This is a genomic window from Marivita sp. NO-S04 (assembly GCF_059070475.1).
Map to the genome: position 1 here is coordinate 3,064,949 of NZ_CM180980.1, position 56,037 is coordinate 3,120,985.

A 56,037-nucleotide genomic window follows, 5' to 3' on the forward strand; every position below is an offset into this window, starting at 1 on the left:
GGTACTTGTCGCCGGCAAGGTATTGCAGCCCCACCATGGAGATCTTGAGATCGGCCAGATCGCTGCGGATCTGCGGGTCAAGTCCGGGGATCGCCCGCATGGGAACCTCGACATTTTCGCGCACGGTGAGCGACGAAAACAACGCGCCGTCTTGGAACATCACGCCCCAGCGGCTTTCCAGTTTCTGCCGGGTGTCCTCATCCGCGTTCAGAACATCGGTGCCCAGCACGTCAACCGACCCGGCGGCAGGTTTCTGCAACCCAGCGATGGTGCGCAGCAGAACCGATTTGCCCGTCCCCGACCCACCCACAACGCCAAGAATTTCACCGCGATAGACGTCGAGGTCCAGATCCTCGTGCACCACCTGCCGCCCGAACTGGTTGCGGATACCACGCAACTTTATGACGACCTCGCGTTCGGTCATATGCCAATCCGCGCGAAGAAGATAGAGAACACGGCGTCGGCCACGATCACCGCAAAGATCGCTGTGACCACCGCGTTCGATGTCATCCGGCCCAGGGATTCCGCGTTGCTCTGCACCTGCATCCCGGCATGGCAGCCGACAACGCCGATGATCAGGGCAAAGACAGGCGCTTTGACCAAACCGACAAAGACATGGCTGACCGCCGTGCCTTCGACCAGCCGTGTGGTGAACATCGCAGGCGAGATGCCAAGGTCGATCCACGCCATCAATGCACCACCGAACAGCCCCGCAAGATTGGCGATCAGTCCAAGGATTGGCAGCATGATGAACAGCGCGAGGATGCGCGGCACAAAGAGGTTCATGCCGGGATCGAGGCCCAGCGTGCGCATGGCGTCGATTTCCTCGCGCATCTTCATCGACCCGATGGCGGCAGTGAAGGCAGAGGCGGTGCGACCTGCGACGATGATGGCGGTTAACAGGATGCCCAGTTCACGAAGGATGGAAATCGCGATCAGGTCGACGACGAACACTTCGGCACCGAATTGGCGAAGCTGAGTTGAGCCTTGAAACGCCAAGACAACACCAATCAGGAACGCCATCAGCGCCACGATGGGCACCGCCTTGAGGCCGACCTCTTCGCAATGGTGCACCAAGGAGGTCAGTTTGAATTCGCTGGGATGGCGCAGGGCGCGCGCGAGACGGTGGAGGAATATACCCAGATACGCCGTCAATGCGCGCAAGAACATCAGGCCCGAATAGACCCGCTGTCCAAACCGGTTGAGCCACGCTGCAAACGATCCATCATGCGGAGCGGGTGCTTCGGGGGTGGGCAGGGCGCGTTCAACGGTCTGCAACAGGCTTGCCGCCTCTGTGCCAGCGCCTGCGATTTCAATGCCCTCCAGCAGTCCGGCGCTTCGCGTCAAAGTGACCAGCGCCCATGCGCCGGCAGTGTCGAGCCGGGTCACAGCGGACAGGTCGATCCGTTGGACCGCATTTGCATCCAACGCCTGCATTTGGTGGCGCGCAGTCGTCACTGTCTGGATTGTCAACGCTCCTGACAGGTGGACCGTGCCTGTATCATCGGCTGGTTTCAGGACAAACTCTGCCGCGTCAGCGCCCGTCATAGCAGCGCTATCGCGACAAGTTCTGGCGGTTGTGTTGGCGCGACGCGTCCTGAGTCCATGCGCCCAAGCTATCTGGTCCAGCCAGCACGCGAAAGCGCTCATCCATTGCGGCGAAGAGCCTCTGTTTTGCGAACCATTTCAGGAAAACAGCAGAATTTTGCGCGGCGCTGCACATGCAGAAAAACCGGGAATTTCCTTTTCCTTCAAATGCCGCACCTGCGAAACAGCCTGTACGGTATACTGTGGTATTCCCATAAGTACTTAAAATCATTTGATTTTTTTACTTTTCGGCGATATCTACCGACTTGTGCGCTGTGGGGAGGAAACACATGGACATGCTGAATCTGGATGCCTGGACTGGGCGCGTGACCCATGACGCTGGTTGTGTCACACCCGAATTGGCCCGGCAGCTTCATGCTACGGTAGGCTTCGGAAAAATGCCCAATCATGGTGATCCGCTGCCGCCGCTTTGGCATTGGTGTGCGTTTCCTTTGGCCACGCCGAATGAAAAACTGGGACGCGACGGTCACCCTCGCGAAACCAACCTTCTGCCGCCTGTGCGTCTGGACCGGCGTATGTGGGCGGGCGGTGCTCTCAAATTTTACGGACCAACGCTGCGGATTGGCGATCCACTCGAACGGCGCTCATCGATCCGGTCGGTGACCGAAAAAGACGGATCAAGTGGCCCGATGGTGTTTGTGACGGTCGATCACGCGATCTACGGCCCGTCCGGCCTCGCCATCGAAGAGCGTCAGGATATCGTCTACCTCGAAATCCCCGACACCTACACGCCGCCCAAGAAAAAGCCACTGCCCACAGCGCCGGTTGAGGAAATCGACACCACCGAGGCGCTGTTGTTTCGCTACTCCGCTGTCACCTTCAATGCGCACCGGATCCATTACGACCTTGCCTACACCAAGGAGGTCGAGAAATACCCCGGCCTTGTGGTGCATGGCCCGTTGCAGGCCACGCTGCTGATGCGCGCCGCAATCCGTGAACGCGGCAGGACCCCCAAGTATTTCGATTTCCGCGGTGTGCATCCGATGTTTGCCGGTGCGCCCTGCGAGATCGCAATGGAAGCCGAAGACGCGGTTCTGAGCCTCTGGAGCGGGCAGGACGGGCACCAGTGCATGCAGGCCACAGCCATTTGGGCAGACGCACAATGAGCGTGCTCACGGGTATGCGGGTCGTCGAAGGGTCGGCCTTTGTCGCGGTGCCGCTGGCAGGCATGACGCTGGCGCAGATGGGGGCTGAGGTGATCCGCTTTGACCGTCTGGGCGGTGGGCTGGATGCCGGACGCTGGCCGTTGGCACCGAACGGCGAAAGCCTGTTTTGGGCGGGCATGAACAAGGGAAAGAAATCCATTGCCCTCGACATGAAATCACCCGAAGGACGCGAGTTGATCACCCGGATCATCACCGCGCCGGGTGACGATGCAGGGCTGTTCCTGACCAACCTGCGGGTGCGCGGCTGGATGGATTACGAAACGCTGAGCCAGTATCGACGCGACCTGATCATGGTCACCTTGACCGGGGACCGGCACGGGCGACCTCAGGTCGATTACACCGTCAATCCGGCGTTGGGCATCCCGCACATGACTGGACCTGCGGATAGCGACGACCCTGTCGCGCACGCGCTGCCTGCGTGGGATTTGATTGCGGGCAACATGTGTGTCTCTGCGCTTTTGGCTGCTGAACGCCACCGGCTGCGCGGAAAGGGTGGGCAAGAGGTCGAGATCGCGCTCAAAGACGTGGCGTCGGCCACGCTGGGGCATCTGGGCATGATCGGGGATGTCACCCTCAACACCGAGGATCGAGGCAAATCCGGCAATGCACTTTATGGTGCTTACGGGCAGGATTTCGTCTGCGCCGATGGTCGCCGCGTGATGGTGATCGGCCTGACTGACCGCCAGTGGCGCGGCATCTGCAAGGCGACAGGCACGATCGAGGCAATGACGGCATTGGAGGGACGGCTTGGCGTGTCCTTGGCCGACGAAGGCAACCGCTGGCGCTTCCGAGAGGATATAACGGCGATCCTAAAACCATGGTTTGCTCAGCGCCGCGTGGCCGAGTTCGAAGCGGCGTTCAACGAGGCAGGTCTGACTTGGTCCGAGTTCCGCAGCGTGCGCGAGGCGGTGGAGAAGGATGTGGACCTGAGCACCGACAATTCGATGTTTTCCGAGATCGAGCAGCCGGGGATCGGCACGTTTCGCGTGCCTGCCCATCCGGCAGTATTTAACGCAACGCAACGCAGCGCAGCGACGCCTGCCCCTACTTTGGGTCAGCACACCGAAGAGATCCTGTCGGATGTCGCGGGCTGCACCGGCACTGAGATCGCGCGATTGTTTGATGCAGGGATCGTGCAATCCCCGACCTTCGCCAAACCGCGCAACGCGGCCTGACCCGGCGGTCAGGTCACGGGAGCAGAGGATTCCAGCACGGCGCGGCATTGGTTCTGCAAACCAACATCTTCAAAGAAATCCCGAAGGATGCGGTTGAAGATGCCGGGTTTTTCCAGATGCGCCGCATGGGCGCAGTTGGGGATCACTGCAAGACTGGTATCGTCAATGGCTGTCCAGAGCTGCTCAGTCTGGTGCCATGGATAGGTGCGGTCATGATCGCCCCAGATCACGAGAGTCGGGGCTTTTATGGCAACCAGATTTGGCTCCCCATTCCACCCCTCCATCGCGTTCAGGCCTGCTTCGATAGCTTGCAGGCTGCTGCGCTCGGCGATGGCGGCACAACCTTCAAAACCAGCGGCCGCCTCGCGGTCAAGGAACCATGTCGCAGCGATGCGACGGGCGGTCTTGCGCGGGCCATCGGTCTGGGCCCGGCTTTTCGAGATATGGATCGGCTCAAAACGTCCGGGCAAGACACCCGTCGCTCCGGTTCCATAAAGCACAAGCCGGTCCACCCGATCCGGCGACAGCGCGACCATCTCCTGCGCAATCATGCCGCCCATGGAATGGCCCAACAGGTGGAACCGATCGATGCCTTGCGTGCGCAGGTGGTCCAGCACCCATGTCGCAAAGGCAGTGATCGTGTCCGGCGCGCGCAGATGAGCGTTCAGCCCAAAACCGGGAAGATCGATCGTCACAACGTCAAGGCAGGAGGCAAGCGCCTTGGTCTGCTCGGCCCATTGGCGGCTGCCGCCCATGAACCCATGCACCATGACCAAAGGCATCATTTGCGTGCCCCTTGGACGATGCGATCAAGGATCATCGCACAGAAAAGGATCGAGAAGCCGGCAAGAATGCCCTGCCCCACATTGGCGTATTGCAGCGCTTCGAGCACGTCCTCACCCAGCCCCTTGGCCCCGATCAGGGATGCGACCACCACCATCGCCAGCGACAGCATGATGGTCTGGTTGATGCCTGCGCGGATGGACGGACTGGCCAATGGCAGATCGACCTTGGTCAGCAGATACCACTTATTCGCGCCAAAACTGATCGCCGCTTCACGCACACTTTCGGGTACGCCACGCAGCCCAAGCACGGTCAGGCGCACGACGGGTGTACCGCCAAAGATCATGGTCACGATCACAGCCGCAGGTTTTCCGACCCCAAAGAACGCGATGACCGGGACCATGAAGACGAAGGCAGGCATCGTCTGCATGAAGTCCATGATCGGCTGGATGAACGCATAGAACCTTGGGCGGCGGGCGGCGAACATTCCCAGCGGGATGCCGATGATGATGGACAAAAGCGCGGCGGTCCCAAGAAGGGCAAGCGTCGTCATCGCCGCCTCCCAAAAACCCAAGAGGCCCATATAGGCGAGGAATGCGCCTGAGTAGATCGCGGTGCGCAACCCGGCGGTGAGCCAAGTCAGAAGCACGATAAGACTGACGATCACGATCCATGGTGTCTGGACAAGGATCACCTCGAGCGCGTCCAAAAGCGACCGGATGGCAAAGGTCAGGCCGTCAAAGAATGCCTCTGAATTGCTCACACACCACGCGATGAAGTTCTCGACCAAGGTGATCCCGGTCAGGCGGATATCGGGGTCAGTCGGAAAGGTGCTTAGCAACGAATAGCGCCCCGGAAAACTGTAGTGAATCATGGCGGTGGCCACGATGATCACCATGAACAGCGCACTCAGAACGATGTGCTGCGGCGGCAGACCGGATCGGACCGTCCGGTCGGAAAGCCACTCGGAAAACCGGGCTTCAAGCGCCCAGTTGGCGACAATGGCCTGAATGGCTTTGACCACGATCAACAAAACCACCCCGGTCAGCACGATGGTCGGACCTTCGGCGGCCAAGGCTTCGGCCTCTGCCCGGATGCCACCAATATTCGCCTGCAAGGAATCCACTGTGCGCTGAAACGCATCCACGCGGTCGGACCCGCTTTCGATCGCGGCTGCCAATTGCTGACGACGCAAATCAAGCGTGCCTTCGATGGATGCGATCCGCGCCATGGCATCGGCTGCCAAGTCTCCGAACAGGCCGCGTGCGATCTGCACAAAAGCAAGTGCTTCAAGGATCAGGAACGGCAAGGCCCAAGACCACAGCCCACGTGCGCCAAACCAGATCGGGCCAAAAAGACCCGCCATCAGGTTGAAAGTCGCCGTAAACCGGGACGACGCACCGATCTTGTCGAAGTTTTGGATGTAATAATCAGGGCTTGTGCGCACGAAGGTGCGGATATTCTCGCGGCGCTCTTCGGCATAGGCCAGAGCGGCTTCGCTTTCGGTGTCTTCAAGAGGATTGATGTCTTGCTTGTTCATGACACTTCTGTTCCCTCGATCACGGTGCGCAAAAGATCCTTGCGGGTGATGACGCCGACATCCTGTCCAGCGTCTTGAACGACCACGGCGCTGTCGGTGTCGATGGCGAGATTGATCAGCGTGCTGAGCGTTTCCTGCGCCCCCACCCGTGGCGCATCCGCGTCAATCGGTCCGTGGGCGGCGATATGGGCCTCGATGGGCTGCATGACTGCATGGGCATGCACCACCTTGAGACGCGAAATTCCGGCGACGAAATCTGCCACGTAATCGTCTGCGGGATGCATGACGATGTCTTCTGCCGTGCCCATCTGAACCATCTTGCCGTCCCGCATGATCGCGATGCGGTCGCCGATGCGGACTGCTTCGTCCAGATCGTGGGTGATGAAGACAGTCGTTTTCTTCAGGATTTTGCTGAGCCGAATGAATTCATCCTGCAATTGCCGCCGGATCAGTGGGTCAAGCGCAGAGAACGGTTCGTCCATCAAGAGTACATCCGGGTTCGCAGCCAAAGCGCGGGCCAGCCCGACCCGCTGCTGCATCCCTCCGGAAAGTTCATGGGCGAATTTCGCCCCCCAAGCGCCAAGTTCCACGATATCCAGAATGGCCGCCGCTTGACGCATACGTTCGTTCTTGGCGACCTGCCGGATCTCCAGCGGCATCGCCACGTTGTCCAGCACGGACCGGTGCGGCATCAGCGCGAAGTTCTGGAACACCATGCCGATCTTTCGGTTGCGGAAGGTCTGCAACTCTTTCGGGCCCAGCGCCATCACGTCGGTGCCTTCGATCATGATCTTGCCAGCCGTTGGTTCCAACAAACGGTTGAAATGGCGGACAAGCGTGGACTTCCCGCTGCCGGACAGGCCCATGATGCAGAAGATTTCGCCACGATTGACCGACAGGCTGACATCCGCAACGCCCACAACAGCGTTGTGCCGTGCCAGCACTTCGGCCTTGGTCAGACCTTCCTCGCGGATCGCCCGAAGCGCAGCTTGGGGGTTCGCGCCGAAGATCTTCCAGACATCGGAAATTTCTATGACGGTTTCGTCATCCATCAGGCCACGCCTCGTCATCGGGATTTGGAGATACTGGCCACCGGACTTAAACCCGGTGGCCAATCGTCAGAGGATGGGACTCAGAGACCCAGCCACGCGTCAACGCGGTCGGAATTCGCATCAACCCATTCCGCCGCCACTTCTGCCGGATCGCGGCCGTTGGCGCTGATTTCAAAGGCCAACGAGCTGACGTCCGAGGCTTCAAGACCAAAGTTCTGGAAGAATTCGGCAATCGCTGGGGACCGATCAACCAGTGAATTGGACCATGCAATCTGCACATCCTTGAGCGCATCTTTCGAAGCGACCATGGATTTTGTGTACCAATCGGGGTCGTCCGACGGCTGTACCATGACGTATTTCTCGGGGTCGTATGTTGGCTCGGTGAGCATCATAACGTCGAACATGAACCACACCGCGTGCGGCTCGTAGCAGTAGAAGGCATAGCCCTCACCCTTGGCGATGCTATCCTTGATGCGCGCGGTCTTGACCGCTTCTTCGGCGCGGATCGGTTCGATGAAATCGAGCAGGCCGTAGTCGCGGACCTTGACCTCGTTGACGTTCGCCGATGCCCAGCCCGGTGCACCGATCCAAAGCTCACCCTTGCCGTTGCCATCGCTGTCCATCAGCGCGGCCACGTCGGGTCGACCCAGATCCGCGATGTCAGTGATGTTGTTGGCTTCGCCGAACTGCTTGGACACGCAGAAGCCCTGGTTGCCCTGATAGGGGTTGGAGGACAGCGTTACAGTTCCTGCATCATCGACATACTGCTTGGTAAAGGCTTCCTGGTTCGGCAGCCACACATCCGGGTGTACATCGATGTCACCCTTGCCCTGGTCCATCGCCTGGAAAATCGTCGCGTTGTTGCCCGGCACGTATTCTACAGTGCCACCGATGCGTGTTTCCACGACATGGCCCAATACATGCGCAATAGCCTGCGCCCCGGTCCAAGACGGTACGCCGATCTTGACCTCTTCCGACGCAAAGGCCGGCAAGGCAAGTGCGCTGACCACAGCGGCCAGTCCTAGGCTTTTGATATTCTTGATCATGGTCGTCTCCTCTGTTGATGGCTGGAAATTCGTTTCCAGCTCGACATATTTTTCTTGCACGAACCCAAGCGTTCACGCGCTGGCCTTTCCTCTTGCATCTCCAAGACCGACAGGATCCCCAACGTCTTGGCACAAGAGACTCACGCCCATATCAAAGCGTAGGAACAGTTTTTCCGACCACTCCAATTCAAACATTTCATCAAACTATTCCGGTTTTGCATAGAATTCGATATAGTCCCGGAAAATTCATACTTTTCAGAGGCTTGATATGGATCTCAATTGGTTGCGCGATTTTGAGTGTCTTGCGCGCACTCAGAACTTCACGCGGGCTGCTGATGAAAGAAACATCACTCAGTCGGCTTTCAGCCGTCGGATCAAGGCACTGGAAAGCTGGGTTGGGCTGCCTTTGGTGAATCGGGCCACCTATCCGGTTCAACTGACTGAAGCGGGCGCACAGTTCCTACCGGTGGCGACAAGCGCCATGTCGCACCTCTCTGAAGCACGCCAAACACTGCGCGATGCAGACAGAGGGGGACACCGGTTCATCCGTTTTTCGGTCTTGCACACGATCTCGGTCAATTTCCTCGCCAATCGGATCGAGACCCTTCAGCACAGCATGACCGACATTCGCACGCGGGTGATTTCGGACTCGCTCAGCACCTGTTGTGAATTGCTGGTCGAAGGCGCGGTGGACATCATGCTCTGCTACACGCACAGCGCAGTGTCACTGACCATCGACGAGGCTGCGTTTGACCGCAAAGACCTGCTGACCGACCGCCTGATCCCTGTCGCCGCCGCGCAGTCTGCACGGGACTACGGATGGAACCTCGACAACCGCACCGGCAAGGACATTCCCTACCTCGCCTATGAACGCACCAGCTTTCTGGGGATGGTCGTGGATCACGCCATAGGGCGAAAACCGTTCCGCGCCGAAACCATCTATGTCGATGGATTGGTCGAGGCCATCAAACGCCGCCTCATGGCGGGGAGCGGTTTTGCCTGGATGCCGGAAACAGCGATTCAGAGTGAATTGGCGGACGGCACATTGGTGCGTGTCGGAGGCGACGATTGGGTCGAACACCTGACCATCGCGGCATATGCGAACCCGTCCCAATTCGACAAAACAACGCGCGATCTTTGGGATGTTCTCTAGCGTTAAAGTCGTCGCGTGGCGGCAGATTTCAACGCGTCTGTCTGATGCTGGGAAAGACTTACAAGGGGGAAAGTGGCGGACCGAGGAGGATTCGAACCCCCGACCCCTTGATTCGTAGTCAAGTACTCTATCCAGCTGAGCTATCGGTCCACGAGGCGTGGGAATAGACCCAGTGCCGAAGTGATGCAAGCGCAAATTCCAAGAAATTTTTGCGCCTTGCCAAGAGGCCTCTACGTCAACCCACCCATCGGCAACCGGATGCGGAACGCGGTTCCGGATTCGTCCGTTTTCACAAGCGTCAAAGTCCCGCCATGCCCGCGCGCAAGCTCTTCCGCGATGGCCAGTCCAAGGCCGGACCCGCCTTTCCGTGCACCACCCTGAAAGGGTTGGAACAGGTGTTCAACCGCCTTGGGCGGCAAACCCGGCCCGGTATCGGTGACATCAATACACCAAGCATCGTCACATATCTTGGCCGCCACATTAATCTCGCCCGGCTGACCAGTGCCAATGATCGCCTGCCGCGCATTGCGCACCAAGTTGGACAACACACGGTACATTTGTTCTGGATCGGCCCGCACCATCAGATTGCCGGGCACGTCTTCGCTCAGACTCAGATCAAATTCACCAATGGCCAGACGTTCGCTGTCCAGCACATCCGAGACAAGTTGCGCCAGATTGATCAGCGTCAGTGTCGGTGCGGGCTCTTCCGCACGCCCGAACGCCAGCGTGCTTTCACACAAGGAAACCGCACGCGTGATAGAATTCACCAGCTTGGGCGCCATGCGTTTGACTGCTGGGTCTTCGCTCATCTCGATCCGATCGGTGAAAAGCTGAGCCGAGGTCAGGATATTGCGCAGATCGTGGCTTACACGGGCCACGGCACCGCCCAATTGCGCCAGACGTTCCTTTTGCTTCAACGCCTGTGTCAGCTGGGTTTGCAAAGATTGCAGTGCTTTTTCGGCCTCTAGCAACTCTGTCACGCGGGCCGAGGGCTGAATGATCCGGCGCGCGTCTTCGGGCGCTTTGGCATAGCTTTGCATATGACCGACCACGCCCTTGATGGGTTTGACCAGCAACACCCGCACAGCAAGGAACAAAAGCCCCGCCGTAAACACCGAGATCACAGCAGAGAGCACCAAAATGCGCAAACCGTAATCGATCATCGCCATGCGCAGCTCGGTGGTGTCCAGCGTGATCTCGATCAGCAGACCCCCATCCCGGAACGGGTTGCCAATCACGCGGATGGTTTCGTTCTCTGGGTCGAGCAAACGCACCATCGCATCGCGGATCAGAGTCAAGGCCGAGGCCTCGCGCAAATCGAATGTCTGGGATACCTCGCTTGGCATGGGCGAGGACAACACCAACTGCCGCAGTTCATCACGGCGCAACACCACGTTGAACACACCGGCATTCAACAACAGTTCGGCTTCGAGTTCCGTGTCGATCATGTCGTCCGCCAACAGGGCGAGCGACGCGATCTGCGCCCGTTCAAGGCGGTTGAGCAGAAAATCCTCACGATACCGCGCGATGGAGGGCACAAAGATCAAAACCTCTGCCAACATCACGAAGACAGTCGTCAAAATGAGGAAACGGCCGGAAAGTGAGTTCAACATAGTCGCAATCCCGGCCTTTTCATGTCAGGGAAGCCACTTCTGAACAAATCCGACAACTTTCTTCACGGTATCACTTTCAAACAATCGGGGTGAGAAATAAGCACCCGCCGCCCGTTTGTTAAGCTCCCCAATCGTGGGGTACGGGGCGACCATATTGGCGATCTGGCCCATTTTCATCTTATTGGCGATTACCAGCGCCCAGAGATTGATCAATTCTCCGGCTTGTTCACCGGCAATCGACGCTCCCACCGGACGCCCCTTGACCACCATGACCTTGATCAGCCCACGGGTCTTGCGTTCGGCAATGGCGCGGTCGTTGTGGCTGTAGTGAAAGCGTACGACTTCAAGATTGGTCCCATGCTCTTTGCGGGCCTGCGCCTCGGTCAGACCGACCTGAGATAGTTCGGGCTGTGTGTAGGTGGCCCACGGGATGTGCCGCGTGGTGGCCTTGGCAGGCAGACCGAACAGCATCGAGCGGATAATCACACCGGCATGGTATCCTGCGACGTGGGTGAACTGCAGCCCTCCGGCGACATCGCCAATCGCATAGACCTTTTTATTGGATGTCCGCAGGCTGTCATCCACGGCAATTCCTGCCCGCGTTGTCTTGATCCCTGCCTTATCCAGATCCAGACCGTCTGTATTGGCACGCCGACCGACCGCGACAAGGATATGCGTGCCTTTGAACACACGGCCATCCTCGGTCTCCACTTCTATCGCGCCCTCTTTGCCCCGCACTTCCTTGGCGTTCGACCCTTCGGCAATCTCAAGCCCTTCTTCGCGCAGACTGTCGAGAACGATCTCGGCCATTTCGGGGTCATCCTTGCCCAGCGCCTTGGCCCCTTCGATCACCGTCACTTTGGAGCCCAAGCGCAGATGCGCCTGCGCCATTTCCATGCCGATGGGACCGCCGCCGATGACCAGCAGATGCTCGGGCTGTTCACGCAGCTCCCACAACGATTCATTGGTGATGTAGGGCACTTTGTCCAAACCAGGGATCGGCGGCACGAAGGGAGATGAGCCTGTTGCGATCACCACCCGGCGTGCCGTGATGCGATACTCACCGGCCTCAACCTCGGTCGGGGACACAAAACGCCCGTATTCCCGGATCACCCGGACGCCCAGACCTTCGAAGCGCTCTTGGCTGTCCACTGGTTCGATCTGACTGATGACATCAGCGACGTGGTCTTTCGCGGCAGCGTAGTTCACCTGAGGCGTGACGCTGGCGATGCCGTAGCGGTCAGCATGGGACATTGCATAGGCGGTTTTGGCCGAAGCGATCAGGGCTTTTGACGGAACACACCCATAGTTCAGGCAATCACCGCCCATCTTGTGCGCTTCGAGCAGGACAACGCTGGCCCCCATCTGCACCGCGCCTGCCGCCACCGACAATCCGCCGGACCCTGCACCGATAATAAGAACGTCTGTTTTGATCTTTTCCATGGCTCAGAGACCTTTCTTGCCGCGCACGGCCTTCAGAGCGATCGGCAGTGCCGCAAGAACACACAAACCAAGGATCGGCAGCAGGATATGAGGTTCAAAGATGATGCCGAGGTTCGGCGTCTCACCGCGGGCAAAAACCTCACCCAGACCGGCACCGACTGACGTGTAGACCACGCCTCCGGGGATGATGCCAAGAAAGGTTGAAACAAAGAAGCGATACAGCGGGACACCGACCAAAGCAGGAACAAGATTTGCGACAAAGAACGGCACTGCAGGCACCAGCCGTATCAGAAACAACATCGACCACTGGTTTTCGTCGATCCCATCCTTGATCTTGCGCACAGCGCCGTCGCTGGCGTCCATCTTTGCGGACAGGCGTTCACCCAGACCATAGCGCGCCGCTAGAAAGATCACGGTAGCGCCCACAGTCGCAGCAAAGACGTTGAACAAGGCACCGGGGAACACGCCGAAAAGAAACCCGCCGGTCAGCGTGGCGATGGTCGCCCCCGGCAGGGAAAACCCAACGATCAGGACATAGGCCAGAATAAACACACCAGCGGTCAGCAGGTAATTGGCATCACGGAACGCCTCAAGCGCCTCACGGTTGGCCGCAAGTGTCTCGAAACTCAGATAATCGCGCAATGTGACCGTACCGACAAGCGCAACAGCGCCAATCGCGATCAGGGGCGCATAACGTTTCCATGCAGGGGTGTCTTGGGTGTTGGTCATATCGGTCATGTCATACAGGCCGGGAAAGGCCGCCTCTTCAAGTGTTGTGTTGTGCTTGATCAAAACATGACCCTTGCAGCAGCGCAGCAACACCCGGCTCACGCCTGCTTGATCAACGGCTCCGCTTTGCGTGAGAATTCGTTCAGGATCGCGCCAGATTGAAACAAACCCAGCCACCGTTACCGAGTTTTGTTGCAGTCTGTGTCAGGTTCACACGCGGCCGTGTGGCAATGTTTCAAAACGCGGCATCATCCAAGCCCCCAAACCTCTTCTCTGTTTTGCAAATAGCCCGGGAAGACGCCCACACGGCGACGTGGGCAGCACCCCCAAAAACGCGGTTCGCAGCAGAACGTATACGATGCGGCCTTGCATCGTGTCACCGATCAAGAAAAACGGCGTGAATCCCCGACACAGCGTTTGACAACCCAAAAGCACCTGCCTATAGCACGGGCTTCGAATAACCCCGGCGGACGAATCCGCGCCCCCGGACCGACCAGACGGAGTAGGACGCGATGAAACGCACCTTTCAACCATCGAACCTCGTACGCAAGCGGCGCCACGGCTTCCGTTCGCGCATGGCAACCAAAGCTGGCCGCAAGATCCTGAACGCGCGCCGCGCCCGTGGCCGCAAGTCGCTGGGCGCGTAAGCGCCCCGCGACACCACAGGTGATTTGACATGACACCGCCGGAGGCCTCCTTGGTTGCAAGGGGAAATACGCCTCCGGCGGTGTTGTCATGTCCACCCGTCACCATTCTGCGTCATCGCGCCGATTTCTTGCGTGCCGCCCGCGCCTTGCGCCGGGGGACGGATGGAATGCTGGTACAGGCACGGCATCGCAACGACGACGATCCGACGATACGCGTTGGCTATACCTGCTCCAAGAAGATCGGCAATGCAGTTGCTCGCAATCGGGCCAAGCGCCGCCTGCGTGCAGTTGTTGCCGAAACGCTGTTACCCGCAGCACAACCCGGCTGGGATTACGTTCTGGTCGGCCGCCCCGGCGTCACCATAGACCGTGATTTTCAGGCCTTGAAGAGTGACCTGACCTACGCCCTGCGCAAGATCCACGCCCAGACATGACACCGCTGGCTTGGACCCTTGCCCTGCCCGTCCGCGCCTATCGCCTGATCTTCAGCCCTTGGGTCGGTCACAATTGCCGCTACCACCCCACCTGTTCAGCCTACGCGCTTGAAGCGTTGCGCAAACATGGCGGGATCAAAGGCGGCTGGCTTGCCGCCCGCCGCATCGCCCGCTGTCACCCTTGGGGAAGTTCGGGAATCGACAACGTGCCCTGAGCGCTGATTTCGCAACCACTTAAACCACCGTCAATGATTTTGCCTGACACTGCGCTTTGAAAAGGAGCCGGTGTCTTGGTTGTCGTCATTAGTGCCATCAACAATGAATTCGCGATTGCGTCGGGCAGCAATGTCAATGTGACATCAGCCTACAGCTATTTTGACTACCCTCCGAACTCGACCAAGGATCTCGTGATCACCGCGAACAAAGGTGACGCTTCGCCTTACGAATTCGGCGTAGGCGACAGCTATGACCTAAGCTGGTCCGGCAATGGCGGTGCCAGCACTCTGGAAGACGAACCATCATCCGCAGCGATTATGTCGGCCCCGGTCAAGGCGCAGTTGTCTTCGAAGGCACAGAGGAAGGTTCAGGCGAATTGGTGCAGCTTGTCTGGTCGCCGGGGTTCGATCTAGAAGGATGGTACTGGTCCAATGGCGGCGGCCCGTCCACACCAAACGCCTTTTGGACCACTGATCAGGACGCCACTGCCACATACCAAACGATCTGCCTTGCGGACGACACCCGCATCGACACACCCTTAGGGCCAAGACCCGTACAGGCTTTGCGCGAAGGCGATCCTGTCCTGACGCTCGACAACGGAGTGCAACCGGTTCTGTGGGCCCGTCGACATGTTCAGGTGCTGGACCAGAGGTCAGAAAAATCGGCACGCATCCTGATCCGAACATCGGCGCTCGGCGCAAATCGCCCTTTCACAGACCTGATCGTATCTCCTCAGCATCGGATACTCGTTGGAGGGCAGGTACAACTCTCGAATTGTTTTAGCAGCGAAGCCTTCGTTCCAGCCAAAGCGCTGACCGAGACGCCCGGAATTCGCCAACTGCTTAAGAAACGCGCTGTGACATGGGTACATTTTGCCTGCGCGCGACATGAAATCGTCATCGCACATGGCTGCTTTTCGGAAACCTTGCTGCTGGGCGAAATGGTGATTGCCGGGCTCACATCGCAGGAACGTCTTGGCCTTCAACGCGTGTTCCCGTAAACGCAGGATATCGGCCAAGCGCTGAACGGCCCACCATCCCGACCGTGTCTGCCAGTTCAGCACAGCCGGGATCACCTTCGAAAACGAAGATCCCCGCGTCTTGCTTTACACAAAATGCAGGGTCTCAATTGCGCTCAAGCGGAAACACGTCTTGAGGTGATCACACCCCAAGGCAGTAGCGCATGATCGCTTTCTGCGCATGCAACCTGTTCTCTGCCTCGTCAAAGATCACCGATTGCGGGCCATCCATCACCTCGGACGTCACCTCTTCACCGCGATGCGCTGGCAAACAATGCATGAACAGCGCGTCGGGTTTGGCGTGCCGCATCAGGTCTACATTGACCTGATAGGACCGCAGCATATTGTGCCGCCGCTCTTTGGCAGATTGCGCATCGTGCATCGACACCCAGGTGTCCGCGACCACGAGATCGGCCCCTTCCACCGCCTTGAACGGATCACGTTCAATGGCGACAGAGACCCCTGCATTCCGCGCAAGCCCCACAAACTCCATCTCGGGATCAAGCTGAACAGGCCCGGTGAAGGTGAAATCAAACCCGAACTGCGCCGCCGCATGCAGGAAGGACGCACAGACATTGTTGCCGTCCCCACACCACACAACCTTCTTGCCTTTGATCGGCCCGCGATGTTCCTCATAGGTCATCACGTCCGCCATGATTTGGCAGGGATGCGTGCGGTCGGTCAGCCCGTTGATCACCGGAACGCTGGCATATTCAGCCATCTCTTCCAGCACGGCCTCATCAAACGTCCGGATCATGATCAGATCGACATAACGGCTCATCACCCGCGCGGTGTCGGCAATGGTTTCGCCATGGCCCAACTGCATGTCCGACCCCGAGAGCACCATCGTCTGGCCGCCCATTTGACGCACACCCACATCAAACGAAACCCGCGTGCGGGTCGAAGGCTTTTCGAAAATCAGTGCAACCATGCGCCCTGCCAAAGGTTGCGTGTCATCCGGCGCGCCTTTGGGACGACCGTTGCGGCTGACTTTCATGGCGATGGCTTGGTCGATCACAGTCCGAAGGTCGCCCGCGTCGGTTTTGTGAATATCCAGAAAATGCTTCATATCCAGCCCTCAGCTTTTTGCCTCAAGAACCGCGTCTGCCGCAAAGTCCAAACGGTTCACAGCTTCTGCGATCTCGTCCTCGCTGATATTGAGCGGCGGCAGCAGACGCACCACATTGTCCGCAGCCGGAACCGTGATTACACCACACCCGTAGCCGGCCTTCACCAACTCGACGGGCGCGACCTTGCACTTGAGGCCAAGCATCAAGCCAACGCCGCGCACCCCTTCGAACACGTCCGGATGCGCCGCAACCAGCCCTTCAAGCTTCTGCCGCAGGAATCCGGCCCGCGCGTTCACCGTTTCAAGGAATTCCGGCGTGCTGACAATGTCCATCACCGCGCAGCCTACGGCACAAGCGAGCGGGTTGCCGCCATAGGTCGACCCGTGCGTGCCTGCCGTCATGCCTGACGCCGCCTCTTCGGTGGCCAGAACCGCACCCAGCGGGAAGCCCCCGCCGATGCCCTTGGCAACCATCATGATGTCCGGCGTCACTCCCGCCCATTCATGCGCGAACAGACGCCCGGTGCGGGACACGCCACACTGCACCTCGTCGAGGATCAGAAGAATACCCTTCTCATCACAAAGCGCCCGCAGTCCCTTAAGGCATTGATCGGGCAGCGGTCGAATCCCGCCTTCGCCCTGCACAGGCTCGATCAGGATCGCGCCAACCGTATCATCGATCGCCGCGTGCAGCGCATCGTGGTCACCCCACCCCACATGCTTGAATCCGGGCAAAAGAGGCGCAAACCCCTTGGTCATCTTCTCAGATCCAGCCGCCGCGATACCCGCAGAGGACCGGCCATGGAACGACCCGTCAAAGGTCAGGATCGTCGTCTTCTCGGGATGGCCCTTCTCGTACCAATACTTGCGCGCCATCTTGACCGCCAACTCACAGGACTCAGTTCCGGAATTGGTAAAGAACACCGTATCGGCAAAGCTACTCGCCACCAGCTTGTCGGCCAATGCCTGCTGTTGCGGGATTTCATAGAGGTTCGACACATGCCACAGCTTCTGCGCCTGATCGGTCAACGCATGCACCAATGCAGGATGCGCATGGCCCAGCGCGTTCACCGCGATGCCAGCGCCCAGATCAAGAAAACGTCGCCCGTCCGCCTCGATCAACCAGGTGCCTTCGCCCTTCACGAAATGAAGCGGCGCACGGGAATAAGTCGGCAGGACAGAGGGGATCATGGGAAACCTCGTTTTAAGAAGCCCAAGCCGTGCCAAGCGGCGCGGGCCAAGTCAACGGAAAGGATGATGAATTCAGACAAAGGGTGACGGAACGCCCACAATTAGGGGCAGCAGGGTAAGATCAGCAGTCTCGTCGGATGTCGGTCAGCTTTGTCATGAGGTCACTTACTTTCAAACCAATCCGAAAAGCAATCCCAGACCTTCTTCTTTTTCCAAATATTGCCGGGGTTTGGGGCAGAGCCCCAAGCAGATTTTTCTAAAAATCTGACACCGCGATGCGCCAAGCGCAGCGCAAGACATCTATGTGTCAAAGGGGTCGTCAGGGTACCCAACGCCCATCAGATACAACCCCTGCGGCGGACACACCGGACCACAGGCCGCGCGGTCCCGCGCGTCCAAGGCCTGCTTCACGTCCTCCGGCACCCAAGCACCCGATCCAACCCGCTCAAGCGTGCCGACAAAGCTGCGCACCTGGTTGTGCAGAAACGACCGCGCGCGCAGCCGAAACTGAAACTCGGTGCCCCAATCGGTCTCGGCACAGGCAATGTCCAACCCATCCAGCGTCTTTACCGGGGATGCCGCCTGGCACATGGTCGACCGGAACGTGGTAAAGTCATGCAGCCCGATCAGATACTGCGCCGCCGTCTGCATCGGCTCTAACGCAAGAGCGTTCTTGACCTGCCAGACCTGCCCCGCCTCCAGCGTCAATGGCGCACGGCGCGACACCAACCGAAACAGATACCTCCGCTCCAATGCCGAGAACCGTGCGTGCCAGTCCTCTGCAACTTCTGCCGCATCGACAATCGCCACCGGCAACGGCTTCAGATGATGGTTCAACGCCTCCGACAAACGGAAGGGCGACCAGTCCTTGGCCAGATCGCAATGGCAGACCTGCCCACGCGCATGAACCCCTGCATCGGTGCGCCCGGCTGCGGCAATCGTGTGCTCTCCCGGCTCCAACTTGGCCAACGCGGATTCGATCGCACCCTGCACAGACGGCTGCTCCGCCTGCCTTTGCCAACCGGCAAAAGGCGCACCATTATATTCGACTTTCAGGGCGTATCTGGGCATGTGCCCGGCTTAGCCTGACGATTTGCGCCGAACAATCCCCCTTGCGCAGCACTGGTAACCGGGGGCATGCGCCTTTATCTCTGGGGCCAACGCAAAGAAAAGAGGCCGCCCTTGGTCATATCCACCATCGCCGACACGCTGACCCGCGGCTTTGAGAACGTCACAGACGCAGTGTCCGGCACGTTCTTTGAGCCAACGATCCGGCTTGGCGTGACCGGACTGGCCCGCTCGGGCAAGACGGTGTTCATCACCTCGCTGGTGGCGAACCTGATGGATCGTGGGCGGATGCCGGGTCTCTTGGCGCAAAGCGAAGGACGCATCCTTTCGGCTTATCTCCAGCCACAACCCGACGATACGCTGCCACGCTTCGATTATGAATCCCATCTGGGCGATCTGACGGCACGCGACCCGCACTGGCCCGACAGCACCCGTACGATCAGCGAATTGCGTCTGTCTTTAAAGGTGCGCCCCTCAGGTCTGCTGTCAGGGCTTCAGGGCCCACGAACCATACATCTCGACATTGTGGATTATCCCGGTGAGTGGTTGCTGGATCTTGGTTTGCTCGACAAAAGCTACAGCCAATGGTCTGAAGAAACCCTTAAACGTATCGAGAACCGCGATCTTGCCCGCGACTACCTCGAGCAGGCCCGTGCCGAAGACATGTCAGCGCCGCTGGAGGAACCCCGCGCGCAAAAACTGGCGGCCAGCTTTACTACCTATCTGAACGCCGCGCGCCAGACGGGATTTTCTGATTGTACCCCCGGTCGCTTCCTGCTGCCCGGTGATCTTGCCGGAAGCCCGGTCCTGACGTTCGCCCCCCTGCCGCCCACGCAGAGCCCACCCCGCAAATCGCTGGCGCGCGAGATGGAGCGGCGGTTCGAGGCGTATAAATCCCAAGTCGTCAAACCCTTCTTCCGCGATCACTTTGCAAAAATCGACCGTCAGGTCGTGTTGGTTGATGCCTTGGGCGCGATCCATGCGGGGCCACAAGCGGTCGAGGACATGCGGCAAGCGATGTCGGACATCCTCAGCGCTTTCCGCCCCGGGCAAAACCAGTTCCTGACACAGCTCTTGATCGGTAAAAGGGTCGAAAAGATCCTGTTTGCGGCCACTAAGGCCGACCACCTTCACCACACCCAACACGCTCGTCTGACTGCCATCATGGAAGCCCTGACACGCGACGCCCGCGACCGCGCGCAATTTGCGGGCGCCAAGACAAGCGCCATGTCCATTGCGTCCTTGCGTGCCACTGTCGAGGAAATGCGCGCACATCAGGGCGGCGAACTTGCCTGCGTGCGCGGCACACTGCTCGACAGTGGCAAACAGGCGGCGTTTTATCCCGGTGAACTGCCACAAGATCCGACCCACCTGCTTGGCCCCGCGCGCGACGGTGCCGCGAAATGGTTGGATCAGGAATATCAGGTCATGCGATTTGCCCCCGCGCAACTGAATCTCAAACCGGGCGACGGCCCGCCGCATATCCGGCTTGATCGCGCGGCCCAGTTTCTGATCGGAGACAAGCTGTGACCGTTCTCCGCCCTGCCACACCGCTAGACGTTGGCCGCGTCGGCGCGATCTTGTCCGCGTGGATCGACGAAACCCCGTGGATGCCTCGCATCCACACCCGCGCCGAGGATATCGGTTTTGCAGGCATGATGGTGGATCGCGGCTGGGTCACTGTTTCCGAAAACGAAACAATCACTGGCTTTCTGGCGCGCAACGGCGACGACATCCATGCGCTCTATATTGATCCCAAAGCACGCGGACAGGGCATCGGGTCAAAGCTGTTGGCCAATGCCATGCACCAAGAGGACCAGCTCACGCTCTGGACCTTTCAGGCCAACACCCGCGCACAGGCATTTTACGAACGCCACGGCTTTACCCCCGTCGAACACACCGGTGGCGCAGGCAATGATGAAGGCCTGCCCGACATCCGGTATCACTGGCAAAGGACGGACACATGACAAACGCCAAAGGTCCCGTCCTGTTCGATCTGGACGACGCCGCACCAACCCAGACCCCTGCAGAGGCGCCTCCGGTTCCCGACACACTGGACCCAGCACTGCAGGGGCAAGCCATGACCACGGCCGCAGCCCTTGCATCGCGTCCTGTGTCGCGACTGGCGCGTTGGTTCTGGTCGCTGCTTTTTGCGCTGATCACAACCGTTGCTTCGGTCGCGGCGTGGAATTTCGTGACCACTCTGGTGAGCCAGAACCTCTATCTCGGCTATGCGGTGGCGGCGCTTTTTGCGCTGTTTCTGCTGGTCGTTCTGCTGATCGTGATCAAAGAGCTTTCGGCATTTGCCCGCCTTGGACGCATAGATCGCATCCAGCACGCCGCCGAGACAGCCCTAGCGAGCGCAGACCTGACCGCCGCGCGGACGGTCATCAAAGACCTGACCGGCCTCTATGCCGGGCGCGATGACACCAAATGGGGCCGCGACCGCCTGAAGGACCGCGAGGCGGATATGTTTGACGCCTCCGCCCTGATCGCGCTGGCTGATCACGAACTCCTAGGCCCGCTCGACGCCGCTGCCCGGCGCGAGGTCGAAGCCGCCGCCCGTCAGGTTGCGACCGTCACAGCACTCGTGCCTTTGGCACTCGCCGATGTGGTCGCCGCCCTCGGCTCCAACATACGTATGATCCGCCGCATCGCCGAGATCTACGGTGGACGCTCTGGAACGCTGGGCAGTTGGCGCCTGACCCGCGCCGTCCTGTCCCACCTTGTCGCTACTGGCGCTGTTGCAGTGGGTGACGACATGCTTGAACCGATCCTTGGCGGGTCGATCTTAGGCAAACTTTCGCGTCGCTTTGGCGAAGGCTTGGTCAATGGCGCGCTGACCGCCCGCGTCGGTGTTGCGGCCATCGAAGTCTGCCGCCCCCTGCCCTTTGCCCCCGGCAAACGCCCCTCGGTCCGGTCGATCATCAAAACCGCCCTTTCGGGCCTAGTCACCACCAAGTCCCGCTAATCCGTCTTTGATCCAGCGCATGGCACGTTCTGCGCACCTGCCCCAATCTGGATCACATGACCCAATCCCCCGGTGACCACGGCCACAGCCAAGCCGAAATCGAAGCCCGCATCGACGCCCCTGCCGGGCGCGGCTACCTGCGCGACATCGTCTATGGTGCCATCGATGGATCGGTGACCACCTTCGCCATCGTGGCCGGCGTTGCGGGCGCGGGCCTGAGCCCGTGGATCATCATCGCGCTTGGCATCGCCAATGTGCTGGCAGACGGGTTTTCCATGGCCGCCGGAAACTACTCTGCCACCAAGGCAGAACTCGACGACGCCCGCCGCCTACGCGAGGTCGAGGAGCGCCACATCCGCAAATATCCCGAAGGCGAACGCAACGAATTGCGCGAGATTCTGCGCCGCAAAGGTCTGTCAGGCGATGCGCTCGACGGTGCGGTCGATCAGATCTCGCAGAACCGCGAACAATGGGTGCAATTGATGCTCGAAGGCGAATATGGTCTCGCCTCTGTCGACCCGCATCCTTTCAAGGCCGCATGGGCCACGTTTCTGGCTTTTCTCGCGGCGGGTATGATCCCGCTTTTGCCGTTTCTTTTGGGATTAGAGGATGCTTTCCGCATCTCGACCCTCCTGACGTTGATCACCTTCTTCGCCATCGGCGCTTACAAATCCAAATGGTCGTTGGCACCGTGGTGGCGTTCGGGTTTGGAGACGCTGCTCATCGGCGGTATAGCCGCGGCTATCGCCTATCTGGTCGGCACCATGTTCGAGACCTGACCGGCGCCCGTCTTCGTTTTCCAAATACGGGGTTTGGGGGGCTGGGAAACACTGTCTGGACGTCTGCCTCTGTCACTCCTATAACGCGCCGCATGACGCATTTGATCGCGATCATTATTCGAATTACATGCCCGGCGCTCTGAGCAATCGAGCCGCCGGGACAAGGCGTATGGACACCCGCGCCGATCCTCTCACACATTCCTGATCCGAACACCCGAGGACGCTCCAAATGTGCGCCGACACACCCGAATACAAAGACACGCTGAACCTGCCCAAAACCGATTTTCCGATGCGCGCCGGGCTGCCCAACCGCGAACCTGCATGGCTTGAAAAATGGGCCACGATGGGCATTTACGACCGCCTGCGCGACAAGGCTGCCCTCGCCCGTGAGGGCGAAAATGGACAAGCTCGCAAGCCGTTCACCCTCCACGACGGCCCTCCCTACGCCAACGGCCACCTTCACATCGGTCACGCGCTGAACAAGATCCTCAAGGACATGGTCGTGCGCTCCCAGCAGATGATGGGCCGCGATGCGCGCTACATCCCCGGCTGGGACTGCCACGGCCTGCCCATCGAATGGAAGATCGAGGAACAGTACCGCGCCAAGGGTCTCGACAAGGACGAGGTCGATGTCGTGGCCTTCCGTCAGGAATGCCGCAAGTTCGCCGAGGGCTGGATCGACATCCAGCGCGACGAATTCAAGCGTCTTGGCATCACCGGCACGTGGGACAAGCCCTACCTGACGATGGACTTTCGCGCCGAGCGGATCATCGCAGAGGAATTCCAGAAATTCCTGATGACCGGGACGTTGTATCAGGGGTCCAAGCCCGTGATGTGGTCGCCGGTGGAAAAGACAGCGCTGGCCGAGGCCGAGATCGAGTATCACGACCACAAGTCCCATACGATCTGGGTGCCGTTTAAAGCGACCAACGGCGAAGGTGATCTGCAAGGTGTGAAAGTCGTCATCTGGACAACCACACCCTGGACCATCCCGTCGAACAAGGCCGTCGCCTATGGCAATGGCATCGCCTACGGATTGTACGAAGTCACAGGCCGCCCGGAGGAATGCTGGGCGCGCATCGGTGACCGCTACTTGCTGGCCGATACCTTGGCCGAAGACGTGCTGGCCAAGGCGCGGCTGGAGCCGTCGATGTACCGTCGCCTGCGCGATGTGTCGGCGGACGAGCTGGGCGCGCTGACGCTGGCACACCCCTTCCGGGGCCTCGACGGCGCGGACGGGTTCTGGGATTACGACGTGCCGATGATCGACGGCGATCACGTGACCGACGATGCTGGCACCGGCTTTGTGCACACCGCACCAAGCCACGGTCAGGAAGACTACGAAGCGTTCGTCGCCCGTGGCTGGATGGACCGGATGACCCATAACGTGGGCGAGGAATCCGAGTTCCTACCGCATGTGCCATTCTTTGCAGATCTCAAAGTGCTTGATCACAAGGGCAAGGAAGGCAAGGCCAACACCGCCGTGATCGACAAGCTGGTCGAAGCGGGTGGATTGCTGGCCCGTGGACGCATGACCCACAGCTATCCGCACTCGTGGCGGTCAAAAGCCCCGGTGATCTACCGCAACACGCCGCAATGGTTTGCTGCGATCGACCGTACGGTTGGCGACGGTCAGGATGACTACGGCACAACGATCCGCGAACGGGCGCTGAACTCCATCGACCAGTTGGTCAAATGGACGCCACAGACCGGGCGCAACCGTTTGTATTCGATGATCGAGGCACGCCCGGATTGGGTTCTGTCCCGTCAGCGAGCATGGGGCGTGCCGCTGACGTGTTTCGTCAAGAAAGGCGCGTTGCCAACCGACGCCGGCTTCCTGCTGAAGGACGAACAAGTCAACGCCCGCGTTCTTGAGGCATTTGAGGCCGAAGGCGCGGACGCTTGGTACAAACCTGGCGCGAAAGAGCGGTTCCTGGGCAATGACTACGATCCGAGCGAATGGGAACAGGTGTTCGACATTCTGGATGTGTGGTTCGATTCTGGCTCCACCCACGCCTTTGTCCTGCGCGACCGCGAGGACGGATCCGAGGACGGTCTCGCCGATCTTTACCTCGAAGGGACCGACCAGCACCGCGGCTGGTTCCATTCCTCGATGCTCCAGTCCTGCGGCACCCAAGGCCGAGCGCCTTATCGCGGTGTGTTGACCCACGGGTTCACACTCGATGAGAAGGGCAACAAGATGTCCAAATCGCTGGGCAACACGGTGGCCCCCGAGGACGTGACCAAACAGTACGGTGCCGATATCCTGCGCCTTTGGGTGGCTCAGGCCGATTACACCGCCGACCTGCGCATTGGACCTGAGATCCTCAAAGGGGTCGCCGACAGCTACCGCCGCCTTCGCAACACCATGCGCTATATGCTCGGCGCGCTGTCGCACTTCACCGAGGCGGACCGAGTAGACCCTGCGGACATGCCCGAGTTGGAGCGCTACGTTCTGCACCGTCTGGCGGAACTGGATGAGGTCGTGCGCAACGGCTACGATTCCTACGATTTCCAAGGCGTGTTCCAGCAGTTGTTCAACTTCTGCACGGTGGAACTGTCGGCGTTCTATTTCGACATCCGCAAGGACGCGTTGTACTGCGACGGCAACACGCAACGCCGCCGGGCCGCGCGGACGGTGATGGACATCCTGTTCCACCGCCTTACCACTTGGCTTGCACCAGTGCTGGTCTTCACGATGGAAGATGTCTGGCTTGACCGCTTCCCGGGTGAGGACTCCTCGGTGCATTTGCAGGACATCCCGGAAACGCCCGCCTCGTGGAAAGACGAGGCGCTCGCTGCGAAATGGGCCAAGGTGCGCCGCGCCCGCCGGGCTGTGACCGCGGCACTCGAAGTGCAGCGGACGGATAAGGTGATCGGTGCGTCGCTTGAAGCGGCACCCGTGGTGCATATCGAAGATGCCGAGATGCTGGAGGCGCTGAAGTCGGTGAACTTCGACGATATCTGCATCACCTCCGGCATCAACCTGACCGGCGACCCGGCCCCGGCTGAGGCGTTCCGCCTGCCCGAGGTCACGGGGGTTGGTGTGGTCTTTGAGAAGGCCGATGGCGACAAGTGCCAGCGGTGCTGGAAGATCCTGCCCGATGTCGGCACGCACCAGCATCCCGGGACTTGCCAGCGGTGCAATGACGCCCTCGGATAACGCCATCGCGGACGTCCTGCTTGACCTCGCGCATCAGCGCGGGGTCGGGAAAACCTTTTGCCCTTCCGAAGCTGCGCGGCAATTGTCGGACGATTGGCGCCCCTTGATGGCAGACGTGCGGCGGGTGGCGGCAATCCTTTCATTGCATGCAAGCCAGAAAGGCCAAACAGTCGATCCGTTGACAGCCAAAGGCCCGATCCGGTTAGGGCTTCCGGGATGAGCCATTTTGAACATGCTGTTAAGTCACCACTGGGGCCGTTGACCTTGATTGCAGATGCAGTGGGGATCACCGCGCTTGAATGGTGCGATGGACGGAGTGACGGGACACCTGTTCTGACGCAAGCTGCCACGCAACTTGATGCGTATTTCGCAGGGAAACAGCAGGATTTCACTGTTCCGATCCGGCTGACCTGTTCAGATTTCCAGCGCACGGTCTGTGCTGCCATGTCTGCGATCCCATTTGGGGAAACGCGGACTTATGGAGATTTGGCGGCACAGCTGGGCGTTCCCGCGCAGGCGATTGGGCAGGCGTGCGGGGGCAATCCGATTCCGATCCTCATTCCGTGCCACCGGGTGTTGGGGGCCAATGGGCTGGGTGGGTATTCCGGCGATGGTGGGGTCGAGACCAAGGTTTGGTTGCTGCGGCACGAAGGGACGGCAGGGTTGTTGATTTGAGGGGTCGGTGCGTGTGAGCACGCGTCCTTCGAAAATGTTTCGCATGCGAAACAATAGGTCCGATTCGGACCTAACTTTGCAAACCCGATTAATGGCGCGTTAGACTTTGCAAACCGTTAAGAACTGGTAAAGCCAAGCGCAGCACCAACATCGACTTCGCGCGCTGACGCTTGTGCATGAGCATTTATGTGCTACTCCGAACTAGCGCGGTGTGACGTGCTTCGCATAGGTTCAAATAAAAGCGCAGCATGACAGAACAAAACCGTGCCATCCTTCTGATGATCGCCGCGATCTTCTGCTTTTCGATCATGGACGCGACGGTAAAAGCCTTGGCTCCAAACGTTGGTGTGCTTCCGGCACTTTGGGCGCGGTACGCGGGGCAGATGCTCTTGGTATTTGTCTTAGTTCTGCCGAGACTCAAAACCGTGGTGCGCACGAAATACCCCGGTTTCCAATTCTTTCGGTCTCTTCTCCTGATGAGCGCAACAGCCTGTTTCTTTACTGGCCTGAGCTTGATCCCACTGTCGGATGCGGCTGCTTTGATGTCGACCAATCCCATGCTGATCACGCTGGGTGCAGCGATGTTTTTGGGCGAGAAGCTTGGGATACGTCGCATTGCCGGGATTGTTGCTGCGATGATCGGCGCTTTGATCATCATTCGGCCTGGCAGCGATGTGTTCAGTGCTGCTGCACTTTTCCCTCTGGGCGCTGCCGTCTGCTATTCGGCCTATGCCCTGCTGACCCGCCGGGTGGGTGCGGATGAGGATGTTTGGACATCGCTGTTCTATACCGGATTCGTTGGTACTGTGTTGCTCAGCATCCTTGTGCCGTTTCAATGGCAGACGCCAAGTGCAACGGATGCCGGTCTGATGGTGATTGTGGCTCTGGCAGGTACGACAGGGCAGCTTGCGCTGATTCAAGCGTTTACCAAAGGCGAGGCCGCGATGCTGGCGCCGTATTCATACACCGGGCTTGCCTTCGCGGCCTTTTGGGGCGTGCTCTTTTTCTCTGAAGTGCCAGACTTTTGGACAATCGTCGGCAGCTTGGTGATCGCCGCAGCGGGACTGTACGTCTGGCACCGGGAGGCGCAACTGAAGGCAGGTTAAGCCGCGCGTGTCAGTCGCGGCGGGGATCACGTGGATACGTTCCGAGAATGTTCAGCATATCGGTGAAGTAATCCAGTTCTTCCAGAGCCAGCGCGACATCGGGGTCGTCGGGGTGGCCTTCGATATCTGCGTAGAACTGTGTCGCCGTGAACGAGCCGTCGACCATATAGCTTTCCAGCTTGGTCATGTTCACGCCATTGGTCGCGAAACCACCCATAGCCTTGTAGAGAGCGGCAGGTATGTTGCGGACCTGAAAGACGAAAGTGGTCATCATGCCGTGATCACCGCGCCGCGTGGTGTCGCCATCGCGCGACATCAGCAGGAAGCGGGTGGTGTTGCTGTCGGTGTCCTCAATGTGACGAGCCAGGACGTTCAGGCCGTAAATCTCGCCCGCCAGTTCACTGGCCAAGGCGGCCGCGTGTTTTTCGCCGCGTTCCGCAATCTCGCGGGCGGCGCGGGCGTTGTCGGCATTCACGCGGCCGCGGATGCCGTATTTGGTAAGGAACGTCGCGCATTGTGGCAGCAGAACCAGATGTGAATGCGCCTCGGTCACGTCCTCGAGTTGCGCCCCCGGCACGCCAAGCAAGTTGATGTGCACACGGACGAACGCTTCGTCGATGATTTTGAGACCACTTTTCGGCAACAGGCGATGAATGTCGGCAACCCGGCCATAGATCGTGTTTTCGACCGGGAGCATCGCAAGGTCGGCCTTGCCCGTTTGTACCGCAGAGATCACGTCTTCAAAGGTGCGGCAGGGCAAAGGCTCCATATCCGGGCGCTTGTATCGGCAGGCTTCGTGCGAATAGGCCCCGAGTTCACCCTGAAAGGCGATGGCATTGGTCATGTGAACTCCGACAATTGGCCCTTCGGGCGTTTGGTCGCGGCTTCTACACCTTGCCTTGCTGAAGGGGAAGCAATAGATACCCGCGCGATACGCAAGAAACACTAGCGGACGGGTACGCACACAATGTTGGATACAATGACCTTCACCAAGATCGTCGGCAGCTTTTGTGGCGCGCTTCTGATCTTCCTTCTGGGCAAATGGGCTGCCGAGACGCTTTACCACGTGGGCGGTGCCCATGGTGAAGAAGTTGCGGTCTACGTCATCGAAACAGGCGAAGACGACGCGCCGGCAGAAGAGGTCGCAGCCGTCAATTTCGACACGATGATCGAAACCGCAGACGCAGGAAAAGGTGAGCGGGTCTTCGGCAAGTGCCGCGCCTGTCACAAGTTGGAAGCGGGTGAAAACGCCGCTGGGCCGTACCTTTATAATGTGGTGGGCCGAGATGTCGGTGCAGCGCAGGGTTTCAACTACTCGGGCGCTCTGAATGAAGTGGCCGAAGTCTGGACACCCGAGAACCTGTATTACTTCCTTGAGAACCCGCGCGGCTGGGCCCCCGGCACATCCATGGGCTTTGCAGGTCTGAGCAAGTCGGACGAGCGCCAGAACCTGATTGCCTATCTCGCGACATTCTCTGAGTGATCGTCTGATCATATCCTGACAGATCAGGCCGCTACCCTCGGGTAGCGGCTTTTCTTTTTCACAATCACGTTTTTTCCTCGGCATTTACGCCGGGCTCACGCATTCTCACCTTGAATGTGGGCGAATTCGTTCTTTAGCTTACATATTAGCGCAGAGATGCACGAATGAGCTACGGAGACTAGAACATGTCCAACAGACGCGGCCGGCCTTCCTTTGCAGATATCGATCGTCGTCAAACGCTGAAGTTGCTGGGTGGCAGCGCCGTCGCTGCAAGCGCGGGCGCTTCCGGAACTCTGGCTTTTGCAGAAAGCCACGGCGGCGGGGATGAGATTATCCGTGCACATGGATATTCGTATTTCGGCGATCTGTTGTATCCGCCAGATTTCTCGCATTTCAACTACGTGAACCCCAATGCCCCCAAGGGCGGGCAGATCACGCTGAGCGCGCGGGGCACGTTCGACGGGTTCAATCGCTGGGCGTGGCGCGGCAATCCGCAGACCAATTCGGATGTTGTGGGCGAGTCACTGTTGGCTGGCGACACATTCGGGACAGCGGTTCCGGCGGATTCACTGACTGATCAGTACTGCCTGATTGCACGCGAGGTTGAATACCCCAAATCTAAGGAATGGTGCGTGTTCCACCTGCGCGATGATGTGGTTTTCCGCAATGGTGCGCCACTCCGGGCGCAAGACGCGGCGTTCACCTTCAACCTGTTTATCGAACAGGGCATCCGGTCTTTCTCGCGGTCTGTTAGTGAACGGATCGAAGGCGTCGAGGTGATCGACGACTACACGTTGCGCTATAAGTTCGTGGATGGAATTTCGCGCCGGTCGCTGATCAGCCAAGTGGGTGGCATGATCGTGTTGTCCGAGGACTGGTACAAGGAAACCGGTGAACGGCTGGACGAGCCGTCGGTGATGTCGCCGATGGGATCCGGCCCGTATCAGGTGGGCGACTACGAGTTCAACCGCTACGTGGTTTACGAGCGCAACCCGAATTACTGGGGCTGGGACCACCCGATCAACGTAGGGCGCCACAACTTTGACCGCATCCGCATCGAATACTTTGCAGATGCGACTGCCGAATTCGAAGCATTCAAGGCAGGCGAGTATACATTCCGGTCCGAAGGGTCGAGCAAACGCTGGGCCACCGGCTATGATTTCCCGGCAATCAATGATGGGCATGCAAAGCGCGAGGCGCTTCCCGATCAGACGGCCCCTCTTAACTCCGGTATCATTTTCAACACGTTGCGCGCGCCCGTCGACAACCGCAATGTGCGCCATGCCCTGTCACTGGCCTTCAACTTTGAATGGACCCGCGAGTCGCTTGAGTTTGACCTGACGACACAGCGCAATTCGTTTGCCGAAGGTCAGGAATGGGAGGCCAGGGGCGTACCTGAAGGGGCCGAATTGGCCTTCTTCCAATCACTGGGGGACGTTGTTCCGCCAGATTTGCTGACCGAACCGGTGGTCATGCCGCACACGTCGAACAAGGACAATCCATCCGACCGCCGCAACCAACGCACTGCGTTGCGTATCCTTGCCGAAGAAGGTTGGTCGGTTGACGACCAAGGCCGCATGGTCAACGAAAACGGCGAACAGATGTCGCTGGATTTCCTGGTTCTATCGACATGGGACGATACGCGGCAGGCGACCATCGAGACCTACGTGAACACGCTGCGCGACTGGGGCATTGAGGTGAACGCCAACGCGGTTGACTCTGCACAGGGGCAGCAACGCTTCCTCGACAAGGATTACGACCTCATCCAGACGTCGATGCAGACCTTCTCAACCATCGGAACGGGGTTGAAGCAGCTTTTCGGGTCGGAAACCGCGGAAGTGTCTTCTTGGAACCCGTCAGCGCTGCGCAGCCCTGTGGTGGATGCCATCATTGAAGCAGCGCTGAATGCGGAATCGCGGGAAGACGAAGTGATCGCGATGATGGCACTGGATCGTGCGTTGCGCTATGAGCGGGTGATTGCCCATGCTGGTTTTGTGCCTGAATATTGGGTCGCCTATTACGACATCTTCGAACGCCCCGAGACTTTGCCAACACTTGGGTTGGGGGTTCTCGACTTCTGGTGGTTCAACGACGAGAAATACGAGGCCCTCAAGGCCGCTGGCGCGCTGAGGTAAAAGACCCTTGGGAGCCTATATTCTTCGACGGCTGTTGCTGATCATTCCGACGTTGTTCGGGATCATGGTGATCAACTTTGCCCTGACGCAATTCGTACCAGGCGGGCCCATTGAACAAACGCTCGCGCGCATCCAAGGCGAAGGCGACGTGTTCGCCGGGTTCTCGGGCGATGGTGGTGGCAACCAGAATGTCGAAGAGACATTCGGGTCAGACAGCGACTACATCGGTGCCCGTGGGCTGCCCAAGGAATTCATCGAAACGCTTGAGATCGAGTTCGGCTTTGCGCGGATCGTCTGTGAAGACGGGTATATCGGGGAACCCGATCTGGACGACCCGGCCTGCCAGAAAGAAGCCATCGGCGCGGTTGAGCGGTTCGGCATGATGATGTGGAACTATCTGCGTCTCGATTTCGGAGAGAGCTATTTCCGGTCCATCGGCGTGATGGAACTGGTTCTGGAAAAGATGCCTGTCTCTATCTCATTGGGCCTGTGGTCCACGATCATCGCCTATATCGTGTCGATCCCTCTGGGCATTCGCAAAGCTGTCAAAGATGGCACCCCTTTCGACACCTACACGTCGGCAGCCATCATCGTGGCATATGCGATCCCGGGATTCCTGTTTGCGATCCTGTTGCTTGTGCTGTTCGCAGGCGGATCATACTTTCAGATCTTCCCGCTCAGGGGGCTGACTTCGGACAATTGGGACGAGCTTCCGTTCTTTGCCAAGATCGCGGATTATTTCTGGCACATTGCGCTGCCGGTTTTGGCCTCGACGATTTCGGCCTTTGCGACGCTCACCTTGCTGACCAAGAACAGCTTTCTGGACGAGATCAAAAAGCAATACGTGATCACCGCGCGGGCCAAAGGTTTGGCAGAACGTCAAGTGCTCTATGGCCACGTCTTCCGCAATGCGATGTTGATCGTGATCGCGGGCTTTCCGGCGGTGTTTATCGGCGTGTTCTTTTCCGGATCGTTGATCATCGAGACGATCTTTTCGCTGGATGGGTTGGGGCGCCTTGGGTTCGAAGCAGCGGTGGCCCGCGATTACCCGGTGATCTTTGGCACTTTGTTCGTTTTTGGCCTGATCGGCCTTGTCGTCGGTATCCTGTCGGACCTGATGTATGTGCTGGTCGACCCACGCATCGACTTTGAGAAACGGGAGGGCTGACACATGGCAGCCAATCCCGAACCAAGCGACCGCGATATCGTAACCGAACCAAGCCCAGCGGTGCCTGTAGCCCCCGTACGCAGCCGGTTCACGTTGTCCCCGTTGAACCAACGGCGCTGGAACAACTTCAAACGCAATCGCCGCGCGTTCTGGTCGCTGATTATCTTCTGCGTGTTGTTCGGCATGTCGCTGTTTGCCGAGTTCATCGCCAACGACAAACCGATCCTCGTGCAGTATCGCGGCGAGTATTACACCCCGATCTTCAGCTTCTACCCAGAGACAGCATTCGGAGGCGATTTCAGGACAGAGGCCGCATATCGCGATCCCGAAGTGAAATGCCTCATCCGTACAGGCGGGCTTGAGGAATGCTTTGACGATCCAGAAGGGCTGATCGAACAAGTCGATCAAGGCGTCGTTCTTGATGGTGATTTCTACAAAGGCTGGTCGATCTGGCCGCCCATTCCCTATGATTATCAAACCCCGGTCGACCGCCCCGGCGCCGCCCCCCTGCCCCCAAGCGAGCAGAACTGGCTGGGCACCGATGATACCAAGCGCGATGTGATGGCGCGGGTCATCTATGGCTTTCGGCTATCGATCTTCTTCACCCTGATCGTCACGGTCCTGGCCAGCGTTGTGGGCATCGTCGCAGGGGCTTTGCAGGGGTATTTTGGCGGCTGGCTTGACCTGATCTTTCAGCGGATCATCGAGATCTGGTCGTCGACGCCATCGCTGTACATCATCATCATCTTGTTCGCGATATTGGGGCGAAGTTTCTGGCTCCTTGTGTTTTTGACAGTGCTGTTCGGCTGGACCGCCCTTGTCGGCGTGGTCAGGGCCGAATTCCTGCGCGCGCGTAACCTTGAATATGTAAGGGCGGCCAAGGCGCTTGGCGTCTCGAACACGACAATCATGTTCCGGCACATGCTGCCCAACGCGATGGTGGCGACTTTAACCATGCTGCCCTTTATCGTGACCGGTACTATCAGCACGCTGGCGGGTCTGGATTTCCTTGGCTTTGGCTTGCCATCGTCGGCGCCATCGTTGGGGGAATTGACCTTGCAAGCCAAGCAGAACCTCCAAGCGCCGTGGCTGGGCTTTACCGCGTTCTTCGTGTTCGCCCTAATGCTGTCACTGCTGGTCTTCATCTTCGAAGGCGTGCGCGACGCGTTTGATCCGAGAAAGACGTTTACATGAACAGCATCCTCGAGGTGAAAAACCTCTCCGTGGGTTTCCGGCAGGATGGGCAGACCGTACCAGCAGTGCGGGGCGTGTCGTTCCATATCGAGCGCGGCGAAACCGTGGCTTTGGTCGGGGAATCGGGATCTGGCAAGTCGGTGACCGCATTGTCGACGGTGTCTCTCTTGGGGGATTCCGCTAGGGTCGATGGGTCGGTGCTTTATAATGGCGAAGAGATGGTCGGTGCTGATGATGCGCAGTTACGGCGCATCCGGGGCAACGACATCAGCTTCATTTTCCAGGAACCGATGACATCGCTCAACCCACTCCACACGCTGGAAAAGCAGTTGGCCGAGTCGCTGGCGCTGCACCAAGGTCTGGCCGGAGATGCGGCACGGGCACGGATTATCGAACTGCTGAACAAAGTGGGTATCCGTGACCCCGAAAGCCGCCTTGGCGCCTATCCGCACCAGTTATCCGGTGGTCAGCGTCAACGGGTGATGATCGCGATGGCGTTGGCGAACGGGCCGGAACTGCTGATTGCGGATGAACCTACGACGGCTTTGGACGTGACCATTCAGGCGCAGATTCTGCAATTGCTGGCCGAGCTTAAAGACGCCGAGGATATGAGCCTTTTGTTCATCACCCATGACCTTGGCATCGTGCGCAAGATCGCTGATCGGGTTTGTGTGATGAAGGACGGGCAGATCGTCGAGTCAGGGCCAACCCGCGAGATTTTCAGCAATCCGCAGCATCCTTATACGCAGATGCTGTTGAGTGCGGAATCCACAGGCTCCCCTGATCCGGTCAAAGAGGGCGCGGAAGAGATCGCGCGGACCGACAACCTCAAGATCTGGTTCCCGATCCAGCAAGGTTTCATGAAGCGCACGGTTGGCTATGTGAAGGCCGTCAACGATGCAACTATCGCTGTACGCGCTGGTGAAACTGTAGGCATCGTAGGTGAATCCGGGTCGGGCAAGACGACGCTGGCGCTGGCTATTATGCGGCTGATCGGGTCCGAGGGCGGGATCACATACCGGGGCCAGAATGTGCGCGACTGGTCAACTCGCGAATTGCGGCGACTGCGGAGCGAGATGCAGATCGTATTCCAAGACCCGTATGGCAGCCTTAGTCCGCGCATGACTTGCGAACAGATCATTGCCGAAGGACTGGGGGTACACGGGGCACCAGATGGGCGCACCAGCCGCGAGTTGGTCACCGAAGTGATGACCGAAGTCGGTCTTGATCCGGCGACAATGCACCGCTACCCGCATGAGTTTTCCGGCGGTCAGCGTCAACGCATCGCCATTGCGCGGGCGATGGTTCTTCGACCCAAACTTGTGGTATTGGATGAGCCGACATCAGCGCTGGACATGACGGTTCAGGTGCAGATCGTGAACCTGCTGCGCGACCTTCAGAAGAAATACGACCTTGCGTATCTATTCATCAGCCACGATCTGAAGGTGGTCCGCGCGATGTCACACAAGGTCATCGTGATGAAGGCAGGGGATGTCGTGGAATACGGCACTGCTGAAGACGTGTTCACCCATCCGCAGACGGATTACACAAAGACGCTTATGGCGGCTGCGTTCGATCTGGCGAGTTAAATCGCTGAACTGTGGCCAGCCGAGGACAGGTCGTAGGCGTCGAAACTGCGGGCGATGATCCGAGTGAGAGGACGGGCTTCGGGGGGCACGTAAAGACCGTTACTGTCGACAACCAGCAGGTTCTCGAACTCTGAATTGGTCCGTCTGAGCAGATCCGTCACTTCGCCCTGGGTTGTTTTGTAGTCCCGCACAAGCTCTGCCGTGTCGACCCGGAAGTCACACATCAGCATTTCGATCATGCGCGCGCGCAGTTTGTCCTGTTGGGTAAAGCTGTGGCCACGCACGGTCGAGAATTCATGTGCGCGGATCGCCTTGGTATATGCGGATGTGGCAGGTGCGTTCTGCGCATAGCCCTGCGGAAATCTGGAGATCGAAGACGCTCCCAAACCGACCAAGACATCTGACGTGTCGTCGGTGTAGCCTTGGAAATTACGGCGCAACGTGCCTTTTCGCGCCGCAACGGACAGACCATCTTCGCGGGTGGCGAAATGGTCGATCCCGATCTCTTCGTAATTGTCCCAGACAAAAAGCTTGCGGGCGGTTTCGAACAGATCGAGCCGTTCGTCCGGGCGCGGAAGCGCATCCGAGGGAATCATCTGCTGACGCTTGGCCATCCAAGGCACATGCGCATAGCCATACAGTGCGACGCGGTCCGGAGAGAGAGACAAGAGCTTCTGCACCGAATCGACGATCTTGCTGCGGGTCTGATCGGGCAAGCCGTAAAGGATGTCCGCGTTCAGGCTTTGAATGCCCCGGTCGCGGATCATGTCGACCGCCCGTTTGGTCGTGTCGAAACTTTGTTCGCGACCAATGGTCTTTTGAATGACGGGATCAAAATCCTGCACACCGATCGAGGCGCGGTTCATGCCGCCTTCGAACAGGGCATCAAGACGACCTGCGTCAATCTCGTTCGGGTCGATTTCGACGGAGAATTCGTAGTTATCTGCAAAATCTGCCACTTCACGCACTGCTGCGTTCAGATCACGCATATGTTCTGGCGACATGAGGGTCGGCGTGCCCCCGCCCCAGTGCAGACGTGACAGACGAACGCCGCGCGGCAGGTGCCGTTTTAGAAGGGTCAGTTCGTCCTTGAGCGTTTCCACATAGGCCGTGACCGGCTCACCGCTGGCCGTTCCTTGCGTCCGGCAGGCACAAAACCAGCACAGACGGCGACAAAACGGCACATGCAGATAGAGCGAAATTTCGGAGCTTTCCGGGATCGCTTCGATCCAATCGGAGAAATCCCCCGGCTTCACGTCATTCTTGAAATGCGGCGACGTAGGATAACTCGTGTACCGAGGTACCTTCGCGTCGAATAGTCCCAATCGGGAAAGTTGTGTTCTCGCTATCATGTGCATAGCATTAGAAGAGAAACACCAAATCAACTTTGATACAGATCAAGACGAAAGCCATGTTGAAAGAAGATCATCTCTCCGTCACGCAGGATTGCAGCGATTGTCCGATCCGCCACCGCGCGGTTTGCGCCCGGTGTGAAACAGACGAATTGGCGCATCTTGAAGACATCAAGTACTACCGTCGCTTTGAGGCCGGACAGACCGTCATCTGGTCCGGAGACCGGATGGATTTTGTCGGGTCCGTCGTGTCCGGAATCGCGACCCTGACTCAGACGATGGAAGATGGGCGCACACAAATGGTTGGCCTTTTGCTGCCAAGCGATTTTGTCGGCCGCCCGGGGCGTGCGACGGCGGCCTATGACGTTGTGGCGACCACGGACATGGTCATGTGCTGCTTCCGAAAAAGCCCGTTCGAAGACCTGATGGAACGCACACCGCATATCGCACAGCGGCTGCTTCAGATGACACTCGACGAACTGGATGCGGCGCGCGAATGGATGCTGGTTTTGGGCCGCAAGACCGCACGTGAAAAGATCGCATCTCTGCTGTCGATTATCGCCCGTCGCGATGCAACTCTGAACATGGGCGGGCTTGACGGGCCGGTCACGTTTGACCTCCCCCTCACACGCGAAGCGATGGCGGATTACCTTGGGCTGACCCTCGAAACCGTGTCGCGACAGGTGTCCGCGCTCAAGAAAGACGGGATCATCCACCTTGAGGGCAAGCGCCACATCGTGGTGCCCGATATGAGCCTGCTTCTGGAAGAGGCCGGAGATGATACCGATGGTGGGATGCTGGTCTGACGATCACTGACTCATCGCGGCGACGTATCCCACGCCCGCCGCAAGGATCAGACCAAGAATAACGGCAAAGGCGATTTTCCACCCGGACCAAGGCCGTTCGCCCTGCACTGCACCTGTCCGCCCGTTGACAACGAACCGGTAACTTTTCCCGCGGTACTTGTACGCAGCAAGCCAGACTGGAAGCAGAACGTGCTTGAACGTGACTTCTGACACCCGTGTGTCGACATTATGGACCCGTTGGCGATCTCCGCCGATGTCAAATTTCACATCGCGCACGATAATGCGGTCCATATAGGCGCGCGCCTCGTGATACCCGTCGTCCAACGCAACACCATAAGCCTCAGCCCGGAACCCCGCGAGGTATTCTGGCTGGTAAGGTTCAAGTTCCGATAAATCCCACGGTTCCAGCGCATCAGTGTGTTTCTTAGGCAAAGAGCGTGATGCAAGGACCAAAACATCATCAAAGAACCGTGCGACATGCCCCGAGGCCGGACGCCAACGCACCTTGGCGACGCGCACGGTTTCTGGTTTTCCATTCCGCACAACCCTCTGATTTTCATAATAAACAGTGCCGTGCTCGCCCCGATAGGACGATTTCGTCTCTGCGTCGAAAGTCCAATATGGCACGTATATCCCGGTCATCTTCCGCCCCTTGCGGGCGTAATCCTGCAATCCGTTGGGCGCGAACCAAAGCCGCCCCAGCCAATCGGTCATGGCTTTTCGGGCATCCTTTTCATCCAAAGCAAAAGGCAGCAGACCCTTCGGCTTGATGTGGCGACTGGGACCGGTGTCGGTGACGACAGGTGTCGCACAGAATGGACATTCAGCAGCGTGAACACCGGGGTCGAATTCCACTTCGGCTGCGCAATTGGAACATTTTGAGACACGTGTTTCTTCCATGTCCTGCGACGGAAGTTGATCGGCAATTGCCGCCTTGAAATCAATTTCGCGGATGGAGCCACCAGACCAAGGCCCCGACTGGGAAATCTCTTCGATCGCACCGCAATGATCACAAAGCATCCGCCCTCCCGCAGGATCGAACCGAAGGTCCGCGCCGCAGTTTTCACAGGGAAAGCGATATTGGGTTTCTGACATGCCAGATTGTCTCAGTGTCTAAATATGCGGCGATAAAGGTCGTTCACGCAAAGGACATTGGATGAAAAGGATACATCATGGCCCCTACAGACCTTTATACGCAATTGAACGAAGCTATCGGAGCTCATGGCACTTGGAAGCTTCGGCTGCGGATGGCGGCCCAGAAAGGCACCAGTTCTGAGATGATCGAAACCGCCGGGGATTGCCATGTCTGCGATTTCGGTCGCTGGTTGGACAGCTTGCCCAGCCACGTGCGGGCGCAACCCGAGGCACGCCAGACCATCGACCTGCATGCTGCGTTCCACACATGCGCTGGCCGCGTTGCCAAGATCGCGGCTCAAGGCCAAAAGGACACGGCTTTGGCAATGCTGGACCACGAGTTCAACGAAGCCTCGAATGCGCTGAAAAACGCTGTGGTCAAATGGAAGCTGGCTGCAAATTGATGCGGCATGGTCGGGTGACTGAGTCATGCCAGTTTTTCGACAATGCGCGACCTGCTTTGGTCCATTCCAAAACCGGTTTGCGCAATGCCGATCCGACCGAACCGACCGCATAAAGGTGCACTCCCCATAGGTTTTAAGCGCCCGGCGGGGGTGGTGGTAGGACAGTAAAGAGCTGCGCCAATTCCATCACGTCTTCGGCCTTTTTCCAACCGTCCTGTCCAGCTGTCCAGACATAGCTTTCCCTCGTCAGGCCGCCTTGGCTGGCCATACGGCCCAAAGCGGCCTTGGAGAAAGGCCCCTTTGTTTCGCCGTTCTCGGCCACGTGCCAGACATGTTCGACCGGCGGCGGGGGCGGCATCTGGCGCGCCGGGGGAACGGCTGCGCTTTGCACCTGCGGCGGGCCTCCCCACGGACCGGCCTGCGCTGCTGCGTGTCCGATCTGCATTCCAAGACCGGCACCCAGACCCGCCTGAATAGCGGCAGCGCCGGCACCGTCTTTGCCCAAAGCTTCGGCCGCCTGAAACTGCATGTATTGGTTCAGATTGCCGATGACCCCCATCGATGACCGCTTGTCCAGAACCTCTTCGACAGCCGGAGGAAGCGAGATGTTCTCGATATAGAGTTCGGGTAGCTCAAGCCCGTATTCCGCCAGCATAGGTGCGATTTCCTTGCCCAGAAGCTTGCCCAATTCGCGCGTGTTGGCGGCCATATCAAGCACCGGAATGCCCGCGCGCGCGATGGTGCGCGAAAACTCCTGCACGATGATGTTTCGGATCTGATAACTGATCTCGTCCATGGTGAATTCGCCGTCCGTGCCGACGATTTCGATCAGGAACTTCGCCGGATCGATCACACGCACGGAATAGGTGCCGAACGCGCGCAGGCGCACAGGGCCGAATTCGGGATCGCGGCAGATGATCGGGTTCTTGGTGCCCCATTTGAGATCCTGGAACCGTGTGGTGTTCACATAGTAAATCTCGGATTTGAACGGCGAGCGGAAGCCATGATCCCAGTGCTGCAACGAGGTCAGAATGGGCATGTTGTTGGTTTCGAGCATGTAGAGACCGGGTGTGAACACATCGGCCAGTTGGCCTTCATGAACGAACACCGCCGCCTGCCCTTCGCGCACGGTCAGCTTGGCCCCGTACTTGATCTCGTGGCCCTCGCGCTCGAACCTCCAGACCATCGTATCGCGGGTGTCATCCGTCCAATGGATGACGTCGATGAATTGGCCACTCAGGAAATCAAAAATCGGCATAGGGGCTCTCCGTTCAGTCAGCTTGGTCCACCATCGACAAGCTCTTGGGCGAGGCTTTGCACGATGGGGCGTGCCTCGTCCGCGGACATGCCGGGGGTCAGGCGAGGGTCATAAAGGATTTTCAGAAGAAGTTCGTCATGGTTTGTGAGCAGCGCGAATTCCTCGTCGTCGTTGAAAATCGACGGCCGGGCATTGGGATCATCATTGGCAAGGCCAAGCCCCTGCGCGAGTTCTTCATGGATGCAGGCCTGCCGGGTGAGGTCGGGGTGTTCCGTCCGCACCAAAGCAATCGCCTGACGATAGGCGCTGCTTGCGTTACTGTCGGAGAAAGCCACGACAAGGCAATGGATGGCACGCGGCAGGTTCAGAAAGATCGCTCGGCTCGAGGCTTCCATACCTGGCGCGATGCTGTCGAGCGTGGCACGCAATTGGTCTTTGTCGTCTTGGCCCATGACCAGAACATGAAAATTGGGCTGCGACGAAACAAACGAAATGGGGTGACCTGACACGCGCGAAAGCCGACGTGTATAGCTCGACAGGATATCGCGGTCCTTGGCCTGATCTGCCGCTGACAGACTGTTACCGAAGGTCACACCGACGCGCACCGGGACCGTCCATTTCTTGATATCGCCCAAATCTCCGCTGGACGGCTGCAAGCCTGCACCCCGCGTGTATTCCTCGGCCAGCGCGATGCGTTCGAAATTCCGCGCCAGCATCTGATCGGTGAAGGGTGTGTCGACGCCACCCCCGTCAGTCCGGAGCAGACCCTGTGCCAGCAGGTCTTCCTGCACCCGCGCATAATACCGGCGCAGCTCGATCGCTTGTGCCGATGGAGTGGCAGTCTTGGCCGGGATGTCGGATTGCGGGCGCTCGGGGCGTGCCTGCGGCTTGGTATCCGCAGGCACGGCATCTGTGATGAAGGCATCGCATGCCGACAAGGCCGCAAGCGCGGCGCAGGACCACAGAATATGAGACCAGCGCCGCTGCACGATCTTACTGGTCCGGCATGGATGCAGCTGTGGTGTCGCCAATACCGTCCCGGCGCGCCTTGGCCGAGGCGAGCGTATCGCGCAGGTCGGCTTCCATCTTTTTGAGCTCGGCTTCAGCAGCGGCGCGCTTGGCCTTGCCTTCGTCCGCGATCTGCAGGCTCTCTTGAATCGTGCCGATCAAATCAGCATTGGCCTGTTTGACCGCATCGATATCGAAAACGCCGCGTTCCATTTCCTCGCGGATCAGCTTGTTGCTCTCGCGCAGGTTCTTGGCGTTGGATGTCAAAAGCTCGTTGGTCAGGTCATTGGCATCGCGCACCGCTGCCGCCGCTTCAGCTGAACGCTGGATGGTGACTGCCTGCGCCAACTGAGTTTCCCAAAGCGGCACGGTGTTGACCAGCGTGGAGTTGATCTTGGTGACCAGCGATTTGTCGTTTTCCTGCACCAGCCGGATCGACGGCAGCGACTGCATTGTCACCTGACGGGTCAGCTTAAGGTCATGCACACGGCGTTCCAGATCATCGCGTGCCGCGCGAAGGTCGCGCAGTTCCTGCGCTTTCATCACCTGATCGTTTTCGGGCGCGGCGTGAACCTCGGCCTCTTTCGCCGGAATGTCGGTACTGTCGATCGACTGCAGCTTTTCTTCGCCAGCGGCGATGTAAAGCGCCAGTTCATCATAGAATTGGAGCGTCTTGTCATAAAGCAGGTCAAGCGACTTGATGTCTTTGAGCAGCGTGTGCTCGTGCTTGAGAAGGTCATCAGTGATCTTGTCGATCTGACCCTGCACTTTTTCGAATTTCGCGGTGAATTTCGCAAACGGTGCAGCACGGCCTAGCAGTTTTTCCCACCAGCTGCGTTCGCGGCGCACATCCAGTTCCGACACCGAGAAACCGCGGATCGTGCTGACGATGCCCCGCAAACTGTCACCGGCAGGACCCACGTCCTTATTCCGCACATCGGCCAGCATCGCTTGCGAGATTTCCTGCAATTCCGCCTGCGCGTTGGACCCGAAAGACACAATGGACTGGGTATCTGTCATGTCGATTTCCGCCATGCGCGACCGGATTTCCTCGGTGAGGGCGGGATCTGCTTGCGCCAAAGGCACAATGGCGTCCGCGGCTTTGGGTTCCGGCAGAATCACAGCATTCACTTCTTCGACCAGAGCAAGCGTATCTTGGGCTTTGGCGCGGGTTGTTTCAGACATCGAGATTTCCTCTACAAAACATTCTCTACTCTATTTCATGTCCCGATCAATTCGGACACCTTCACGCTGCAAACGGTCGCGCAAAACGTCGATTTCGACCGTGAGATCGGAGCGATCGTCCAGCAACATCTTACGTGTGCGTGCCGAAAAATTTTGTTCCAGATCATCCAACAGGGATTCGTAATCTATGCGCGCCTTCGCGTCCTGCGTCCGGGCATAGACGTCTGCGAACTTGATCGTCGCGTCGCGGGCGCCGATCAGATACACGCTCAGGTATTTGCGCGCGGATGTGAGATCTCTGGGGTCGTCCTCGACCGTGCGGAATAGGTCTTTTGCGGTGGCCTGAAACCGTTCGACACGCGCGATCATGGCTCGGTCACCAGACCGGGTAATGGCATCGCGCATGGCGGCCAGATGGGTTTCGGCCTCATCGACGGCCCGGGCCACGCGATCCTGCTGGAAGGTGTCGATCCCTTCCATCCCCTTGTCCTTCAAAGGGTCAATGCCGAATGCACCCAAATGCAGCGCGGCTGCGGCCGCTCCGAAGATAATCGGGGCCACTAGACCTGGCTCATTGGCAAACGCTGCAATGCTGACACCTACACCGGCCAGAAGCGCTGCCGCGATCTTGCGCGGGAATGCCGGTCGGCGCGAAACCTTGCGCGAGTTATAGGCAGCCTCGGCTGTCAGACCGCCCCGCAAAAGCCAAGCGCCAAGCAGAAGGGCACCCGCCCCTACAAGCCCAAGCCCCATTCCGATAGCGCCCTCGTTGATCGACGTCGCGGCAAGAACGATGGGCGGTACGAAAAGAACGTTGGAGCGCGCTCCAACCGGATCAACGGTTGCGCCTTTGTACGCACCGGACGGCGAAACTTTTTCGGATTGAGAGGCTGCTTCGTTCGGGCTGTATTTGCCGCCATAGCGCTGAGCCATGTCAGAGTCCCCCAAGCCAACCGCTGGTCACTCCGAACAGGAGCACGATCAGAAGGACATAGCTGACTTTCTGCAGGCCGGCACCGGACATGAGACCCCCTTTCCCAAGTGTTGAAAGAAACTTAGGGGATGTGCCAATGGCTTACTAGGGGGAAGTCGGCGCAGTTCCGCTCATGCGGCGCGGTAGCGATTCATGCGATTGAACAAGAGGTCGGTCTGAAGTTCGAAATTGTCCCGACCCTGTCCGATCCCACGCTGGCGGGCGCGGGTTTCAAACGTATCGACCAGCGCCTGAATCTTGATCAGGAACTTGCGGCGTTGAAAGGGGGTCACTTTTCCGCCATGCGCGTCGGCCAGTGCGACGACTTCGTTCTGAAGCTTGTCGAGCAGCTTGGTCACCGAGGGCGCGATGCGCTGCAGGGTTGGCGTTGAAACATCAATTGTGCCCAAAAGCCCCATAATCGTGTTCATGAAAACGCGGGTGCGTTCATAAAGATCGTCGTCTTGTAACGGCACAAGGGCCTGAAGAAGAGCGTCACAGCGGTCTTCGAACTCTTGATAGATACCGGTATTGATGATCCGCAGTTTCGTCGCCGGATTGTCCATTCCCTTGTCGCGCATAGGGTCGAGACCGAACGAAATCAGGCACAGGATAAATGTCGACAAAGCGATCACGAGCGGAACGGCCGGGACCATGATCTTGGTGGTTGCCAAAAGCCCCACCACCAAAGCCACAATGGTGCTGCCGATGAGTTTGAACGGGATCTGCGGACGCGCGGCAACTTCGGCCATGTCATAGGCGATATGCGCTTTCTGCCCAACAGACAGGCACACTAGCCCAACAGCGAATAGAGAAATGATCAGGATCGCCGATGCAAACCCCGCGACGGTTCCATCAAGCAACCACAGAATCAGAGGACAGGTGGCCAGTACCATGAACCCGACCGGCACATCTTCGGCCGGAGCGACCTTGCCCAAGGCTGCGCTGCGTTGGTTGTCGAACAGGCGCATCGACCGAAGTTCCATCACAACAACCCCAATGCAAAAATGGTTAACCAGAGGATGCAGAATGCAACCCAAGATGCCATTGCACCTTCGCTGCGAATGCGTTGCATCGCGCCACGGAGCGCTTTGGATGTATCATCTGCAACCGTCCCGAGGTTCGACAGAACCAGAAGGACCGAGGTCACAAGCACGGCGGAGGTGATGAATGTAATCAACATGACGCCTATGTCGCCAGAAAACCGGGCGGAAAATAGGCGTCAAAAGGGTAAGATCAGGGAGTCTTTCTGGGCTTGGTTGGGCGAGGTTTTTTGCGCACCAAACCAGGCTTTCCTTTCAAAGACTTAACTGCGTTCTCGGGATCAGGGGATTCCAATCCCAATTGGTCGCGGACGACCTTACGGCGCAGTTCCTCGACCTCTCCGGGCTTCAACTGCCCAAGTTGAAACGGGCCATAGGAGATACGGATCAGGCGATTCACCGTCAAACCGATATCCGCCAGGGCACGGCGAATTTCGCGATTCTTGCCTTCACGCAGACCGATGGTCAGCCAAGCGTTCGCGCCCTGCTGCCGATCCAGTGTCACCGCCATCGGCTGAAACCGCTCTCCGTCGATGACCATGCCCTTGCGCAGCGGCTCGAGGCTTTCGTCCTTTGGCTGCCCCTTGACGCGCGCGCGGTATTTGCGAAGCCATCCGGTCGAAGGTAGTTCCAGCTTGCGCTTGATCCCGCCATCATTGGTCAGCAGCAACAAGCCCTCGGAATTGAGGTCGAGCCGTCCAACGCTCATGACGCGGGGCATCTCCTCTGGCAGCTTGTCGAAGATCGTTGGCCGCCCCTGTTCATCCTTGGTCGTCGTCACCAGCCCCACCGGCTTGTGATACAGCCAGAGGCGCGGCTCATCCGGGGTCCCGACAACCTTGCCGTTGACCACCACCTTGTCAGACGCGGTGACATTGAGAGCCGGGCTTGAGATGGTTTTGCCATTTACGGACACGCGCCCCTGCAGGATCAACTGCTCGGCTTCGCGACGGCTGGCAAGACCAGCGCGGGCAATGACTTTGGCGATGCGATCACCGGGGGGCGGGTTCTGTGTCATGACCAGCGGCTTAGTCCAATTCAGCCCCTTGGGAAAGCCGATTGCGCGGTCTATGACGGGGGCATGGTGTTCCGTTCGAATATGTCGCTGGCGCTGGAGCAAGCCCGCGAAGCCGCCGCCCGAGGCGAAGTGCCCGTTGGTGCCGTTGTCGTGGCAGCCGATGGAACCGTTGTCTCTATGGCGGGCAATAGGACAAGAGAGTTGAATGACCCCACAGCCCATGCAGAGCTTCTGGCGATCCGCGATGCGTGTGCACTGCTGGGTGTTGAACGGCTGACTGATCACGATCTCTATGTGACATTGGAGCCCTGCCCGATGTGCGCGGGTGCGATCGTAAACGCCCGCATCCGGCGGCTTTATTATGGGGCGCAGGACAGCAAGTCAGGCGGCGTTGCACATGGCGCGCGGGTGTTCTCGCATCCGCAATGTCATCATTTGCCCGAAGTCTATGACGGTGTGAGCGCGTCGGAGGCCGAACAATTGCTAGTCGATTTTTTTGCCGCCAAACGGGGGACAGGTTCGTGACCCGTATCATTCTGTTCAACAAGCCCTTCGATGTTCTGTCGCAGTTCACCGACAAAGGCACCGAAGGCACGACGCGACGCACCTTGTCCGAATTTATTGACGTGCCCGGCGTCTATCCTGCGGGGCGACTGGACCGGGACAGCGAAGGGCTTATGGTGCTGACCGACAACGGGAAATTGCAGGCCAAGATCAGCAATCCCAAGTTCCGGTCGCCCAAGAGCTATCTTGCGCAGGTCGAAGGCCATCCAACTGACGATCAGCTTGAGCAGTTGCGTAGAGGCGTGGTCCTGAAGGATGGCCCGACCCGACCCGCGCAGGTCGAACAGATCATGCCGCCGGATCTGTGGGACCGTGATCCTCCGGTTCGTTATCGCAAGACGGTGCCTGACGCGTGGCTGCGCCTGACGATCACCGAAGGCCGCAACCGGCAAGTGCGCCGGATGACGGCTCATGTCGACCTGCCTTGCCTGCGTTTGGTGCGGTGGTCCGTTGGCGAATGGTCGCTGGACGGCATCGCGCCGGGAACGTGGCGGGACGCTTAGGCCCAGACATCGTTCACGCAGCTCTACGCGGGCGGCATCCTTCACATTCGGACTTCAGATCGGCCAAACCCTGCTCCAGCGCTTTTTGAATTGTGCGCTTTGCGTGGCCCGTCAGAAGCGTTGCGTATGTCCCTCGAAACGATTCCGCAGTTTCTACCCGCGTGTTCGCCCCATCGGCGGTCAAGTGCCAGACATGGCGGGCAGAAATCACCGTTGTCGTACCCGTCCAACCGATAAAGTTTGGCGCGTCCAACGCCTGAACGGTGCTGCGGATGGTCATTCCTCCGCCGCGCCATTCGAATCTGGTGCCGACTGTCACGCACCCAACCGTACCGACCCACTCGACGTCCCTGTTCCAGTCCGGCCAAGTTTCGGGATCCGCGATCCGCGCCCAGACCGCCTCACGCTGGGCAGCAATAACGATAGAGGACCGTGCCTGAGCACGAGCAGAAATATCAATGTCGAAAAGAGACATGGCTGGCGTCCAACCTATCGGGACGCCGGGGGCTTGGCGCGCCGGACCATCCGGCAGCGCGGCGACCGGCCACTAGCAGATGCGTATGCCTCTACGCAGGATCAAGCCCGCAGCGCAGAGGCACAAGAATAAATCAGACCCACTTGGCCAGAGGCGGCAGGCTCATCAGCACGGCATTGGCGTCATGCCCAGTTTCAAGCCCGAACTTGGTGCCTCTGTCATAGACAAGGTTGTATTCAGCATAAAGCCCGCGATGGACCAATTGCGTGTCCTTGTCGGCGTCCGACCAGTCCTGCACGCGGCGTTTTTCGACCAATGGCACGTAGGCGGGCAGAAACGCGCGTCCGATATCCTGTGTCAGGCTGAAATCGGTTTCCCAGTCACCTGTGTTGTGGTCGTCCATGAAAATACCACCGACACCCCGCGCCCGCCCCCGGTGCGGAACATAGAAATATTCGTCAGCCCATTCCTTAAGGCGCGGGTAATAGGCCTCTCCATGTGGATCGAGGTGCTTTTTCTGGGTGTCGTGGAAATGCTGGGTATCCTCGGCGTATTCGATGCAGGGGTTGAGGTCGGAACCGCCGCCGAACCACCACGCATGCGGTGTCCAGAACATGCGGGTGTTCATGTGCACCGCCGGGGCGTGCGGGTTTTGCATATGCGCCACAAGGCTGATGCCCGACGCCCAGAAGCGCGGATCGTCCTTCATGCCGGGAATGCCCTTGCGTGCCGCCATCGCGTGCTGCGCCCGTTCACCCAGAGTGCCGTAGACGGACGAGACATTGACGCCGATCTTTTCAAACACCCGACCGCCGCGCATCACGCTCATCAAACCGCCGCCCGCATCTGAGCCGTCGTCGGAATGGCGTTTGGTTTCGGTCACTTCGAACCGCCCCGGAGAGGCATCGCTTAGCGGTCCGGTGTCGTGGCTGTCCTCCAGTCCTTCGAACGCGGCAACGATCTGATCGCGCAATTCGCGAAACCACGCAGAGGCGCGCGCTTTTTCGGTGTCAAAGTTTTCCGTCATGTCACTGTCCTATATTTCTGATGGGACAGTACAATGCATCACGAGAATCACAAGCCGCTCCAAGGGCTTGGGTCTGCGGCGAAAACGGTCAGTGTGCAGGGGCGCTGACCGGGTCGATCAAGGTTCGGCCGCCGTCGATGGTCATGATTTGCCCGGTGATGAATCCCGAGCTTTCCGAGGCGAGGAACTGCACCGCCTGTGCCAGTTCCGCAGGGCTTGCGATCCGGCCAAGGGGCGTGTTGTTTTCGATCTCTTTTCGGTAATCATCATGTTCCTTGAGCGCTTGCGCAAGGCTGGCCGACATCACCGATCCCAGAGCGACTGAATTCACACGAATCCGGTGTTCTGCCAGGCACACCGCCAGTGATCGGGTCAGTTGGTCAAGGGCCGCCATCGAAACAGAGAAGCCAAGCAGTTCAGGCTGTGTTCGCCGCGCCGCGATAGATGACAGGTTCACGATGGCCCCGGCCTGACCGTCTTCTTTGTCGGCTGCCTGCTTGATCATGCGCTTGGCCACCATCTGCGACAGACGGAACGTGTTGGTCACGTTCTGCAGCATCAGAGCTTCCAATGTGGAGTCGTCCAGATCAAGAGGGTCGGAGGGCAAAACCTGCCGACTGCCATTCACGAGAATATCAACGCGGTCGAATGCGTCGATTGTCGCGGATAGCAGGTTGGCCAGTGTCAGACGCTCACGGAGATCACCTGCGAAGTAACGGATGTTGCCGTCTTCTTCTACGATCTCGCCGCATTCATGCGACAGGCGTGCCTCATCCATGTCGGCAAACATGACATTTGCCCCCTGATCGACGAAATGCCGCGCAATCGCGAGACCAACACCATTTGCGGCGCCGGTGACAATGGCTGTCTTGCCTTCGATGGAGAATGACATTCTGAGGCTCCCTCAACGCCGTTTTGCGCGGCCGGGTTTTTCCGAAGTTCTTGGATGATCGGCCTGAAGTATCTTGAACCGGTTGTTGCCGTCCAGTTCCGCGACCTGCTGAAAACACTCCGAGAGCGTGGTTTCATAAGGTAGGTGTCGATTGGCCACCAGAATGAGCGTGCCCTTCGGACGCAGCAAACGTGCGGCGGACCGGATGAACGCTTGTCCCAACTGCGCATCGGGCGTGCGGCTGGTGTGGAAGGGGGGATTCATGACAACCCAATCCAGAGCACCCGCTTTGCCCCACGTGGTCGCGTCCGCCCAATGAAAGCTGACCCGATCGTCATGTACGTTCTTCTCGGCACAGGTCAGCGCACGCCTGTCCGCCTCGACCAGATCGACATGGATTACACCGGGCAGATCAAGAAGGTGACGGGTCAAGTAGCCCCAGCCTCCGCCAAGGTCCGCGCCATGACCTTTCAGCGCCTTTGGCAGCGCTTCGACAAGTGCCCGGGATCCGTCGTCAGGCCCATCCGCAGAGAACACACCGGGTTGGGTGGTCCACCCCGACGCGATTGCTGCAGGGTCCGGCAAGGCGCACTCTTGAAATGCGCTGCGTGCTGTGAACCAGAATATCTTGCCATGCGCTTTGGACATCTGGCCTTCGATTGTGACCTTGCTCTTGGCGAATTTCAGCATCGCGTCGATGCCGTCGGTCTTGGCACCATCCACGATCACAAGGCCCTGACCCGCAATCGCTTCGGCCTGTGCCAACAAACCCCGCGCAAGTTCTCGGCTGCGCGGCAACGTGACATGGACGATATCTGCAGGGCCGTGCGCAACGGTGGTCACAGCGTGCCCCATTGCCTCGAACTGATCGAAGGCCGGCTTGAAATTCTGCTGAACAGAGATGTCGAACGCAGCAAGGCTGGACAAATCAGCGTCAACCGCCGGTTCCAGCAAAACAATGCGTGCACCCTCGGACAGGGTTAGCGCGCCTGTTTCAAGCGCGTGGTCTAATCGAGCTGATGTCATGGGAGATCCGGAACCGAGGCCCGGTTATTCCTTTTCCATGGTGCATTGCAGCGGATGCTGATGACGACGCGCAAAGTCCATCACCTGCCCCACCTTGGTTTCCGCGATTTCGTGGCTGAACACACCGACAACCGCAACGCCCTTTTTGTGGACGGTCAACATGATCTCAAACGCCTGCGCATGGGTCATGCCAAAGAAGCGTTCCAGCACATGCACCACAAATTCCATCGGGGTGTAGTCGTCGTTCAGCAACATCACCTTGTAAAGCGGCGGACGTTTCGTCTTGGCACGCGTCTCAACGACGACCCCAGTATCGTTGTCATCATTAGACGGTGGCCCGGCCAATGGGCGGGACGACGTGATTTTGGCCGACAGGTGTCTCATGCTTGGGTCTGGACCTCGGGTTCCATATCCTTGATGGCTCTATATAACCTGTCCTGACTTCGAGAAAAGAGGCGCGTGCCCCGCTATGATGCGAAAGCTGCAAACAATCGGGTTCGATGCCGACGATACGCTGTGGCACAACGAGCGGTATTTCAAACTCACTCAAGAGCGGTTCGAAGAGTTACTGTCTGATTACACGGACAAATCTTTACTACATGACCGTTTGATTCAGGCCGAGCGGCGCAATATCGGCCACTATGGGTTCGGTGTGAAAGGCTTTGTGCTGTCGATGATCGAAACTGCAATCGATGTGACAGAAGGCGCAGTTCCCGGTCATGTGATCCGCAATATTCTGGATGCCGGGCAAGATATGCTGGCCCATCCCATCGAATTGCTGCCGCATGTTCAGACGACGGTGGAGACACTCGCGCAAAGCCACCGGCTGGTTTTGATTACCAAAGGCGACCTGCTGCATCAGGAACGCAAACTCGCCCAATCCGGCCTGGGCGAGCTCTTTGATGATGTGGCGATCGTGTCCGAAAAATCAGTCGAGACGTATCAAACCGTTTTCGGACGTCATTCCGGAGGCGTTGCAGCTGCAATGATGGTCGGCAACTCGATGAAGTCAGACGTGTTGCCCGCCGTTGCGGCCGGAAGTTGGGGTGTGTTCGTCCCACATGACCTTGAATGGGATCTCGAAAAAGCCGAACCGCCAAAGAATCCACGCTTCCGAGAGATTGCTGATCTGGGTGATTTGCCATCGCTGGTGGCAGATATCGGCTGATCGCGTTCGCCACATTCTTGCCACAATGGCTGCCCTAGTTGGCAGATTGAATCCTCCCCCAACATCTTGGGGGCGCGCAGGTCATAATCGCGAAAAAGATATAAAAATAAGGACTTTATCGGCCTCCACGCCTGTGCTACGATTTTCGCAATAATAATGCTGACCGGAAAAATTCGGCAGCTTGAGGCAGAGAAGGCGGAAAATCGTGACGGGACGGCGTAGAAAGCCGGGCCGAATTGGCCTGTACGTGATCACTGCAATCTGGTTGGCCATATTGGTGCCGATGAGCGCCATGGCAGCACCGTATGCTGCGATGGTGATGGATGCCCGAAACGGTGAAGTTATCCATTCGGACAACGCAGACACACGGCTTCACCCAGCCTCTTTGACCAAGATGATGACGCTCTATGTGGTTTTCGAAGCTGTTCAGAACGGCGAGATCAGCATGGACACCAAAGTTCGCATCTCTCAGAAAGCCGCGGCAGAACCCCCGTCAAAGCTTGGCTTGCGCGCAGGCTCCACGATCCAATTGCGCTATCTTGTGCGGGCCGCTGCAATCAAGTCGGCCAATGACGCGGCAACAGCGCTGGCCGAAGCTATTTCCGGTTCCGAAGCGGCTTTTGCTCGGCGTATGAACCGGACCGCCAAAGCGATTGGCATGACCCGGACGACCTTTAAGAACGCGCATGGTCTCACCGAATCCGGGCACCTTTCAACCGCGCGGGACATGACGATTCTCGGGCGGCATGTGTTGTACGACTACCCCCAGTACTACAACCTTTTCTCGCGCCGCAGCACGGATGCGGGGATCAAGACTGTCGCCCACACAAACCGGCGCTTTCTGGACAGCTATGCAGGGGCCGATGGGATCAAGACCGGCTACACGCGCGCGGCCGGCTTCAACCTCACAGCATCCGCTGAACGCGGTGGCGAACGGATCATCGTGACCGTGTTCGGCGGCAACTCAACCGCGTCGCGCAATGCGCAGGTGGCCAAGCTGATGGACCTTGGGTTCAAAAAGGCACCTAGCCGCATGGCGCTGCGTACACCGCGCAAACCTCCGTACCTTGGCCCAGACACATCGGCTACAACCGAAACTGTGATCGCGCGCAGCCAAACACCGTCAACAAACACACGGGCGAAATCCATTCGCGTGGTCGCCGCCGCAGTGAAGACAAGCCTGCGCCCAACCGCACGACCGGTGGCGGAACCGATCCTGCCGGATGCGCTGGTGGCTGAATTGAAACAGGACATTCAATCGGTTCTCGAAGACGTCCAGACAGCAGAAGTGCAAGACGTGGCAGCCACTTCAGCACAGATTGCCTTAGCCACCCCAGTGTCAGAGGCCACGGTAAACGCGGCCTTGTCCACCGAGCAAGCCGCGCCCAGCGCTTCGGTCAAACCCGTTGTCCGGCCAAGAACACTGGTTCTCGCATCAGCCACGGCACGACAGGCTGCTCCAGCAGCCCCCGCGCCCAAGCGCGAGGCTGAAATCGTCACGCGCATCTCGACCTCTGGCGGGCGGCATTGGGGCATCAATGTCGGGCGCTTCTCCAGCCGTCATGCTGCCGAAAAGGCGCTTCTACAAACCGCGCTTGCCGAAATGGCCACTCTCGATGGTTCCCTTCGCAAGGTCGTGAACGGATCGCGCGGCTTTGATGCCAACTTCATGGGCCTGACCCGCGATTCAGCAGACCTTGCATGCCGCAGACTTCAGGCACGACAGGTCACGTGCTTTATGATCGGGCCAAGCTGACCCACAAAGGATCAGCTTTTGGGGTGGTCGTCGTAGTCGTCTGACAGGATACGCTGTGCAGCCCCTTCCGGGTCTTCGTATTGTCGCGACCGGACCGTGAACACAAACGCCACCAGCCCGATCCCACCAAGGATCAGCGATACAGGAATCAGATAGGTCAGGACGTTCATCGAAGGCTCCGGTTCATTTGAGGCGCAGGGCGTTCAGCGACACCGTAATCGAAGAGCTGGACATCGCCAAGGCGGCGATCAACGGTGAACACAGACCTGCCACCGCCAATGGCACAGCGATGATGTTGTACCACGTCGCAATGGTGAAATTCTGACGAATGCGCTTGATGGCCACGCGTGACGTGGACAGCGCATCGGCAATCGGCTCCAGCGACTTGCCTAGCAGCACCACGTCGGACGCAACACGTGCCGCATCCAATGCGCTGGCCGGAGAGATCGACGCATGCGCCCCAGCCAAGGCAGCCGTATCGTTCAGACCATCCCCAACCATCAGCACGTGTTTGCCACTGTCGGTTAGCTGCGCAATCCTAGCGGCCTTGTCATGCGGCAGCGCCTCAGCAACCCATTTGCTGATGCCGATCCGGTGCGCGAACGCTTCCACAGCAGGCGTGGTGTCGCCCGACATCAGGATGACCTCAAAACCGTCTTCCATCAGCTGTGCCACCAAGGCTTCCACCCCATCACGGATCTGGTCAGCAAAGCGGAACGGATCGGCCACAGTGTCTCCGACGCGCAACCAAGCACAGGTCTCGGTGCTGTCGCCGCCACCAACCCAACTGCCGCGGCCAAGGCGTACCGTCTCGCCCATCCATGTACCTTCGGTGCCGTGACCCGGACGCTCGGTGATATTCGTGACCTTCGCCGGAGCGATCCCTATGTTACGGATGGCCTTGGCCAGAGATTGCGACAACGGATGTGATGACCCGTCCGCCAAGGCGAGGGTAATGCCAAGATCGCGGCGCGAGTGATCGCCAAGGTTAACGACCTCGGGTGTGCCAGCGGTCAGTGTACCGGTCTTGTCGAACACCACTGTGTCCACCTGTGCCATCCGCTCCAACGCAGTTGCATCCTTGATCAGCAATCCCTTGCGGAACAGGCGCCCGGATGCCGCTGTGGTGACAGCTGGAACCGCCAGCCCAAGTGCACAAGGACATGTGATGATCAGAACCGCCGCCGCGATGTTAAGCGCGGTGCGCAGGTCGAAGGTGTAGAAATACCAGCCAAGGAATGCCAAAGCCGAAAGGATATGGACCCCCGGCGCATAGAGCTTGGCCGCTTTGTCTGCCAGCGAGGTGTAACGCGACCGACCGGATTCAGCGATGGCGACCAAATCGGCCATGCGATGCAATGACGTGTCCCGTCCAACTGCATTGGCCCGGATGGTCAGTGGGCCGGTCAAGTTGACCTCACCTGCGCTCACCGTGGCACCGGGGCCGGCATAGATTGGACGGGTTTCCCCCGTCAGCAGCGATCGATCCAGCTCTGATTGGCCCTCGACGATTTCACCATCCACGGGCATCCGACCACCGGGACGCACCCGGATCAGGTCTCCAATGACCAGTGCAGACATGGCGATTTGTTCTTCGCCTGAATCTGTCACGCGCCACACACGCGGCACTTCCAGCGCGGCGAGCTCCTCGGCAGCAGATCGTGCAGCAGAGCGTGTGCGGTGGTCCAGATACCGCCCCGCCAGCAAGAAAAACGTCAAGGTGATCGCCGCATCGAAATAGGCGTGTTCGCCAGACAACGACGTTTCCCAAAGCGATGTCGCAACCGCCAAACCGATGGCCAGCGAGATCGGCACATCCATGTTAAGCCGCCCTGCCCTGAGCGCGGTCCACGCATGCTTGAAGAACGGTTGTGCTGAAAACGCGATGGTGGGCAAGGCGATGGCTGCGGAAATCCAGTGGAACATGTCCCGTGTCGGACCATCGGCCCCCGACCACACAGCGACCGACAGCAGCATGATGTTCATTGCCGCAAAGCCCGACACCGCCAGGCGCATCAGCAGATCGCGACCTGCCTTATCCGTATCGGTGGCCCGCAGCGCCGTCGTATCAAGCTCGTGCGCCTCGTAACCGGCACGCTCCAACACGCTGATCAGGTCGTCTGCCGTCACGTCCGATGCCGCTTCGATCTGCGCCCGCTTAAGCGTGAGGTTTACCCGTGCGCCTTTGACACCCTCGGTCGCGCCAAGGATCCGTTCCACGCCGGAAATACAGGCGGCGCAGTGGATCGATGGCAAAGACAGGACGATATTGACGTCTTTGGGCACGGCCGCTTCGGCCAAAGCCTCGGCCGCAGGTGCGGCGGAACAGGCGGGACAGGCCGACGTCGGTGGGCGCATCGCGAGGGTCATGGATCAGCTTTCGACGTGAAGGACAACGCGCTGTTCAAAGGCAACGCCGTCCAGCGATGTGGCTTTCATGCGGATATTCCAGTTGCCTGGGGCCAGTGTTTCACGCGCCACATACGCCCGACCGTCAAAAGCGAAATCCGGTGTACGGTCGTCCTGAACATGGGTTGCCCGGCCAAGAACAGCATTGAGCGTTCCAGCCTGCACAGGCTTGCCCTCGCCGTCCTTGATGCTCAGGATCAGCAGCCCGCCCTTGGCTTCGGCATACACCTCCCAGCCCAGAGATTGCTGCTCAGCACGACGCGCATCAAAGCTCTGCGAGGCGACATAAGAGTTCTTCACCTCAAGCCCCGGAAAGGTTTTCACCGCAGAATAGGCGAGCACCAGATTGACCGAGATGATGACCGCAAAACAGCCGCCGAAAATTGCCAACGCGTGCCAGCCGGTGAGTTTGAATTCCTTGGTCATCAGTTGGTTCTCCCATTGAAGATCGTGTCGGTGTAGGCGCGGTCGCCATTGGTCAGGTCTTCGACCCAGAACCGAATGTCGCTGCGTTCAGCTTCGGCCGGATCAGACCCCGGAGCGGCCACCACATAGACGCGTTGCAGAAAGGTTTCGTTGGCAGGCACATTGACGGTTTCGTAGGGCGTGCCTTCAAGCTGAACCCGCAAGGCGGGGTGACCGACGACAGACATGCGGAATGGACGATCTTCGCCATGTTTGTTGAGCAAGCGCACGTCATATGTGTTGCGGATTGATCCGTCCGACAGCGTGACAAATGTCGGGTTCCGGACCGGTGCCACGGTCATGTCGATCTCTGGCCGGATAAACAGCGCAAAGACCAGACCGACGCCCACAAGCGCC

At 58.9% G+C, this 56,037-nt stretch carries 58 protein-coding genes and 1 tRNA gene (2 of these 59 only partly in view); 27 read left to right on the forward strand and 32 right to left on the reverse strand.

All coding sequences use genetic code 11. The features are described 5' to 3' along the window. On the reverse strand, nucleotides 1-424 hold the 5' portion of the coding sequence (locus ACK3EW_RS15645) for an ABC transporter ATP-binding protein (protein WP_439119897.1). It extends 359 nt beyond the left edge of the window; only the first 424 of its 783 coding nucleotides appear in the window; the start codon lies at nucleotides 422-424; its stop codon lies off the left edge, out of view. Then, a complete protein-coding gene (locus ACK3EW_RS15650; RefSeq protein ID WP_493806913.1) occupies nucleotides 421-1,548 on the reverse strand; it encodes an ABC transporter permease in 1,128 nt (375 codons plus the stop codon). The genes ACK3EW_RS15645 and ACK3EW_RS15650 overlap by 4 nt, the downstream gene beginning before the upstream one ends. A gap of 329 nt (nucleotides 1,549-1,877) precedes the next feature. Here ACK3EW_RS15650 and ACK3EW_RS15655 point away from each other — a divergent pair, with 329 nt between their 5' ends. Further along, nucleotides 1,878-2,714 (forward strand): HTD2 family dehydratase, encoded by an 837-nt coding sequence (locus ACK3EW_RS15655; protein ID WP_439119895.1) that lies wholly within the window; start codon nucleotides 1,878-1,880, stop codon nucleotides 2,712-2,714. Beyond that, on the forward strand, nucleotides 2,711-3,949 hold the full coding sequence (locus ACK3EW_RS15660) for a CoA transferase (RefSeq protein ID WP_493806914.1): 1,239 nt from the start codon (nucleotides 2,711-2,713) through the stop codon (nucleotides 3,947-3,949). The genes ACK3EW_RS15655 and ACK3EW_RS15660 overlap by 4 nt, the downstream gene beginning before the upstream one ends. An 8-nt stretch (nucleotides 3,950-3,957) precedes the next feature. Here ACK3EW_RS15660 and ACK3EW_RS15665 read toward each other — a convergent pair whose 3' ends face one another. From ACK3EW_RS15665 to ACK3EW_RS15680, 4 genes are all read right to left on the reverse strand, one after another. After that, nucleotides 3,958-4,734 (reverse strand): alpha/beta fold hydrolase, encoded by a 777-nt coding sequence (locus ACK3EW_RS15665; protein ID WP_493806915.1) that lies wholly within the window; start codon nucleotides 4,732-4,734, stop codon nucleotides 3,958-3,960. Next, nucleotides 4,731-6,272: an ABC transporter permease gene (locus ACK3EW_RS15670; protein ID WP_493806916.1), complete on the reverse strand. Its 1,542-nt coding sequence runs from the start codon at nucleotides 6,270-6,272 to the stop codon at nucleotides 4,731-4,733. Before ACK3EW_RS15670 ends, ACK3EW_RS15665 begins: the two co-directional genes overlap by 4 nt. Beyond that, entirely contained in the window at nucleotides 6,269-7,324 is a 1,056-nt protein-coding gene (locus ACK3EW_RS15675; RefSeq protein WP_493806917.1) for a quaternary amine ABC transporter ATP-binding protein, read from the reverse strand. The genes ACK3EW_RS15670 and ACK3EW_RS15675 overlap by 4 nt, the downstream gene beginning before the upstream one ends. An 80-nt stretch (nucleotides 7,325-7,404) precedes the next feature. Beyond that, complete coding sequence (locus tag ACK3EW_RS15680; RefSeq protein WP_493806918.1) at nucleotides 7,405-8,370, reverse strand: ABC transporter substrate-binding protein; 966 nt, start codon at nucleotides 8,368-8,370, stop codon at nucleotides 7,405-7,407. 268 nt (nucleotides 8,371-8,638) lie between these two features. Here ACK3EW_RS15680 and ACK3EW_RS15685 point away from each other — a divergent pair, with 268 nt between their 5' ends. After that, nucleotides 8,639-9,523 carry a LysR family transcriptional regulator gene (locus tag ACK3EW_RS15685; protein WP_493806919.1) on the forward strand — a complete coding sequence of 295 codons (885 nt, stop codon included), beginning with the start codon at nucleotides 8,639-8,641 and terminating at the stop codon, nucleotides 9,521-9,523. Nucleotides 9,524-9,596: 73 nt separating this feature from the next. On the opposite strand, the gene ACK3EW_RS15690 is transcribed toward ACK3EW_RS15685, so the two are convergent. The 4 genes from ACK3EW_RS15690 to ACK3EW_RS15705 form a co-directional block, all read right to left on the reverse strand. After that, nucleotides 9,597-9,673: transfer RNA gene (locus ACK3EW_RS15690), tRNA-Arg, on the reverse strand. Nucleotides 9,674-9,753: 80 nt separating this feature from the next. Further along, nucleotides 9,754-11,136: a sensor histidine kinase gene (locus tag ACK3EW_RS15695; protein WP_493806920.1), complete on the reverse strand. Its 1,383-nt coding sequence runs from the start codon at nucleotides 11,134-11,136 to the stop codon at nucleotides 9,754-9,756. 24 nt (nucleotides 11,137-11,160) lie between these two features. Then, complete coding sequence (locus ACK3EW_RS15700) at nucleotides 11,161-12,579, reverse strand: dihydrolipoyl dehydrogenase family protein (protein ID WP_493806921.1); 1,419 nt, start codon at nucleotides 12,577-12,579, stop codon at nucleotides 11,161-11,163. A gap of 3 nt (nucleotides 12,580-12,582) precedes the next feature. Then, entirely contained in the window at nucleotides 12,583-13,317 is a 735-nt protein-coding gene (locus ACK3EW_RS15705) for a TVP38/TMEM64 family protein (protein ID WP_493809746.1), read from the reverse strand. 503 nt (nucleotides 13,318-13,820) lie between these two features. Between ACK3EW_RS15705 and rpmH the strand changes: the two genes are divergently transcribed. The 5 genes from rpmH (at nucleotide 13,821) to ACK3EW_RS15730 (ending at nucleotide 15,605) form a co-directional block, all read left to right on the forward strand. Further along, nucleotides 13,821-13,955 (forward strand): 50S ribosomal protein L34, encoded by a 135-nt coding sequence (gene rpmH / locus ACK3EW_RS15710; protein ID WP_493806922.1) that lies wholly within the window; start codon nucleotides 13,821-13,823, stop codon nucleotides 13,953-13,955. A 29-nt stretch (nucleotides 13,956-13,984) separates the two neighbouring features. After that, the gene (gene rnpA, locus ACK3EW_RS15715) at nucleotides 13,985-14,389 is read left to right on the forward strand and encodes a ribonuclease P protein component (RefSeq protein ID WP_493806923.1); all 405 of its coding nucleotides are present in this window, start codon (nucleotides 13,985-13,987) and stop codon (nucleotides 14,387-14,389) included. Continuing rightward, nucleotides 14,386-14,604 carry a membrane protein insertion efficiency factor YidD gene (gene yidD, locus ACK3EW_RS15720; RefSeq protein ID WP_493806924.1) on the forward strand — a complete coding sequence of 73 codons (219 nt, stop codon included), beginning with the start codon at nucleotides 14,386-14,388 and terminating at the stop codon, nucleotides 14,602-14,604. Before rnpA ends, yidD begins: the two co-directional genes overlap by 4 nt. Before the next feature lie 75 nt (nucleotides 14,605-14,679). Then, nucleotides 14,680-15,018: a hypothetical protein gene (locus ACK3EW_RS15725; protein ID WP_493806925.1), complete on the forward strand. Its 339-nt coding sequence runs from the start codon at nucleotides 14,680-14,682 to the stop codon at nucleotides 15,016-15,018. Next, nucleotides 14,985-15,605: a Hint domain-containing protein gene (locus ACK3EW_RS15730; protein ID WP_493806926.1), complete on the forward strand. Its 621-nt coding sequence runs from the start codon at nucleotides 14,985-14,987 to the stop codon at nucleotides 15,603-15,605. The genes ACK3EW_RS15725 and ACK3EW_RS15730 overlap by 34 nt, the downstream gene beginning before the upstream one ends. Nucleotides 15,606-15,765: 160 nt before the next feature. On the opposite strand, the gene argF is transcribed toward ACK3EW_RS15730, so the two are convergent. The 3 genes from argF to truA form a co-directional block, all read right to left on the reverse strand. After that, nucleotides 15,766-16,692 (reverse strand): ornithine carbamoyltransferase, encoded by a 927-nt coding sequence (argF, locus tag ACK3EW_RS15735; protein WP_085628298.1) that lies wholly within the window; start codon nucleotides 16,690-16,692, stop codon nucleotides 15,766-15,768. A 9-nt stretch (nucleotides 16,693-16,701) separates the two neighbouring features. Beyond that, nucleotides 16,702-17,883 carry an aspartate aminotransferase family protein gene (locus tag ACK3EW_RS15740; protein WP_493806927.1) on the reverse strand — a complete coding sequence of 394 codons (1,182 nt, stop codon included), beginning with the start codon at nucleotides 17,881-17,883 and terminating at the stop codon, nucleotides 16,702-16,704. A gap of 300 nt (nucleotides 17,884-18,183) precedes the next feature. After that, on the reverse strand, nucleotides 18,184-18,954 hold the full coding sequence (gene truA / locus ACK3EW_RS15745; RefSeq protein ID WP_493806928.1) for a tRNA pseudouridine(38-40) synthase TruA: 771 nt from the start codon (nucleotides 18,952-18,954) through the stop codon (nucleotides 18,184-18,186). Between the two features lie 111 nt (nucleotides 18,955-19,065). Between truA and ACK3EW_RS15750 the strand changes: the two genes are divergently transcribed. From ACK3EW_RS15750 to ACK3EW_RS15785, 8 genes are all read left to right on the forward strand, one after another. Next, nucleotides 19,066-20,481: a YcjX family GTP-binding protein gene (locus ACK3EW_RS15750; RefSeq protein ID WP_493806929.1), complete on the forward strand. Its 1,416-nt coding sequence runs from the start codon at nucleotides 19,066-19,068 to the stop codon at nucleotides 20,479-20,481. Further along, the gene (locus ACK3EW_RS15755) at nucleotides 20,478-20,918 is read left to right on the forward strand and encodes a GNAT family N-acetyltransferase (RefSeq protein WP_493806930.1); all 441 of its coding nucleotides are present in this window, start codon (nucleotides 20,478-20,480) and stop codon (nucleotides 20,916-20,918) included. The genes ACK3EW_RS15750 and ACK3EW_RS15755 overlap by 4 nt, the downstream gene beginning before the upstream one ends. After that, nucleotides 20,915-21,922, forward strand: coding sequence for a YcjF family protein (locus ACK3EW_RS15760; protein ID WP_493806931.1), 1,008 nt, complete (start codon nucleotides 20,915-20,917; stop codon nucleotides 21,920-21,922). Before ACK3EW_RS15755 ends, ACK3EW_RS15760 begins: the two co-directional genes overlap by 4 nt. 56 nt (nucleotides 21,923-21,978) lie before the next feature. Then, nucleotides 21,979-22,701: a VIT1/CCC1 transporter family protein gene (locus ACK3EW_RS15765; protein WP_493806932.1), complete on the forward strand. Its 723-nt coding sequence runs from the start codon at nucleotides 21,979-21,981 to the stop codon at nucleotides 22,699-22,701. A gap of 229 nt (nucleotides 22,702-22,930) precedes the next feature. After that, a complete protein-coding gene (ileS, locus tag ACK3EW_RS15770; protein ID WP_493806933.1) occupies nucleotides 22,931-25,864 on the forward strand; it encodes an isoleucine--tRNA ligase in 2,934 nt (977 codons plus the stop codon). Further along, nucleotides 25,848-26,084, forward strand: a complete 237-nt coding sequence (locus ACK3EW_RS15775) for a DUF3253 domain-containing protein (protein WP_493806934.1) — start codon at nucleotides 25,848-25,850, stop codon at nucleotides 26,082-26,084. Before ileS ends, ACK3EW_RS15775 begins: the two co-directional genes overlap by 17 nt. After that, nucleotides 26,081-26,539 carry a methylated-DNA--[protein]-cysteine S-methyltransferase gene (locus tag ACK3EW_RS15780; protein ID WP_493806935.1) on the forward strand — a complete coding sequence of 153 codons (459 nt, stop codon included), beginning with the start codon at nucleotides 26,081-26,083 and terminating at the stop codon, nucleotides 26,537-26,539. The genes ACK3EW_RS15775 and ACK3EW_RS15780 overlap by 4 nt, the downstream gene beginning before the upstream one ends. A 248-nt stretch (nucleotides 26,540-26,787) precedes the next feature. Beyond that, complete coding sequence (locus ACK3EW_RS15785; RefSeq protein WP_439118401.1) at nucleotides 26,788-27,645, forward strand: DMT family transporter; 858 nt, start codon at nucleotides 26,788-26,790, stop codon at nucleotides 27,643-27,645. A 10-nt stretch (nucleotides 27,646-27,655) separates the two neighbouring features. Here ACK3EW_RS15785 and ACK3EW_RS15790 read toward each other — a convergent pair whose 3' ends face one another. Next, on the reverse strand, nucleotides 27,656-28,489 hold the full coding sequence (locus ACK3EW_RS15790; RefSeq protein ID WP_493806936.1) for a prephenate dehydratase: 834 nt from the start codon (nucleotides 28,487-28,489) through the stop codon (nucleotides 27,656-27,658). 123 nt (nucleotides 28,490-28,612) lie between these two features. Between ACK3EW_RS15790 and ACK3EW_RS15795 the strand changes: the two genes are divergently transcribed. From ACK3EW_RS15795 to ACK3EW_RS15815, 5 genes are all read left to right on the forward strand, one after another. Beyond that, complete coding sequence (locus ACK3EW_RS15795) at nucleotides 28,613-29,128, forward strand: c-type cytochrome (protein ID WP_493806937.1); 516 nt, start codon at nucleotides 28,613-28,615, stop codon at nucleotides 29,126-29,128. Between the two features lie 185 nt (nucleotides 29,129-29,313). Beyond that, a complete protein-coding gene (locus ACK3EW_RS15800) occupies nucleotides 29,314-31,263 on the forward strand; it encodes an extracellular solute-binding protein (RefSeq protein ID WP_493806938.1) in 1,950 nt (649 codons plus the stop codon). A 7-nt stretch (nucleotides 31,264-31,270) separates the two neighbouring features. After that, entirely contained in the window at nucleotides 31,271-32,431 is a 1,161-nt protein-coding gene (locus ACK3EW_RS15805) for a microcin C ABC transporter permease YejB (protein WP_439118397.1), read from the forward strand. A gap of 3 nt (nucleotides 32,432-32,434) precedes the next feature. Continuing rightward, on the forward strand, nucleotides 32,435-33,625 hold the full coding sequence (locus ACK3EW_RS15810; protein WP_439118396.1) for an ABC transporter permease: 1,191 nt from the start codon (nucleotides 32,435-32,437) through the stop codon (nucleotides 33,623-33,625). Continuing rightward, nucleotides 33,622-35,214, forward strand: coding sequence for an ABC transporter ATP-binding protein (locus ACK3EW_RS15815; protein WP_493806939.1), 1,593 nt, complete (start codon nucleotides 33,622-33,624; stop codon nucleotides 35,212-35,214). Before ACK3EW_RS15810 ends, ACK3EW_RS15815 begins: the two co-directional genes overlap by 4 nt. On the opposite strand, the gene hemN is transcribed toward ACK3EW_RS15815, so the two are convergent. Next, a complete protein-coding gene (hemN, locus tag ACK3EW_RS15820) occupies nucleotides 35,211-36,566 on the reverse strand; it encodes an oxygen-independent coproporphyrinogen III oxidase (protein WP_493806940.1) in 1,356 nt (451 codons plus the stop codon). The two genes, ACK3EW_RS15815 and hemN, sit on opposite strands and share 4 nt — an antisense overlap. A gap of 59 nt (nucleotides 36,567-36,625) precedes the next feature. Between hemN and fnrL the strand changes: the two genes are divergently transcribed. Next, on the forward strand, nucleotides 36,626-37,372 hold the full coding sequence (gene fnrL / locus ACK3EW_RS15825) for a transcriptional regulator FnrL (protein ID WP_493806941.1): 747 nt from the start codon (nucleotides 36,626-36,628) through the stop codon (nucleotides 37,370-37,372). Between the two features lie 3 nt (nucleotides 37,373-37,375). Here fnrL and ACK3EW_RS15830 read toward each other — a convergent pair whose 3' ends face one another. Further along, nucleotides 37,376-38,467, reverse strand: coding sequence for a TFIIB-type zinc finger domain-containing protein (locus ACK3EW_RS15830; protein ID WP_493806942.1), 1,092 nt, complete (start codon nucleotides 38,465-38,467; stop codon nucleotides 37,376-37,378). Nucleotides 38,468-38,544: 77 nt separating this feature from the next. Here ACK3EW_RS15830 and ACK3EW_RS15835 point away from each other — a divergent pair, with 77 nt between their 5' ends. Next, nucleotides 38,545-38,910: a CZB domain-containing protein gene (locus ACK3EW_RS15835; RefSeq protein ID WP_493806943.1), complete on the forward strand. Its 366-nt coding sequence runs from the start codon at nucleotides 38,545-38,547 to the stop codon at nucleotides 38,908-38,910. 133 nt (nucleotides 38,911-39,043) lie between these two features. Here the strand turns inward: ACK3EW_RS15835 and ACK3EW_RS15840 are convergent, their stop codons facing one another. The 7 genes from ACK3EW_RS15840 to ACK3EW_RS15870 form a co-directional block, all read right to left on the reverse strand. Next, nucleotides 39,044-40,168 (reverse strand): SPFH domain-containing protein, encoded by a 1,125-nt coding sequence (locus tag ACK3EW_RS15840; RefSeq protein ID WP_439118390.1) that lies wholly within the window; start codon nucleotides 40,166-40,168, stop codon nucleotides 39,044-39,046. Between the two features lie 17 nt (nucleotides 40,169-40,185). Next, entirely contained in the window at nucleotides 40,186-41,157 is a 972-nt protein-coding gene (locus ACK3EW_RS15845; protein ID WP_493806944.1) for a DUF2927 domain-containing protein, read from the reverse strand. A 4-nt stretch (nucleotides 41,158-41,161) separates the two neighbouring features. Then, nucleotides 41,162-42,361, reverse strand: coding sequence for a toxic anion resistance protein (locus ACK3EW_RS15850; RefSeq protein WP_439118388.1), 1,200 nt, complete (start codon nucleotides 42,359-42,361; stop codon nucleotides 41,162-41,164). A 30-nt stretch (nucleotides 42,362-42,391) separates the two neighbouring features. Continuing rightward, nucleotides 42,392-43,294: a 5-bromo-4-chloroindolyl phosphate hydrolysis family protein gene (locus ACK3EW_RS15855; protein ID WP_493806945.1), complete on the reverse strand. Its 903-nt coding sequence runs from the start codon at nucleotides 43,292-43,294 to the stop codon at nucleotides 42,392-42,394. Between the two features lie 171 nt (nucleotides 43,295-43,465). Beyond that, nucleotides 43,466-44,320, reverse strand: a complete 855-nt coding sequence (locus ACK3EW_RS15860) for a hypothetical protein (RefSeq protein ID WP_493806946.1) — start codon at nucleotides 44,318-44,320, stop codon at nucleotides 43,466-43,468. Next, nucleotides 44,320-44,517 (reverse strand): hypothetical protein, encoded by a 198-nt coding sequence (locus tag ACK3EW_RS15865; protein WP_085628321.1) that lies wholly within the window; start codon nucleotides 44,515-44,517, stop codon nucleotides 44,320-44,322. Before ACK3EW_RS15865 ends, ACK3EW_RS15860 begins: the two co-directional genes overlap by 1 nt. A 53-nt stretch (nucleotides 44,518-44,570) precedes the next feature. Then, a complete protein-coding gene (locus tag ACK3EW_RS15870) occupies nucleotides 44,571-45,395 on the reverse strand; it encodes a pseudouridine synthase (protein ID WP_493806947.1) in 825 nt (274 codons plus the stop codon). Nucleotides 45,396-45,458: 63 nt separating this feature from the next. Here ACK3EW_RS15870 and ACK3EW_RS15875 point away from each other — a divergent pair, with 63 nt between their 5' ends. Next, complete coding sequence (locus ACK3EW_RS15875; RefSeq protein WP_493806948.1) at nucleotides 45,459-45,920, forward strand: nucleoside deaminase; 462 nt, start codon at nucleotides 45,459-45,461, stop codon at nucleotides 45,918-45,920. Then, on the forward strand, nucleotides 45,917-46,462 hold the full coding sequence (locus ACK3EW_RS15880; protein ID WP_493806949.1) for a pseudouridine synthase: 546 nt from the start codon (nucleotides 45,917-45,919) through the stop codon (nucleotides 46,460-46,462). The genes ACK3EW_RS15875 and ACK3EW_RS15880 overlap by 4 nt, the downstream gene beginning before the upstream one ends. Before the next feature lie 13 nt (nucleotides 46,463-46,475). Here the strand turns inward: ACK3EW_RS15880 and ACK3EW_RS15885 are convergent, their stop codons facing one another. From ACK3EW_RS15885 to clpS, 5 genes are all read right to left on the reverse strand, one after another. Next, nucleotides 46,476-46,937, reverse strand: a complete 462-nt coding sequence (locus tag ACK3EW_RS15885; RefSeq protein ID WP_493806950.1) for an SRPBCC family protein — start codon at nucleotides 46,935-46,937, stop codon at nucleotides 46,476-46,478. 133 nt (nucleotides 46,938-47,070) lie between these two features. Then, nucleotides 47,071-47,964, reverse strand: a complete 894-nt coding sequence (gene hemF / locus ACK3EW_RS15890) for an oxygen-dependent coproporphyrinogen oxidase (RefSeq protein WP_493806951.1) — start codon at nucleotides 47,962-47,964, stop codon at nucleotides 47,071-47,073. An 88-nt stretch (nucleotides 47,965-48,052) separates the two neighbouring features. Continuing rightward, on the reverse strand, nucleotides 48,053-48,856 hold the full coding sequence (locus ACK3EW_RS15895) for an SDR family NAD(P)-dependent oxidoreductase (protein ID WP_493806952.1): 804 nt from the start codon (nucleotides 48,854-48,856) through the stop codon (nucleotides 48,053-48,055). A 12-nt stretch (nucleotides 48,857-48,868) separates the two neighbouring features. After that, nucleotides 48,869-49,882, reverse strand: coding sequence for a class I SAM-dependent methyltransferase (locus tag ACK3EW_RS15900; protein ID WP_493806953.1), 1,014 nt, complete (start codon nucleotides 49,880-49,882; stop codon nucleotides 48,869-48,871). A 24-nt stretch (nucleotides 49,883-49,906) separates the two neighbouring features. Then, nucleotides 49,907-50,266: an ATP-dependent Clp protease adapter ClpS gene (clpS, locus tag ACK3EW_RS15905; RefSeq protein WP_085628329.1), complete on the reverse strand. Its 360-nt coding sequence runs from the start codon at nucleotides 50,264-50,266 to the stop codon at nucleotides 49,907-49,909. 85 nt (nucleotides 50,267-50,351) lie between these two features. On the opposite strand from clpS, the gene ACK3EW_RS15910 reads away from it, so the two are divergent. Together ACK3EW_RS15910 and ACK3EW_RS15915 are read left to right on the forward strand one after the other, a co-directional pair. Further along, nucleotides 50,352-51,050, forward strand: coding sequence for an HAD family hydrolase (locus ACK3EW_RS15910; protein WP_493806954.1), 699 nt, complete (start codon nucleotides 50,352-50,354; stop codon nucleotides 51,048-51,050). Between the two features lie 205 nt (nucleotides 51,051-51,255). Beyond that, nucleotides 51,256-52,806: a D-alanyl-D-alanine carboxypeptidase family protein gene (locus ACK3EW_RS15915; RefSeq protein ID WP_439118375.1), complete on the forward strand. Its 1,551-nt coding sequence runs from the start codon at nucleotides 51,256-51,258 to the stop codon at nucleotides 52,804-52,806. A gap of 11 nt (nucleotides 52,807-52,817) precedes the next feature. Here the strand turns inward: ACK3EW_RS15915 and ccoS are convergent, their stop codons facing one another. The 4 genes in view from ccoS to ccoG are tightly spaced (at most 13 nt apart) and all read right to left on the reverse strand, a layout consistent with a single transcriptional unit that may run on beyond the window. Further along, nucleotides 52,818-52,976, reverse strand: coding sequence for a cbb3-type cytochrome oxidase assembly protein CcoS (ccoS, locus tag ACK3EW_RS15920; RefSeq protein ID WP_439118374.1), 159 nt, complete (start codon nucleotides 52,974-52,976; stop codon nucleotides 52,818-52,820). 13 nt (nucleotides 52,977-52,989) lie between these two features. After that, nucleotides 52,990-55,176, reverse strand: coding sequence for a heavy metal translocating P-type ATPase (locus ACK3EW_RS15925; RefSeq protein ID WP_493806955.1), 2,187 nt, complete (start codon nucleotides 55,174-55,176; stop codon nucleotides 52,990-52,992). Between the two features lie 3 nt (nucleotides 55,177-55,179). Continuing rightward, entirely contained in the window at nucleotides 55,180-55,641 is a 462-nt protein-coding gene (locus ACK3EW_RS15930; RefSeq protein ID WP_439118372.1) for a FixH family protein, read from the reverse strand. After that, nucleotides 55,641-56,037, reverse strand: the final stretch of a protein-coding gene (ccoG, locus tag ACK3EW_RS15935) for a cytochrome c oxidase accessory protein CcoG (protein ID WP_493806956.1). 1,040 nt of this gene lie beyond the right edge of the window; 397 of the gene's 1,437 nt are visible here — the last part of the coding sequence; the start codon falls outside the window, past its right edge; it ends in the stop codon at nucleotides 55,641-55,643. The genes ACK3EW_RS15930 and ccoG overlap by 1 nt, the downstream gene beginning before the upstream one ends.

Bases quoted from the DNA above. Each gene is read 5' to 3' on its own strand.
- ACK3EW_RS15650 (WP_493806913.1), bottom strand. From the start codon at position 1,548: ATGACGGGCGCTGACGCGGCAGAGTTTGTCCTGAAACCAGCCGATGAT.
- ACK3EW_RS15655 (WP_439119895.1), top strand. From the start codon at position 1,878: ATGGACATGCTGAATCTGGATGCCTGGACTGGGCGCGTGACCCATGAC.
- ACK3EW_RS15660 (WP_493806914.1), top strand. From the start codon at position 2,711: ATGAGCGTGCTCACGGGTATGCGGGTCGTCGAAGGGTCGGCCTTTGTC.
- ACK3EW_RS15665 (WP_493806915.1), bottom strand. From the start codon at position 4,734: ATGATGCCTTTGGTCATGGTGCATGGGTTCATGGGCGGCAGCCGCCAA.
- ACK3EW_RS15670 (WP_493806916.1), bottom strand. From the start codon at position 6,272: ATGAACAAGCAAGACATCAATCCTCTTGAAGACACCGAAAGCGAAGCC.
- ACK3EW_RS15675 (WP_493806917.1), bottom strand. From the start codon at position 7,324: ATGGATGACGAAACCGTCATAGAAATTTCCGATGTCTGGAAGATCTTC.
- ACK3EW_RS15680 (WP_493806918.1), bottom strand. From the start codon at position 8,370: ATGATCAAGAATATCAAAAGCCTAGGACTGGCCGCTGTGGTCAGCGCA.
- ACK3EW_RS15685 (WP_493806919.1), top strand. From the start codon at position 8,639: ATGGATCTCAATTGGTTGCGCGATTTTGAGTGTCTTGCGCGCACTCAG.
- ACK3EW_RS15695 (WP_493806920.1), bottom strand. From the start codon at position 11,136: ATGTTGAACTCACTTTCCGGCCGTTTCCTCATTTTGACGACTGTCTTC.
- ACK3EW_RS15700 (WP_493806921.1), bottom strand. From the start codon at position 12,579: ATGGAAAAGATCAAAACAGACGTTCTTATTATCGGTGCAGGGTCCGGC.
- ACK3EW_RS15705 (WP_493809746.1), bottom strand. From the start codon at position 13,317: ATGACCGATATGACCAACACCCAAGACACCCCTGCATGGAAACGTTAT.
- rpmH (WP_493806922.1), top strand. From the start codon at position 13,821: ATGAAACGCACCTTTCAACCATCGAACCTCGTACGCAAGCGGCGCCAC.
- rnpA (WP_493806923.1), top strand. From the start codon at position 13,985: ATGACACCGCCGGAGGCCTCCTTGGTTGCAAGGGGAAATACGCCTCCG.
- yidD (WP_493806924.1), top strand. From the start codon at position 14,386: ATGACACCGCTGGCTTGGACCCTTGCCCTGCCCGTCCGCGCCTATCGC.
- argF (WP_085628298.1), bottom strand. From the start codon at position 16,692: ATGAAGCATTTTCTGGATATTCACAAAACCGACGCGGGCGACCTTCGG.
- ACK3EW_RS15740 (WP_493806927.1), bottom strand. From the start codon at position 17,883: ATGATCCCCTCTGTCCTGCCGACTTATTCCCGTGCGCCGCTTCATTTC.
- truA (WP_493806928.1), bottom strand. From the start codon at position 18,954: ATGCCCAGATACGCCCTGAAAGTCGAATATAATGGTGCGCCTTTTGCC.
- ACK3EW_RS15760 (WP_493806931.1), top strand. From the start codon at position 20,915: ATGACAAACGCCAAAGGTCCCGTCCTGTTCGATCTGGACGACGCCGCA.
- ACK3EW_RS15765 (WP_493806932.1), top strand. From the start codon at position 21,979: ATGACCCAATCCCCCGGTGACCACGGCCACAGCCAAGCCGAAATCGAA.
- ileS (WP_493806933.1), top strand. From the start codon at position 22,931: ATGTGCGCCGACACACCCGAATACAAAGACACGCTGAACCTGCCCAAA.
- ACK3EW_RS15775 (WP_493806934.1), top strand. From the start codon at position 25,848: ATGACGCCCTCGGATAACGCCATCGCGGACGTCCTGCTTGACCTCGCG.
- ACK3EW_RS15780 (WP_493806935.1), top strand. From the start codon at position 26,081: ATGAGCCATTTTGAACATGCTGTTAAGTCACCACTGGGGCCGTTGACC.
- ACK3EW_RS15785 (WP_439118401.1), top strand. From the start codon at position 26,788: ATGACAGAACAAAACCGTGCCATCCTTCTGATGATCGCCGCGATCTTC.
- ACK3EW_RS15790 (WP_493806936.1), bottom strand. From the start codon at position 28,489: ATGACCAATGCCATCGCCTTTCAGGGTGAACTCGGGGCCTATTCGCAC.
- ACK3EW_RS15795 (WP_493806937.1), top strand. From the start codon at position 28,613: ATGTTGGATACAATGACCTTCACCAAGATCGTCGGCAGCTTTTGTGGC.
- ACK3EW_RS15800 (WP_493806938.1), top strand. From the start codon at position 29,314: ATGTCCAACAGACGCGGCCGGCCTTCCTTTGCAGATATCGATCGTCGT.
- ACK3EW_RS15810 (WP_439118396.1), top strand. From the start codon at position 32,435: ATGGCAGCCAATCCCGAACCAAGCGACCGCGATATCGTAACCGAACCA.
- ACK3EW_RS15815 (WP_493806939.1), top strand. From the start codon at position 33,622: ATGAACAGCATCCTCGAGGTGAAAAACCTCTCCGTGGGTTTCCGGCAG.
- hemN (WP_493806940.1), bottom strand. From the start codon at position 36,566: ATGATAGCGAGAACACAACTTTCCCGATTGGGACTATTCGACGCGAAG.
- fnrL (WP_493806941.1), top strand. From the start codon at position 36,626: ATGTTGAAAGAAGATCATCTCTCCGTCACGCAGGATTGCAGCGATTGT.
- ACK3EW_RS15830 (WP_493806942.1), bottom strand. From the start codon at position 38,467: ATGTCAGAAACCCAATATCGCTTTCCCTGTGAAAACTGCGGCGCGGAC.
- ACK3EW_RS15835 (WP_493806943.1), top strand. From the start codon at position 38,545: ATGGCCCCTACAGACCTTTATACGCAATTGAACGAAGCTATCGGAGCT.
- ACK3EW_RS15840 (WP_439118390.1), bottom strand. From the start codon at position 40,168: ATGCCGATTTTTGATTTCCTGAGTGGCCAATTCATCGACGTCATCCAT.
- ACK3EW_RS15850 (WP_439118388.1), bottom strand. From the start codon at position 42,361: ATGTCTGAAACAACCCGCGCCAAAGCCCAAGATACGCTTGCTCTGGTC.
- ACK3EW_RS15855 (WP_493806945.1), bottom strand. From the start codon at position 43,294: ATGGCTCAGCGCTATGGCGGCAAATACAGCCCGAACGAAGCAGCCTCT.
- ACK3EW_RS15860 (WP_493806946.1), bottom strand. From the start codon at position 44,320: ATGGAACTTCGGTCGATGCGCCTGTTCGACAACCAACGCAGCGCAGCC.
- ACK3EW_RS15865 (WP_085628321.1), bottom strand. From the start codon at position 44,517: ATGTTGATTACATTCATCACCTCCGCCGTGCTTGTGACCTCGGTCCTT.
- ACK3EW_RS15870 (WP_493806947.1), bottom strand. From the start codon at position 45,395: ATGACACAGAACCCGCCCCCCGGTGATCGCATCGCCAAAGTCATTGCC.
- ACK3EW_RS15875 (WP_493806948.1), top strand. From the start codon at position 45,459: ATGGTGTTCCGTTCGAATATGTCGCTGGCGCTGGAGCAAGCCCGCGAA.
- ACK3EW_RS15885 (WP_493806950.1), bottom strand. From the start codon at position 46,937: ATGTCTCTTTTCGACATTGATATTTCTGCTCGTGCTCAGGCACGGTCC.
- hemF (WP_493806951.1), bottom strand. From the start codon at position 47,964: ATGACGGAAAACTTTGACACCGAAAAAGCGCGCGCCTCTGCGTGGTTT.
- ACK3EW_RS15895 (WP_493806952.1), bottom strand. From the start codon at position 48,856: ATGTCATTCTCCATCGAAGGCAAGACAGCCATTGTCACCGGCGCCGCA.
- ACK3EW_RS15900 (WP_493806953.1), bottom strand. From the start codon at position 49,882: ATGACATCAGCTCGATTAGACCACGCGCTTGAAACAGGCGCGCTAACC.
- clpS (WP_085628329.1), bottom strand. From the start codon at position 50,266: ATGAGACACCTGTCGGCCAAAATCACGTCGTCCCGCCCATTGGCCGGG.
- ACK3EW_RS15910 (WP_493806954.1), top strand. From the start codon at position 50,352: ATGATGCGAAAGCTGCAAACAATCGGGTTCGATGCCGACGATACGCTG.
- ccoS (WP_439118374.1), bottom strand. From the start codon at position 52,976: ATGAACGTCCTGACCTATCTGATTCCTGTATCGCTGATCCTTGGTGGG.
- ACK3EW_RS15925 (WP_493806955.1), bottom strand. From the start codon at position 55,176: ATGACCCTCGCGATGCGCCCACCGACGTCGGCCTGTCCCGCCTGTTCC.
- ACK3EW_RS15930 (WP_439118372.1), bottom strand. From the start codon at position 55,641: ATGACCAAGGAATTCAAACTCACCGGCTGGCACGCGTTGGCAATTTTC.